51 protein-coding genes and 1 tRNA gene (2 of these 52 cut by a window edge) are annotated in these 56,455 nt (G+C 63.7%); 22 read left to right on the top strand and 30 right to left on the bottom strand.

Features of this window, described 5'->3' with window-relative positions; translation table 11 throughout:
- The 4 genes from HWE17_RS04025 to HWE17_RS04010 all read right to left on the bottom strand — a co-directional run.
- On the bottom strand, nucleotides 1-218 hold the 5' portion of the coding sequence (locus tag HWE17_RS04025; protein WP_176387886.1) for a hypothetical protein. It extends 37 nt beyond the left edge of the window; the window shows 218 of its 255 coding nt (coding positions 1-218); the start codon lies at nucleotides 216-218; the stop codon falls past the left edge of the window.
- Nucleotides 218-2,041 (bottom strand): aminopeptidase P family protein, encoded by a 1,824-nt coding sequence (locus HWE17_RS04020; protein WP_176387885.1) that lies wholly within the window; start codon nucleotides 2,039-2,041, stop codon nucleotides 218-220. Before HWE17_RS04020 ends, HWE17_RS04025 begins: the two co-directional genes overlap by 1 nt.
- Before the next feature lie 96 nt (nucleotides 2,042-2,137).
- A complete protein-coding gene (locus HWE17_RS04015; RefSeq protein WP_176387884.1) occupies nucleotides 2,138-4,186 on the bottom strand; it encodes a DUF4132 domain-containing protein in 2,049 nt (682 codons plus the stop codon).
- Nucleotides 4,173-4,871 carry a Crp/Fnr family transcriptional regulator gene (locus HWE17_RS04010; protein WP_099401140.1) on the bottom strand — a complete coding sequence of 233 codons (699 nt, stop codon included), beginning with the start codon at nucleotides 4,869-4,871 and terminating at the stop codon, nucleotides 4,173-4,175. Before HWE17_RS04010 ends, HWE17_RS04015 begins: the two co-directional genes overlap by 14 nt.
- A 180-nt stretch (nucleotides 4,872-5,051) precedes the next feature.
- On the opposite strand from HWE17_RS04010, the gene HWE17_RS04005 reads away from it, so the two are divergent.
- The 9 genes from HWE17_RS04005 to HWE17_RS03965 all read left to right on the top strand — a co-directional run bounded on the left by HWE17_RS04005 (nucleotide 5,052) and on the right by HWE17_RS03965 (nucleotide 14,473).
- Nucleotides 5,052-6,983, top strand: coding sequence for an AMP-binding protein (locus HWE17_RS04005; protein WP_176387883.1), 1,932 nt, complete (start codon nucleotides 5,052-5,054; stop codon nucleotides 6,981-6,983).
- A 14-nt stretch (nucleotides 6,984-6,997) separates the two neighbouring features.
- Nucleotides 6,998-7,813: an ABC transporter ATP-binding protein gene (locus HWE17_RS04000; protein WP_029496076.1), complete on the top strand. Its 816-nt coding sequence runs from the start codon at nucleotides 6,998-7,000 to the stop codon at nucleotides 7,811-7,813.
- 19 nt (nucleotides 7,814-7,832) lie between these two features.
- On the top strand, nucleotides 7,833-8,729 hold the full coding sequence (locus HWE17_RS03995; RefSeq protein ID WP_198521486.1) for a branched-chain amino acid ABC transporter permease: 897 nt from the start codon (nucleotides 7,833-7,835) through the stop codon (nucleotides 8,727-8,729).
- A 79-nt stretch (nucleotides 8,730-8,808) separates the two neighbouring features.
- Entirely contained in the window at nucleotides 8,809-9,867 is a 1,059-nt protein-coding gene (locus HWE17_RS03990; protein WP_176387882.1) for a branched-chain amino acid ABC transporter permease, read from the top strand.
- A gap of 58 nt (nucleotides 9,868-9,925) precedes the next feature.
- Nucleotides 9,926-11,245, top strand: a complete 1,320-nt coding sequence (locus HWE17_RS03985) for an ABC transporter substrate-binding protein (protein ID WP_099401138.1) — start codon at nucleotides 9,926-9,928, stop codon at nucleotides 11,243-11,245.
- Between the two features lie 127 nt (nucleotides 11,246-11,372).
- The gene (locus HWE17_RS03980) at nucleotides 11,373-12,200 is read left to right on the top strand and encodes an ABC transporter ATP-binding protein (protein WP_051959260.1); all 828 of its coding nucleotides are present in this window, start codon (nucleotides 11,373-11,375) and stop codon (nucleotides 12,198-12,200) included.
- A gap of 15 nt (nucleotides 12,201-12,215) precedes the next feature.
- A complete protein-coding gene (locus HWE17_RS03975) occupies nucleotides 12,216-12,575 on the top strand; it encodes an MmcQ/YjbR family DNA-binding protein (protein WP_176387881.1) in 360 nt (119 codons plus the stop codon).
- Entirely contained in the window at nucleotides 12,572-13,828 is a 1,257-nt protein-coding gene (locus HWE17_RS03970; RefSeq protein WP_176387880.1) for a phenylacetate--CoA ligase family protein, read from the top strand. The genes HWE17_RS03975 and HWE17_RS03970 overlap by 4 nt, the downstream gene beginning before the upstream one ends.
- Before the next feature lie 63 nt (nucleotides 13,829-13,891).
- Complete coding sequence (locus HWE17_RS03965; RefSeq protein ID WP_092798849.1) at nucleotides 13,892-14,473, top strand: hypoxanthine-guanine phosphoribosyltransferase; 582 nt, start codon at nucleotides 13,892-13,894, stop codon at nucleotides 14,471-14,473.
- 112 nt (nucleotides 14,474-14,585) lie between these two features.
- On the opposite strand, the gene HWE17_RS03960 is transcribed toward HWE17_RS03965, so the two are convergent.
- From HWE17_RS03960 to HWE17_RS03950, 3 genes are all read right to left on the bottom strand, one after another.
- Nucleotides 14,586-15,539 carry a nitronate monooxygenase family protein gene (locus tag HWE17_RS03960; protein WP_035823538.1) on the bottom strand — a complete coding sequence of 318 codons (954 nt, stop codon included), beginning with the start codon at nucleotides 15,537-15,539 and terminating at the stop codon, nucleotides 14,586-14,588.
- Nucleotides 15,540-15,639: 100 nt separating this feature from the next.
- Nucleotides 15,640-16,563, bottom strand: a complete 924-nt coding sequence (locus HWE17_RS03955) for an MBL fold metallo-hydrolase (protein WP_176387879.1) — start codon at nucleotides 16,561-16,563, stop codon at nucleotides 15,640-15,642.
- Nucleotides 16,564-16,570: 7 nt separating this feature from the next.
- Nucleotides 16,571-16,720, bottom strand: a complete 150-nt coding sequence (locus tag HWE17_RS03950; RefSeq protein ID WP_255206103.1) for a DUF1289 domain-containing protein — start codon at nucleotides 16,718-16,720, stop codon at nucleotides 16,571-16,573.
- Nucleotides 16,721-17,076: 356 nt separating this feature from the next.
- Between HWE17_RS03950 and HWE17_RS03945 the strand changes: the two genes are divergently transcribed.
- Together HWE17_RS03945 and HWE17_RS03940 are read left to right on the top strand one after the other, a co-directional pair.
- A complete protein-coding gene (locus HWE17_RS03945; RefSeq protein WP_034783786.1) occupies nucleotides 17,077-17,490 on the top strand; it encodes a CopG family transcriptional regulator in 414 nt (137 codons plus the stop codon).
- A 54-nt stretch (nucleotides 17,491-17,544) separates the two neighbouring features.
- The gene (locus HWE17_RS03940; RefSeq protein WP_255206102.1) at nucleotides 17,545-18,783 is read left to right on the top strand and encodes a PHB depolymerase family esterase; all 1,239 of its coding nucleotides are present in this window, start codon (nucleotides 17,545-17,547) and stop codon (nucleotides 18,781-18,783) included.
- Here HWE17_RS03940 and HWE17_RS03935 read toward each other — a convergent pair.
- From HWE17_RS03935 to HWE17_RS03925, 3 genes are all read right to left on the bottom strand, one after another.
- Complete coding sequence (locus HWE17_RS03935) at nucleotides 18,776-19,927, bottom strand: two-component system response regulator (RefSeq protein WP_035823533.1); 1,152 nt, start codon at nucleotides 19,925-19,927, stop codon at nucleotides 18,776-18,778. The genes HWE17_RS03940 and HWE17_RS03935 overlap by 8 nt on opposite strands.
- A 31-nt stretch (nucleotides 19,928-19,958) precedes the next feature.
- Complete coding sequence (locus tag HWE17_RS03930) at nucleotides 19,959-23,006, bottom strand: response regulator (RefSeq protein WP_176387878.1); 3,048 nt, start codon at nucleotides 23,004-23,006, stop codon at nucleotides 19,959-19,961.
- Between the two features lie 95 nt (nucleotides 23,007-23,101).
- Entirely contained in the window at nucleotides 23,102-23,299 is a 198-nt protein-coding gene (locus HWE17_RS03925) for a cysteine-rich CWC family protein (RefSeq protein WP_176387877.1), read from the bottom strand.
- A 231-nt stretch (nucleotides 23,300-23,530) separates the two neighbouring features.
- Here HWE17_RS03925 and argB point away from each other — a divergent pair, with 231 nt between their 5' ends.
- Complete coding sequence (gene argB / locus HWE17_RS03920) at nucleotides 23,531-24,424, top strand: acetylglutamate kinase (protein ID WP_010393729.1); 894 nt, start codon at nucleotides 23,531-23,533, stop codon at nucleotides 24,422-24,424.
- 65 nt (nucleotides 24,425-24,489) lie between these two features.
- A tRNA-Thr gene (locus HWE17_RS03915) sits at nucleotides 24,490-24,564 on the top strand.
- 146 nt (nucleotides 24,565-24,710) lie between these two features.
- On the opposite strand, the gene HWE17_RS03910 is transcribed toward HWE17_RS03915, so the two are convergent.
- Nucleotides 24,711-25,580: a TraB/GumN family protein gene (locus tag HWE17_RS03910; RefSeq protein WP_255206101.1), complete on the bottom strand. Its 870-nt coding sequence runs from the start codon at nucleotides 25,578-25,580 to the stop codon at nucleotides 24,711-24,713.
- Between the two features lie 95 nt (nucleotides 25,581-25,675).
- On the opposite strand from HWE17_RS03910, the gene HWE17_RS03905 reads away from it, so the two are divergent.
- The 3 genes from HWE17_RS03905 (at nucleotide 25,676) to pabB (ending at nucleotide 28,947) form a co-directional block, all read left to right on the top strand.
- Nucleotides 25,676-26,410, top strand: a complete 735-nt coding sequence (locus tag HWE17_RS03905; protein WP_176387875.1) for a pyrimidine 5'-nucleotidase — start codon at nucleotides 25,676-25,678, stop codon at nucleotides 26,408-26,410.
- 102 nt (nucleotides 26,411-26,512) lie between these two features.
- Complete coding sequence (gene slmA / locus HWE17_RS03900; protein WP_035823524.1) at nucleotides 26,513-27,088, top strand: nucleoid occlusion factor SlmA; 576 nt, start codon at nucleotides 26,513-26,515, stop codon at nucleotides 27,086-27,088.
- 20 nt (nucleotides 27,089-27,108) lie between these two features.
- Nucleotides 27,109-28,947: an aminodeoxychorismate synthase component I gene (pabB, locus tag HWE17_RS03895; RefSeq protein WP_176387874.1), complete on the top strand. Its 1,839-nt coding sequence runs from the start codon at nucleotides 27,109-27,111 to the stop codon at nucleotides 28,945-28,947.
- On the opposite strand, the gene HWE17_RS03890 is transcribed toward pabB, so the two are convergent.
- Nucleotides 28,940-29,302, bottom strand: coding sequence for a DUF1428 domain-containing protein (locus tag HWE17_RS03890; protein ID WP_035823520.1), 363 nt, complete (start codon nucleotides 29,300-29,302; stop codon nucleotides 28,940-28,942). The two genes, pabB and HWE17_RS03890, sit on opposite strands and share 8 nt — an antisense overlap.
- A gap of 115 nt (nucleotides 29,303-29,417) precedes the next feature.
- Nucleotides 29,418-30,011, bottom strand: coding sequence for a glutathione peroxidase (locus tag HWE17_RS03885; protein WP_176387873.1), 594 nt, complete (start codon nucleotides 30,009-30,011; stop codon nucleotides 29,418-29,420).
- Between the two features lie 181 nt (nucleotides 30,012-30,192).
- Here HWE17_RS03885 and HWE17_RS03880 point away from each other — a divergent pair, with 181 nt between their 5' ends.
- A complete protein-coding gene (locus HWE17_RS03880; RefSeq protein WP_176387872.1) occupies nucleotides 30,193-31,341 on the top strand; it encodes a poly(3-hydroxybutyrate) depolymerase in 1,149 nt (382 codons plus the stop codon).
- 131 nt (nucleotides 31,342-31,472) lie between these two features.
- Here HWE17_RS03880 and gabD read toward each other — a convergent pair whose 3' ends face one another.
- The 15 genes from gabD to HWE17_RS03805 all read right to left on the bottom strand — a co-directional run bounded on the left by gabD (nucleotide 31,473) and on the right by HWE17_RS03805 (nucleotide 48,394).
- Nucleotides 31,473-32,927 carry an NADP-dependent succinate-semialdehyde dehydrogenase gene (gene gabD, locus HWE17_RS03875; RefSeq protein WP_176387871.1) on the bottom strand — a complete coding sequence of 485 codons (1,455 nt, stop codon included), beginning with the start codon at nucleotides 32,925-32,927 and terminating at the stop codon, nucleotides 31,473-31,475.
- A 92-nt stretch (nucleotides 32,928-33,019) separates the two neighbouring features.
- Nucleotides 33,020-33,862, bottom strand: a complete 843-nt coding sequence (locus HWE17_RS03870; protein WP_035823514.1) for a PPK2 family polyphosphate kinase — start codon at nucleotides 33,860-33,862, stop codon at nucleotides 33,020-33,022.
- The gene (locus HWE17_RS03865) at nucleotides 33,859-34,281 is read right to left on the bottom strand and encodes a CoA-binding protein (protein ID WP_176387870.1); all 423 of its coding nucleotides are present in this window, start codon (nucleotides 34,279-34,281) and stop codon (nucleotides 33,859-33,861) included. The genes HWE17_RS03870 and HWE17_RS03865 overlap by 4 nt, the downstream gene beginning before the upstream one ends.
- Nucleotides 34,282-34,347: 66 nt before the next feature.
- Nucleotides 34,348-35,001, bottom strand: coding sequence for a bifunctional 2-keto-4-hydroxyglutarate aldolase/2-keto-3-deoxy-6-phosphogluconate aldolase (locus tag HWE17_RS03860; protein ID WP_176387869.1), 654 nt, complete (start codon nucleotides 34,999-35,001; stop codon nucleotides 34,348-34,350).
- Nucleotides 35,002-35,014: 13 nt separating this feature from the next.
- Complete coding sequence (locus tag HWE17_RS03855; RefSeq protein WP_176387906.1) at nucleotides 35,015-35,908, bottom strand: SMP-30/gluconolactonase/LRE family protein; 894 nt, start codon at nucleotides 35,906-35,908, stop codon at nucleotides 35,015-35,017.
- Between the two features lie 18 nt (nucleotides 35,909-35,926).
- On the bottom strand, nucleotides 35,927-37,657 hold the full coding sequence (gene araD, locus HWE17_RS03850) for an L-arabinonate dehydratase (RefSeq protein WP_176387868.1): 1,731 nt from the start codon (nucleotides 37,655-37,657) through the stop codon (nucleotides 35,927-35,929).
- Nucleotides 37,654-38,667 carry a 2-dehydro-3-deoxygalactonokinase gene (locus HWE17_RS03845; protein WP_176387867.1) on the bottom strand — a complete coding sequence of 338 codons (1,014 nt, stop codon included), beginning with the start codon at nucleotides 38,665-38,667 and terminating at the stop codon, nucleotides 37,654-37,656. The genes araD and HWE17_RS03845 overlap by 4 nt, the downstream gene beginning before the upstream one ends.
- An 84-nt stretch (nucleotides 38,668-38,751) precedes the next feature.
- Nucleotides 38,752-39,525 carry a hypothetical protein gene (locus HWE17_RS03840; RefSeq protein WP_099401122.1) on the bottom strand — a complete coding sequence of 258 codons (774 nt, stop codon included), beginning with the start codon at nucleotides 39,523-39,525 and terminating at the stop codon, nucleotides 38,752-38,754.
- Entirely contained in the window at nucleotides 39,522-40,721 is a 1,200-nt protein-coding gene (locus HWE17_RS03835) for a DNA-binding transcriptional regulator (protein WP_035823502.1), read from the bottom strand. Before HWE17_RS03835 ends, HWE17_RS03840 begins: the two co-directional genes overlap by 4 nt.
- 32 nt (nucleotides 40,722-40,753) lie before the next feature.
- Nucleotides 40,754-41,896, bottom strand: coding sequence for a sugar ABC transporter permease (locus HWE17_RS03830; RefSeq protein ID WP_034783811.1), 1,143 nt, complete (start codon nucleotides 41,894-41,896; stop codon nucleotides 40,754-40,756).
- Complete coding sequence (xylG, locus tag HWE17_RS03825; RefSeq protein ID WP_176387866.1) at nucleotides 41,893-43,464, bottom strand: D-xylose ABC transporter ATP-binding protein; 1,572 nt, start codon at nucleotides 43,462-43,464, stop codon at nucleotides 41,893-41,895. Before xylG ends, HWE17_RS03830 begins: the two co-directional genes overlap by 4 nt.
- A gap of 63 nt (nucleotides 43,465-43,527) precedes the next feature.
- Nucleotides 43,528-44,529, bottom strand: coding sequence for a D-xylose ABC transporter substrate-binding protein (xylF, locus tag HWE17_RS03820; RefSeq protein ID WP_034752745.1), 1,002 nt, complete (start codon nucleotides 44,527-44,529; stop codon nucleotides 43,528-43,530).
- 125 nt (nucleotides 44,530-44,654) lie between these two features.
- Nucleotides 44,655-46,442 carry an IlvD/Edd family dehydratase gene (locus HWE17_RS03815; protein WP_176387865.1) on the bottom strand — a complete coding sequence of 596 codons (1,788 nt, stop codon included), beginning with the start codon at nucleotides 46,440-46,442 and terminating at the stop codon, nucleotides 44,655-44,657.
- A complete protein-coding gene (locus HWE17_RS03810) occupies nucleotides 46,439-47,206 on the bottom strand; it encodes an SDR family NAD(P)-dependent oxidoreductase (protein ID WP_176387864.1) in 768 nt (255 codons plus the stop codon). The genes HWE17_RS03815 and HWE17_RS03810 overlap by 4 nt, the downstream gene beginning before the upstream one ends.
- Before the next feature lie 27 nt (nucleotides 47,207-47,233).
- Nucleotides 47,234-48,394 (bottom strand): fumarylacetoacetate hydrolase family protein, encoded by a 1,161-nt coding sequence (locus HWE17_RS03805; protein WP_176387863.1) that lies wholly within the window; start codon nucleotides 48,392-48,394, stop codon nucleotides 47,234-47,236.
- 375 nt (nucleotides 48,395-48,769) lie between these two features.
- Here HWE17_RS03805 and chvE point away from each other — a divergent pair, with 375 nt between their 5' ends.
- The 3 genes from chvE (at nucleotide 48,770) to mmsB (ending at nucleotide 52,708) form a co-directional block, all read left to right on the top strand.
- Entirely contained in the window at nucleotides 48,770-49,846 is a 1,077-nt protein-coding gene (gene chvE, locus HWE17_RS03800) for a multiple monosaccharide ABC transporter substrate-binding protein (RefSeq protein ID WP_070218942.1), read from the top strand.
- Nucleotides 49,847-49,959: 113 nt separating this feature from the next.
- Nucleotides 49,960-51,501 (top strand): multiple monosaccharide ABC transporter ATP-binding protein, encoded by a 1,542-nt coding sequence (mmsA, locus tag HWE17_RS03795; RefSeq protein ID WP_176387862.1) that lies wholly within the window; start codon nucleotides 49,960-49,962, stop codon nucleotides 51,499-51,501.
- Entirely contained in the window at nucleotides 51,491-52,708 is a 1,218-nt protein-coding gene (gene mmsB / locus HWE17_RS03790) for a multiple monosaccharide ABC transporter permease (protein ID WP_176387861.1), read from the top strand. Before mmsA ends, mmsB begins: the two co-directional genes overlap by 11 nt.
- Nucleotides 52,709-52,776: 68 nt before the next feature.
- Here the strand turns inward: mmsB and HWE17_RS03785 are convergent, their stop codons facing one another.
- Both HWE17_RS03785 and HWE17_RS03780 read right to left on the bottom strand, forming a co-directional pair.
- Complete coding sequence (locus HWE17_RS03785; protein WP_176387860.1) at nucleotides 52,777-54,408, bottom strand: NAD(P)/FAD-dependent oxidoreductase; 1,632 nt, start codon at nucleotides 54,406-54,408, stop codon at nucleotides 52,777-52,779.
- Nucleotides 54,408-55,919, bottom strand: a complete 1,512-nt coding sequence (locus tag HWE17_RS03780) for a polyamine aminopropyltransferase (protein WP_176387859.1) — start codon at nucleotides 55,917-55,919, stop codon at nucleotides 54,408-54,410. The genes HWE17_RS03785 and HWE17_RS03780 overlap by 1 nt, the downstream gene beginning before the upstream one ends.
- Nucleotides 55,920-55,978: 59 nt before the next feature.
- Here HWE17_RS03780 and HWE17_RS03775 point away from each other — a divergent pair, with 59 nt between their 5' ends.
- Together HWE17_RS03775 and HWE17_RS03770 are read left to right on the top strand one after the other, a co-directional pair.
- Nucleotides 55,979-56,365, top strand: coding sequence for a DUF350 domain-containing protein (locus HWE17_RS03775; protein WP_081922834.1), 387 nt, complete (start codon nucleotides 55,979-55,981; stop codon nucleotides 56,363-56,365).
- Between the two features lie 27 nt (nucleotides 56,366-56,392).
- Nucleotides 56,393-56,455: the 5' end (the start) of an SPFH domain-containing protein gene (locus tag HWE17_RS03770; protein WP_034783830.1), read on the top strand. 984 nt of this gene lie beyond the right edge of the window; the window shows 63 of its 1,047 coding nt (coding positions 1-63); its start codon is at nucleotides 56,393-56,395; its stop codon lies off the right edge, out of view.

The following is a 56,455-nucleotide window of genomic DNA, read 5'->3' as shown; positions in this document are numbered from 1 at the left end:
GCCACGTCGAGCTTGCTGACACGGCGCGCCTTTTGCGGTCCCATGCCATTGACGAAGGCGACAAAGGCGTCCAGTTCCAGCGGCGGGCACAAAGGCGGCAAGCCCGGGCCTTCCGTGAGGAAGAACAGTTCATCGCCCGTGCGCGCCATCGTGTAGAGGCGGTGGCCGGTGCGTTCCTTGAGCCGCTCGATGGCGGAGGTGGCGCGGGTCGAGCGCATCAGATGGCTCCCGTGCGCTGTTCCAGCCACGCCAGCGCAGGCGCATCGGCCGGCGCGGACAACAGCGGCGCCAGGCGCGCGCGCACGGTGGCGTGATAGTCGTTCAGCCAGGCCGCCTCGTCGTCGCGCAAGAGCGAGCGTTCCACGCAGCGCGTGTCGATCGGGCACAGGGTCAAGGTCTCAAAACGTAAAAACTCGCCAAACTGCGTCGTCCCTGCGAGTACGTTCAGTACCAGGTTCTCGATGCGGATGCCCCACTGGCCGGGGCGGTAGATGCCCGGTTCAATGGAGGTGATCATGCCCGCTTCCATGGCCGTCTGCGGCTCCGGCATGGCGGACTGCGAAATCGATTGCGGCCCTTCGTGGACGTTGAGGAAAAAGCCCACGCCGTGGCCCGTGCCGTGGCCAAAGTCGATGCCTTCGGCCCACAGGGGCGCGCGGGCGATGGCGTCAAGCATGGGCGACTTCACGCCGCGCGGGAACTGCGCGCGCGACAGGGCGATCATGCTGCGCAAGACCAGGGTGAAATCGCGTTTGTGCTCGGCCGTGATGGTGCCGACGGGGACCACGCGGGTAATGTCCGTGGTGCCGCCCCAGTACTGGCCGCCCGAGTCGATCAGCAGCAAGCCGTCGCCTTCGATGGTGGCGGCCGAATCCGCATGCGCGTGGTAATGCATGATGGCGCCATGCGCATTGAAGCCGGCGATGGTGCCGAAACTAGGGCTGACAAAACCGGCGCGGCGGGCGCGCGCGGCCGTCAGGTGTTCGTCGACGCCGATTTCCGTCAACGGCGCGCGCTGCGGGTCGGCCAGGGTGGCGTCCAGCCAGCTGAAAAATTCGCACAGGGCGGCGCCATCCTGCTCCATGGCGGCGCGCACGTGCGCCGCTTCGCCGTCCGTCTTGCGCGACTTGGCCAGGGTAGTCGGGTTGATAGCTTCCACCACGCGCACGCCATCGGCCACGGCCTGGCGCGTGCCGAACGTGATGCGGCGCGGGTCGAGCAGCAAGGTGGCGCCGGCCGGCAAGGCGGCCAGTGCGGCGGCTGTGCGGTCATACGCGGCCACGTCCACGCCTTCGCTTTCCAGGGTGGCGCGCAGGGCCATCGGCACCTTGCCGTCGGCAACGAACAGGGTGGCGCGCTCCGGTCCCACCAGCGCATGCGCGAGGAAGACGGGGTTGTAGTGCACGTCGGCGCCGCGCAAGTTGAACAGATACGCGATATCGTCGAGCGTGGAAATGACGTGGTGGCTGGCGCCGTGGGCGGCCATGCCGGCGCGCAGGGCCGCCAGTTTCTGCGTGCGCGACAGCGATGGATACGCGGGCGCATGTTCATATACGGGCGCGGCCGGCATGACCGGGCGATCGGGCCACACGGCTTGCAGCACGTCGATGTCCGTGCGCAGGGTCACTTGCGCGCCCAGCGCCTGCTGCAGCAAACGCGCATTGGCCAGGCCCAGCACGGCGCCATCGACGGCCACCGTCTGCCCCGGCTGCATGGTCTCGCCCAGCCAGTCGATATACAGCACGCTGGCGCCGGACGGGATTTTTTTCAGGACGATGCCGCTGCCGGCCAGTTCCTCTTCCGCCTGTTCCCAGTAACGGCCATCGGTCCACACGCCGGCGACATCCTGCGTCACGACCAGGGTACCGACGGAACCCGTAAAGCCCGACAGCCATTCGCGGCCCTGCCAGCGGGCCGGCAGGTACTCGGACAAGTGCGGATCGGCCGAGGGCACGATCAGGGCATCGATCTGCTGCGCGCGCATGGCGGCGCGCAGCAAGGTCAAACGGGAGGCGGGATTACTGTGAACGGATGTCTGCATGGCGGCGAAAAGGTGCTGTGCTGGGAAGCGCTCATGATACTCCGATTGCCGGCAATGCAGTACTCACGCAGCCCAGGATCAGGATGCGGCTCGTCTTCAATGCTGGAGCAGCTGGCCGGCGAGGCCGACGATTTTTTCCAGCAGCGCCTCATCGTGCGGCAGCCACGGCACGGCGCCCAGCTTGCTCCCCTTCGCTGCCACCTCGCTCGCCACCTCGGCACCGTCCAGCGTGACCCTGCCGGTGGTCAGGTGAATCGCATGCCTGCCGACCATCAGGTGGCGCGCTTCGAGCGCCATGCGCCCGTCCTCGATCTGCTCCGCGAATACCTGTTCCAGCACCGTGCGCCGCATGCCCGCCATCGGCCCCGGCGCCAGATTGGCCAGGTAAAACAGGCGCTCTGCGCGCTGCACGCTGTGCTCTTCTTCCAGCAGCGCCAGGGCGCTGGCGCTGACCAGGAGGTCCACCGCGCGGCACGCTTCCGAATACGCCACCGGCGCCATCGGCATCATCTGCGCGGGCGCCAGCCCGTTGGATGTGCAGGCGCCGCCCGCGCCTGGATAGACGTGTCCCCCGAGGCGCAGCAATACGCGCCAGGCGCCGAACTGGCGCGACAAGCCTTCATCATAATCGAGCCGCCAGCCTTCGCGGCGGGCCAGTCCCAGCAAGGTAGGCAGCGACAACTGGTAGCCGGCAAATGGGGCGCCGCCGTCGCCGGGCGGTGCATATATTTCACGATACGCCTGGCGCAGCGGCTGGCGCACGCGCCGCCGCGCGAGCAGCGCCTGCCAGGCGGCGCGCTGCTCCCCGCTGCCGTGCAGGGGATGCCACAGGCCGATGTCGCCTTGCTCAGGCAAATCCACTGACTGCCCCTGCGCACCGATGGCGCCCTCGCCATCGAGCATAAAGGCCAGCCCATCGCCCGTGCGCCAGACCAGCGCGCGCGCCACCGTCTCGATATCGGCATCGTCGCGCAAGGCGCGCCATTGGTCCAGGCCAAACCACACTTCGCTGGCGTAGCCCGCTTCCAGGCGGCGCGCCAGCATGGCCTGGCGCCGCTTGCCCATGGGGCCGGGCATGCCGATCCTCCAGGCGATATCGGGCCGTTCGGCCAGCGCCCGTTCGGCCGGTTTCAGATTGCGTTCCAGCTTCTTGCGGATGCCCGCATGGCGCACCTGCGCCAGCGCCGTGCGCAGGGCCAGCAGGCTTTCCGGCGTGGGGATGGTTTCCACCGCATGGCCCAATGCCATCGCCAGCGACTGCGACGGCGCGCTTTTTGCCGCGCCGGGCGCCACGCAGGCCAAAGGCAGCAAGACGGCGATCACGGGACGGAACCATGCATCATCGCGGTAGGCGGCCACCCGCGCGGCGCGCGCCAGCACGGGAGAATCTGCCGTGGCAAAGGCGGCATCGGCCGCATACGGCACGCTGCCATCGTGGATGGCGGCGATATGACGCACCGCCTGTTCCAGTATCGCCCGCGCAAAATCGACATACGCCGCATCGTCGGCCAGCACGGCGGCGGGATCCGCCTCGCCGATACTGTTGCGGTTCCAGAAGCTGCTATGGGGCGAACCGGCCAGCGCCAGCAGGGACGCTTGCGCCAGCTGCGGCAGCAGTGCCAATTCCTGCAAGGTCAGTGGCATCGGATAACGGGCGTGGCGCTCCTCCATCAGCTGCGCAAATTGCGCAGGGGCGTCGCCGCCAGCAAGGTGCGCCAGCAGCCAGGCCTGGTAGGGCCGTTCGGCCCAGCCCGAGGTTTCGCCGAGAATGCGCCGCGCCTGCGCCGCCGTGCCTGCCGGCGCCTCGCCCTGCAGGCAGGCCAGGCAGCCGATGACATACTCCCACTCCAGGTTGTAATCAGCGGCCGCGTCGAGCGCGTCGAGGAACATGGCGCCGGCCAGCAACGGCGCCAGTCCGGCCCCAGTCACCTGTTCCAGCAGCGTGTGCGCCAGATTAAACCGCGCAACATCATCATGGCCGAAGCGCGCCGCGCGGTGCAGCGCCCCCCAGACGGCGCCCAGTTCTTCAGGCGTCCAGTCGATGAAATCGACGGGCGGCCCCGTGAAACGCGCATGGTCGACGGCAGTACCCTCGAGGCGAGCCCGCAGCGCTGCGGCGCGGCTGGAGATTTCAGTCTGCATCATCGGCCTCGTAGCGGCGCAAGCCTTCCAGGTCCAGCACGCGGATGCCGCCGTAATCGAGGCGCAATAGCCCCTTTTTTTCCAGCACCTGCAAGGCCTGGTTGGCGCGCTGGCGCGAAGAACCGGACAACAAGCCGATTTCCTCCTGCGACAGCTGCACCAGGGTTTCCACGCCCGGGTACAAATGCGAATTGAACATCGAGGCCAGGCAGCGCGCCACGCGCGTGTTCAGGTCCAGCAGGCGCTCGTTTTCCACCATGCCGATGAACTGGCCCAGGCGCTCGTTGAGCTGCATCAGCAAAAAGCGCGTAAACGGCAGGCTCGTTTCCAGCAGCCAGTGGAAGGTGGCGCCGGGCAGGCGCGCCACGCGCGTGTCGCGCAGGGCCATGGTGTCGTATTTACGGATCTCGTTCTTCAGCAATGAACCTTCGCCGAACCAGCTGCCGGGCGGCACGCCGATGAAGGTCATGGCCTTGCCGGAAGCGGAAAAATTATTCATCTTGACCATGCCGCTGATGACGCCGATCCAGTTGTCCACCGGCTCGCCCTTGCGGCAGACAAAGCCGCCTTTCGGCACGAAGGTTTCAAACACATCCGCTTCGACCCGGGCCAGTTGAACGGGGTCGAGCAGCTGTGCCCAGTGGGCCGCGCGCACGGCATCCTTGAGGCTGATATCAGGGTAGGTCATTGTGCGATGCACCATCGAAAAGTGGGTAAATGTCCCCGAAAAGACAACTTGGCAAACTAACGCAGGCTACTATCATTGCACAAACGCCTGACACATAAAAAACACAGAGCGCCATCCAACGAGGTGGGGCCTGAGACAAGCAACAGGGAGACACTGGTGCAAACGAATACCACAGCAGCAATGCCGACTTTTCCGCGGCGCTTATTGCAACACGGGACAGTACGATCCGACAAGCCCGCCTTTCGCGAAAAACACCTGGGCATCTGGCAAACCTGGACCTGGTCCCAGGTCAACGAGGAAGTGCGCGCGCTGGCCTGCGGCCTGGCCGCCATCGGCTTCCAGCGCGGCATGAACCTGGCCATCATCGGCGACAACCGTCCCCGTCTGTACTGGGCCATGCTGGCGGCGCAAAGCCTGGGTGGCGTGCCCGTGCCACTGTACCAGGACGCGCCGGCCGCCGACATGGCCTACGTGCTGCAGGATGCGGAAATCCGCTACGCCATCGTCGAAGACCAGGAGCAGGTCGACAAGCTGCTCGAACTCAAGGCCCTGTATCCGCACGTCGCCCACATCGCTTATGACGATGAACGGGGCATGCGCCATTACCGCCAGCCGGAGCTGACGTCATTTGCCGCCCTGCAGACACTGGGCCGGGCCTATGACCGCGAGCATCCGGGCTTTTTCGACTCCGCCGTGGCAGCGGGCCAAGGCAGCGACTCCGCCGTGATCCTGTACACCTCGGGCACCACGGGCAAGCCGAAAGGCGTGTGCCAGAGCCATACGGCACTGCTGGCAGCCGGCGAAGGCGGCGTGGCCTTCGACAAGCTCACCGACAAGGAAGACATCCTGTCCTACCTGCCCATGGCGTGGGTCGGCGATTGCCTGTTCTCGCTGGCGCAAGCCATGGTGGCGGGCTTCACCGTCAACTGCCCCGAATCGGGTGACACGGTGATGATCGACATGCGCGAAATCGGCCCCACCTGCTACTTTGCGCCGCCGCGCGTGTTCGAGAACATGCTCACCAGCGTGATGATACGCATGGAAGACGCAAGCAGCATCAAGCGCCACATGTTTAGCCATTTCATGGACGTGGCCAAGCGCTGCGGCGCGCAGATTTTGGATGGCAAGCCAGTCTCGCTGGCGGACCGTCTCAGCTACAAGCTGGGCGAGCTGCTCGTCTACGGCCCCTTGAAAAACGTGCTGGGACTGTCGCGCGTGCGCGTCGCCTACACGGCCGGCGCCGCCATCGGCCCCGACCTGTTCCGCTTCTACCGCTCGATCGGCGTCAACCTCAAGCAGCTGTACGGCTCGACCGAAACCTGCGCCTATGTGTGTCTGCAACCGGACGGCAATATCAAGTTCGACAGCGTCGGCTTGCCGGCGCCGGGCGTGGAAGTCAAGCTGGCGGCCAATGGCGAAGTACTGGTCAAGTCGCCCGCCACCATGAGCGGCTACTTCAAGCGTCCCGACGCCACCGCCGAAGTGATCGACAACGACGGCTATTTCCATACGGGCGACGCGGGTGTGTTCGACAGCGAAGGGCATCTGAAAATCATCGACCGCGCGGCCGACGTGGGCAAGATGAATTGCGGCGCCATCTTCGCGCCCAACTACATCGAAAACAAGCTCAAGTTCTTCCCCTTCATCAAGGAAGTGGTGGCCTTCGGCCATGCGCGCGACCAGGTGTGCGCCTTCATCAACATCGACATCGAAGCGGTGGGCAACTGGTCCGAGCGGCGCGGCATCGCCTATGCCGGCTACACGGACCTGGCGGCGCGCGCCGAGACCTATGGCTTGATCCGCGACTGCATCGAACAAGTCAACGCGGAACTGGCAACCGATCCGCTGATGGACCGCACGCAGGTACACCGCTTCTTGGTGCTGCACAAGGAACTCGACCCGGACGACGACGAACTGACGCGCACGCGCAAGGTGCGCCGCAAATTCATCGCCGAAAAATACGCGGTGCTCATTTCCGCCCTGTACGAGGGCAAGGCAACGCAATACATCGAGACCCAGGTGAAATTCGAGGATGGCCGTACCGGTTCGACCAGCGCCGACCTGCAGATCTGGGACAGCAAAACGTATCGGCCCCAGGGCCTGGCCGCATGATGGAGCACAGCACGATGCAAATGAACGAACCCGACGCCCATTTCGGCACGGCCCGCAAGACGGGTCCCGTGATCCTCGACCTGAAGAACATCTCGCTGTCGTTTGGCGGCGTGAAAGCGCTGACCGACATCTCGTTCGACGTGAAACAGCATGAAATCCGCGCCATCATCGGCCCGAACGGCGCGGGCAAGAGCTCGATGCTCAACGTGATCAATGGCGTGTACCGCCCGCAGCAGGGCGAAATCATTTATCGGGGCGAACACCGGCGCGGCATGGATTGCTACGCGGCCGCCAAATCCGGCATCGCGCGCACCTTCCAGAACATCGCCCTGTTCAAGGGCATGACGGTGCTCGACAACATCATGACGGGCCGGAACCTCAAAATGAAGTCGAATTTCCTGCTGCAGGCCCTGTACTGGGGACCGGCGCGGCGCGAGGAAATCGAGCACCGCAAGAAGGCCGAAGAGATCATCGACTTCCTGGAAATCCAGGCCATCCGCAAGACGCCCGTGGGGCGTTTGCCTTACGGTCTGCAAAAGCGGGTGGAGCTGGGCCGCGCACTGGTGGCCGAACCCGAGATTTTGCTGCTGGACGAACCGATGGCCGGCATGAACGTGGAAGAAAAGCAGGACATGTGCCGCTTCATCCTCGACGTCAACGATCAGCTGGGCACGACCATCGTGCTGATCGAACACGACATGGGCGTGGTGATGGATATCTCGGACAGGGTGGTGGTGCTCGACTACGGCAAGAAGATCGGCGACGGCACGCCCGACGAGGTGCGCAGCAACCAGGATGTCATCAACGCCTATCTCGGCGTGGCGCACTAGACGAGGAATAGCAATGAATATCAATTTTTTCTTTGAAGTGCTGATCGGCGGCCTGCTGTCGGGCGTCATGTACGCGCTGGTGGCGATCGGCTTCGTGCTGATCTACAAGGCTTCGGGTGTGTTCAACTTCGCGCAGGGAGCGATGGTGTTTTTCGCCGCCCTCACGTGCGTCGGCATCATGGACAAGTTCGGCCTGTCGCTGTGGCTGGCCATCCCGCTGACGATGCTCACCATGATCGTGCTGGGCATGGCGATTGAAAGGGTCGTCTTGCGCCCGCTCGTCAACCAGCCGGAAATCACGCTGTTCATGGCCACCATCGGCCTGACCTTTTTCATCGAAGGCCTGGCGCAGCTGATGTGGGGCTCGCAGGTGCACAAGCTGGACCTGCCCATCGAAGACGTGCCAATGCAGTTTTTGATGGACCGCTTCGACATCAACATCTCGCAGTTCGACCTGATGGCGGCCGGCATCTGCGCGCTGCTGGTGATCTGCCTGGCCTTGCTGTTCTCGAAAACCAAGGTGGGCCGCGCCCTGCGCGCCGTCGCCGACGACCACCAGGCAGCGCTGGCGGTCGGCATCCCGCTGCAGCGCATCTGGGCCGTGGTGTGGGGCGTGGCGGGCCTGGTGGCCATGGTGGCCGGCTTGCTGTGGGGTGCGCGCAACGGGGTGCAGTTCGCCCTCACCTTCATCGCCCTGAAAGCGCTGCCGGTGCTGATCCTGGGCGGCTTTACATCGGTGCCAGGCGCCATCGTCGGTGGCCTGATCATCGGCGCGTCCGAAAAACTGGCTGAAGTCTACCTCGGCCCAATGGTGGGCGGCGGCATCGAAGGCTGGTTCCCGTATGTGCTGGCCCTGCTGTTCCTGCTGGTGCGCCCGGAAGGACTGTTCGGCGAGAAGATCATCCGGCGAATATAAGGCCCCAAGAGCATCGTAGGTCGGATTAGCCGAAGGCGTAATCCGACAAACACCCCAACAGCCAGCAAAGGACCACCCCATGATTTACCGTGAAGCAGGACAATTCAAGACCAGCTACCAGGCTGACAACCAGATTTTCCCGATCCGGCAAGACCGCCTGGCGCTGACGGCCACGCTCCTTATCGCCGTCTTCCTCCTGCCGTATGTCGCCTCGCCCTACATGCTGTCGGCGATCCTGATTCCCTTCCTGATCTTCGCCCTGGCGGCGCTGGGCCTGAACATCCTGACCGGCTACGCGGGCCAGCTGTCGCTGGGCACGGCCGCCTTCATGGCCGTGGGCGCCTTTGCCTCGTATAACTTCATGGCCCGCCTGCCGGGATTGCCGCTGCTGGTGTCCTTCATCCTCGGCGGCCTGTGTGCGGCCATGGTGGGCATCGCCTTCGGCCTGCCTTCCTTGCGCATCCGCGGCTTTTACCTGGCCGCTTCCACGCTGGCGACGCAGTTTTTTGTGGTCTGGTGCCTGACCAAGATTCCGTATCTGACCAACTACAGTTCCTCGGGCGTCATCACGGTGCAGAAGATGACCATCCTCGGCTACCAGTTCGACACGCCGCAAAGCAAATACCTGCTGGTGCTGGCGATTGTCGCCGGCATGGCCCTGCTGGCCAAGAACATGATCCGCTCGAACGTGGGCCGCTCGTGGATGGCCGTGCGCGACATGGACATGGCGGCCGAGGTGATCGGTTTCAGATTGATGCGCACCAAGCTGCTGGCGTTTGCCGTCAGCTCGTTCTACTGCGGCGTGGCCGGTGCCCTGTATGCGTATGCCTACCTGGGCACGGTGGAGCCGGAAGCGTACAACCTGGACCTGTCCTTCCGCATCCTGTTCATGATCATCATCGGCGGCGTCGGTTCGATTTTGGGTTCCTTCCTCGGCGCGGCCTTCATCGTGCTGCTGCCCGTCTTCCTGAACACCATCGCGCACGGCCTGTCGCTGCCGACCAGCGTGGCCTCGAACCTGGAACTGATGGTGTTCGGCGCGCTGATCATTTTCTTCCTGATCGTCGAGCCGCACGGCCTGGCCAGGCTGTGGCAGATCGCCAAGGAAAAATTGAGACTCTGGCCCTTCCCCCATTAAGTTTTTGCAGTCGATGTCGGTTCACTTGAATACCAAATAAAACAAGAGGAGACACACAATGAAACACATCAAATCGCTCATGCTGGCCACCGCCATCGCCAGTGCCGCACTCACCATGGCCGGCAGCGCCCAGGCCCAGGACAAGGAACAGTACATCGCCCTGCCGTCCTACCGCGTGGGTCCGTACGCGGCCGGCGGCTCCGGTTTCTACGGCGGCATCATCGATTACTTCAACCTGGTCAACCAGGCCGGCGGCGTCAACGGCGTGAAAATCAGCTGGGAAGAATGCGAAACGGAATACAACCCGTCGCGCGGCGTCGAATGCTATGAACGCCTGAAAACCAAGCAGGGCGGCGCCACCCTGGTCGAAACCCTGTCCACCGGCGTCGCCTACGGCATCCTCGACCGCGTGGCGCAAGACAAGATTCCCATGACGATGATCGGCTACGGCCGCTCGGACGCCGCCAACGGCAAGGTCTTCCCGTATGTGTATCCGCTGATCTCCAGCTACTGGAGCCAGGCCGCCGGCATGATCAAGTACCTGGGCGACAAGGATGGCGGCATGGACAAGCTGAAAGGCAAAAAGATCGTCCACCTGTACCACGATTCGGCCTTTGGCAAGGAGCCGCTGCCCGTGCTCGAAGCGCTGTCGAAACAGTACGGCTTCGAGCTGGTCAAGATCCCGGTCGCGCCGCCCGGCAGCGAACAGCAATCGCAATGGCTGCAAATCCGCCAGGCCAAGCCGGACCACGTGATCCTGTGGGGCTGGGGCGTGATGAATTCCGTTGCCATCAAGACGGCGCAGCGCAACGGCTTCCCGCGCGACAAAATGCTGGGCGTCTGGTGGGCCGGTTCCGAGGAAGACACGATTCCATCGGGCGAAGCGGCCAAGGGCTACACGGCGATGACCTTCAATACGCCAGGCAACTACCCGGTGCTCGACGACATCCGCAAGAAACTCTACGCGTCCGGCAAGGGCAACCTGTCCGACCAGTCGCGCATCGGCTCCGTCTACCACATGCGCGGCGTGACGGCCGGCATCCTGTGGGTGGAAGCGATACGCGCGGCGCAGGAAAAATTCGGCAAGGGCAAACCGATCACGGGCGAGCAGATGCGCTGGGGCCTGGAAAACCTGAACGTCGACGATGCGCGCCAGAAGGCCGTCGGCGCGCTGGGCATGTTCCCCACCGTGAAAACCAGCTGCGACGACCATGAAGGCTCGGGCGCCGTGAAAGTGCAGCAGTGGGATGGCAAGAAGTGGACCGCCATCACGCCGAAATGGATCGTCGGCGACAAGGCCCTGGTGCGCAAGCTGGTCGAGGAATCGTCGGGCAAGTACGCCGAAGAGAAAAAGATCACGCCGGCGTGCATGAAGTAAGCGGCTTTCGGGGTGGTGTCGGATTACGCGCGTTGCGCTAATCCGACCTACCTGGATACGACGTAGGTCGGATTAGGCCGCAGGCCGTAATCCGACAAGCACCACCACCTATGAAAACGAAGCAGCCATGAACCATACTGCCACTGAAATACCGCCGCCCTACCTGTCGGTGAACAATATCGAAGTCATCTACGACCACGTGATCCTGGTCCTGAAGGGCGTGTCGCTGCAGGTCCCGCAGGGCAAGATCGTGGCGCTGCTGGGCGCCAACGGCGCCGGCAAGTCGACCACCCTGAAAACCATCTCGACCCTGCTGCGCGGCGAACGGGGCGACGTCACCAAGGGCGAAGTTCAGTTCAAGGGCGAGCGCGTGGATCAATTGACGCCGAATGAACTGGTCAAGCGGGGCCTGTCGCAAGTGATGGAAGGGCGTCACTGCTTCGGCCACCTCACGATCGAGGAAAACCTCTTGACGGGCGCCTACACGCGCAGCCTGTCGCGCGGCGAACTGAAAGACGCGCTGGACAAGGTGTATCACTATTTTCCGCGTCTGAAAACGCGGCGCAGCAGCCAGGCCGGCTACACCTCGGGCGGCGAGCAGCAGATGTGCGCCATCGGCCGCGCGCTGATGGCCAAGCCGTCGATGATTTTACTGGACGAACCGTCGATGGGCATCGCGCCGCAGATCGTCGAAGAGATCTTCGGCATCGTCAAGGATTTGAACCACAAGGAAAACGTCTCTTTCCTGCTGGCCGAGCAGAACACCAATGTGGCCCTGCGCTACGCCGACTTCGGCTACATCCTGGAAAACGGCAGAGTCGTGATGGAAGGGCAAGCGCAGGAACTGGCCAGCAACGAAGACGTCAAAGAGTTTTACCTGGGCGTCTCCAGCGCCGGGCGCAAGAGCTTCCGCGACATGAAGTTCTACCGCCGCCGCAAGCGCTGGCTGGCCTGACGCAGAAAGCAAGTCATGGACCTGGAACGGGCGAAGCAAGTGTGCCGCGGCTTTCCCGGCGCGACAGAAGACATCAAATGGAGCAACGTGCTGGCGTTTTGCGTCGGTGGCCGCCTGTTCGCCCTGTGCGGCGCGGAAGCGCACAGCACGCGCGGCATGAGCTTCAAGGTTGATGCGGAACGCTTCCTGGAATTGACGGACCGCCCCGGCTTTCGCCCGGCGCCCTACCTGGCGCGGGCCAAATGGGTGCTGGTCGCCAGTCCCGACGCCCTGGACGACGACGAAATGGCCGCCCTGCTGCACCGCTCATACAGCCTGATTGTGGCGGGGCTGACGAAAAAAATGCAACGTGACATTGGAGAATCAGCAACATGACCGATACGCTCGACAGTCTGGAAGCACGCGCCCCCGAAGCGCGCGAACGCGAATTGATGGCCGGCCTGCCGCAGCTGATCGCGCGCGCGCAACAGGCGCCGGGCTGGGCCCGCATCCTCGACGGCGTCGACGCGGCCAGCATCACCAGCCGCGCCGCGCTGGCGCAGCTGCCCGTGACGCGCAAGTCCGACCTCAAGCAGTTGCAGCACGACGCGCTGCCGTTCGGCGGCTTGAACACGACGCCAAAAAACGCCCTGTCGCGCGTGTTCGTCTCGCCCGGCCCCATCTTTGATCCGGAAGGCCGCGGCCCCGACTGGTGGCGCTTCGCGCGCCCCATGTATGCGGCCGGCGTGCGCGCCGGCGGCTTGCTGCAGAACTGCTTTTCGTATCACTTCACGCCGGCCGCCTTCATGGTCGAAGGGGGCGCCGCGCGCATCGGCTGCACCGTCATCCCGGCCGGCATCGGGCAGACGGAAATGCAGGTGCAGGCGATGGCCGACCTGAAGCCCGACACGTACATCGGCACGCCGTCATTTTTAAAACTGATCATCGAGAAGGCGCGCGAAATGGGCGCCGACATCAGCAGCGTCACCAAGGCCGTGATGGGCGCGGAAGCCTTGCCCGAGTCCTTGCGCAGCTGGTTTGCCGAAAACGGCGTGCCGCACGTGTTCCAGACCTATGCCTCCGCCGATATCGGCAGCATCGCCTATGAAACGGCCAGCAATGGCAAGCTCAATCCGGGCATGGTCGTCGATGAAAACGTGCTGCTGGAAATCGTCCATCCGGGCAGCGGTATTCCCGTCGCGCCGGGCGAGGTGGGCGAAGTCGTCGTCACCGTCTTCAATGCCGACTACCCGCTGATCCGCTTCGCCACGGGCGATCTGTCCGCCGTGTTGATGGACGCGCCGGATTCGCCGTGCGGCCGCACGAATACGCGCATCAAGGGCTGGATGGGGCGCGCCGATCAAACCACCAAGGTGCGCGCCATGTTCGTGCATCCGTCGCAGGTGCATGAAATCGCGCGCCGCCACCCGCAAATCAAGAAGGCGCGGCTGGTGGTGTCGGGGCGCATGGCCAACGACGAGATGGCTTTGCATTGCGAAGTCGACGATCCGACGGACGCCAGCAGCGTGGAAGCCATCATCGGCTCGATCCGCGAACTGACCAAGCTGCGTGGCGACGTGCTGCTGGTGGCCGTGGGCAGCCTGGCGCAGGACGGAAAAATAATCGACGACATGCGCGATTACAAATAAGGCCGATTTGCGGGATAATACCCGCATTCATCATCAGCCCCATTCATCGCCATGCAAGAGTCCATGCAAGAATTTCATCACAATCGTGCCCGTGACCTGATCAAGAACGCGGAACTGCTGTTCGACCAAGACGCCGTGCAAGCGTCGATCACGCGCATGGCCGATGTGCTCAACACGCGCTTCAACGCCGAGGACTCGAAAGAGTTCCCGCTGGTGCTGGGCGTGATGGGCGGCGCCGTCGTATTTACGGGCAACCTGCTGCCACAGCTGAGCTTTCCGCTCGAATTCGACTACATCCACGTGAGCCGCTACGGCGACGACGACAAGGGCGGCGAAGTGGTGTGGAAAGTCATCCCCCGCTCGAATGTATCGGGCCGCACCGTCATCGTGCTCGACGATATTCTCGACGAAGGCGAAACCCTGGCGCACGTCAAGCAGCGCTTGCTGGACATGGGCGCCTCGGAAGTGATCCTGGCCGTGTTCGCCGACAAGGCCATCGGCAAGAAAAAGCCGGTGCAAGCCGACATCGTCGGCCTGGTGATCCCGAACCGCTTCGTCGTCGGCTTCGGCATGGATGCGTATGGCTACTGGCGCAACCTGCCAGGGCTGTGGGCCATCAAGCCTGAGGATTTGAAGCAGGAGTGATTGTGGTGTTGTCGGATTACGGCCTTTGGCCTAATCCGACCTACCAAATCCATGGTCGTAGGTCGGATTAGCGCAGCGTAATCCGACACCACCACCACCATCGCAACAACGATTACAGCTTCAACCGCGCGCGCGCCGCATCGTATTCGGCTTTCAGGCGCGCCACCATCTCTTCCACGCTCGGCACGTCGTCCATCAAGCCCACGCCCTGGCCTGCGCCCCAGATGTCGCGCCAGGCCTTGGCGCTGCCGGAACCGAAATTCATCGCGCTCTTGTCCGCTTCGGGCAAGGCTTCCGGATCGAGTCCGGCCGCTTCGATCGATTTTTTCAGGTAGTTACCGTGCACGCCCGTAAACAGGTTGGTGTAGACGATGTCCGCGGCGCTGGAATCGACAATGGCGTCGCGGTAACCATCGCTGACGTTCGATTCCTTGGTTGCCAGCCAGCGCGAGCCGATGTAGGCAAAGTCGGCGCCCATCGCTTGCGCGGCCAGCACGGCGTCGCCCGTGGCAATCGAGCCCGACAGCGCCAGCGGACCGTCGAAAAATTTGCGCACTTCGCCCACCAGCGCGAACGGCGACAGGGTGCCCGCGTGGCCGCCGGCGCCGCTGGCCACCAGGATCAAGCCATCGACACCGGCTTCCAGCGCCTTTTTCGCGTGGCGGATCGAGATCACGTCATGCAGTACGATGCCGCCATAGCTGTGGATGGCGTCGAGCATTTCCTTGGGCGGCGCGCGCAGCGAGGAAATGATGATGGGGATCCGGTGTTTCACGCACACTTCCACGTCATGTGCGAGGCGGTCGTTCGACTGGTGCACGATCTGGTTGACGGCGATCGGTCCCACTTTCTTGTCCGGATTGGCGGCCTGGAAGGCGGCCAGTTCGGCCTGCAGCTCCGTGAGCCACGTGTCGAGCAATTCGGCGGGACGCGCATTTAAGGCCGGGAAGGAACCGACGATGCCGGCCTTGCACTGCGCCGCGACGAGGGCCGGGCCGCTGGCGATGAACATCGGCGAAGCGATAACGGGTAAGGAGAGGTTTTGCAACGCAACAGGCAATGCCATGGCGGACTCGCTGGAAAGTTGATCGGACGTGAAAGACACACTGAAGGTTGATTATAGTGCAGAAAAAGTACGATCGTGCTGAATTTATCGCCTGGCCGTTTCAGCCTTCGTTGAGCAAGTACTCACCCTCGACCCGTGCCGCCGTGGCCCTCACCAGTTGCGACACGGCCCACTCGGCCAGCGCGGCCGCTTCCTGGCGCAGGAAGCGCCGGTTGGCCTCTTCGAAGATGGGCATGCCGCGCAGCAGGGCCGGTATGGCGGCGAGGGCGATGCGCTGGCGTTCCAGCAGCAGGAATTTCAGCAGCACTTTCACGGCGTTCTGCGCATTGCGCACGGGGTCGGACGCCAGGTAATCGAGGCGAGACCAGGCACGCTGCAGGGCGCCGGCGGCATCCGTGAAGGGCCGCCCGTGGCCGGGGATCACCACGCGCACGTCCAGGCCGGCGATCAGGTCCAGGGTGGCGCGCGCCTCAGCAAAACCCGAGCCGCCATCGAGTTCCGGGAAGATCACGCCAAAGCCGTTTTCCCACAGGGCGTCGGCGGAGATCAGGATGCCCTCGTCGGCGCAGTAAAAAATCAGCGAGTGCGGATCGTGGCCGGGCGCGCCCAGCGCTTGCCAGCGCATGCCGGCCAAGATCAACATGTCGCCGGGCGAGACGGTGGCGTCAAAACCGAAGCGAGGGCATTGCTGGCCCGTGGCCTGAAAACTCAGGGCGTCGACGTCCCAGGCGCGCACCTTATCCGCTTCCGACACGGGAATGGCCGTATGGCAGCCGTATTCCTCTTGCAGCAGCGCGTTGCCGCCGCAATGGTCGGAGTGCAGATGGGTGTTGAGCAGGCGGTCCAGGGGACGGCCATCGAGACTGTGGCGCAGCAGGGCCAGGGTTTGCGGCGCATGCGTGACATAGCCGCTGTCGATCAGCGCCGTGTCGTCCCGGCCCTGGAACAGGATGTTATTCGACGACAGCCAGCCGCGTTCGAACACCTGCATGGCATCGGGGAACAGCGCTGGCGATCGCGGCATGGCTTCCTCAGTAGTCGGGCTCGAAGTCGAGCAGGGATTCTCGTCCTGGCAATTCGGCCAACACGGCGCGCTTGAAGTCGTCGTCGGCCTTGCTCCAGGCGATGATTTCGTCGAGCGTGCGCAAACAGCCTTCGCACAAGCCGCTGTTGCGGTTCATCTTGCACAGGCTGACGCAGGGCGACGGCACCGGCGAGGGGAGCGGAACGGCTGGCGGAGGTGGGGGAGCGACCATCATGGAGCGGCATCGGTAAACGTGTAGGCTTTCATTATGCCGCGAAACGGCGCCGGCGAGTCGGCGGCATCGCCGTGCAATGTTTCTGTAAGTATATTTTCCAGAGTGAAAATGATCAAAAACACATCTTCGGGAAATTTATTTTGCGCTGCCTTCTCACTCTGCGGGTGCCCGTCCTACAACACGATCCGGCCAAATCCTGCTTGACTTGCGATACTACACAACTATACTACCATCCATACAGATGGCAAATGGATGCCACGTGGAGTTTTTGGAGAGATATGGCCAAGCAAGACAGCAAGCCCAAAATTGGGGAATCCGAGAAAATCACGATCAACCTCGGCTTGATCGACCTGGGGCAGATCGATTTGCTGGTTCAGGAGGGATTTTATTCCAACCGCACGGATCTGATCCGTACGGCCATACGCAACCAGCTGGGTATCCACGCCGACGTGGTGAAACAAACCGTCGCCCGTAAAAGCCTGGTATTGGGCATGCAGCATTATTCGCGCGCCGACCTGGAGGCGATCCAGGCAGCCGGCCAGCGCCTGCAGATACAGGTGCTGGGACTGGCCAGTATCGCCAGCGATGTCTCCGTGGAACTGGCACTGGCCACCATCGAGTCGATTTTCGTATTAGGTGCCCTGCACGCCAGCACCGTCGTCAAGACGGCGCTCGCAGGGCGAATTCACTAGCGTATTGGTTTGCGGCGATGACCCGGCCGATGCGCGGCACCGTTAAGGATGGTCATGAAACTACCTGTCAACATGCTGGCGCAGATGCGCGCCGCAACCCGTAATCTGATGGGCAGCGGTCCCGCCGCCGCCACCGAAGCAATCCAGCAGGCGCTGTCCGCCGCCGGCCTGGCGCCGCAGGCGGCAGCCACGCAAGCGCCGCCCATGCGTGATATCAATCCGGCACCGGCGCAGGCCCGGGCCGAGCCGCCGCAAGCTGACGCCGTACCACCCACGCCCGCGCAGGCGGCGCAGGACTTCGCGCAGGATTTCATGGCGCGCCTGGGCGTGCCGGCCGGCCTGGGCCAGCACAGCTTCGACATGCCCAGCTTCGAGCTGCCGAATTTCCACCCGCCCGGCTTCAATACGCCCGCCGCCACGCCGGTCGATGTGCCGGCCGGCGCCCAATTCATCGACGGCGTGTACCGCAACCATGCGGGCACGCGCTCCTACAAGCTGTATATCCCCAGCAGCTACCACGGCCAGGCCATGCCGCTGATCGTCATGCTGCACGGCTGTACGCAAAATCCCGACGATTTCGCCGCCGGCACGCAGATGAATGCGCTGGCCGAAGAAAAGGAGTGTTTTGTCGTCTACCCGGCGCAAACGCAGGGCGCCAACAGTTCGCGCTGCTGGAACTGGTTCAACGCCATCGACCAGCAGCGCGACCAGGGCGAGCCGTCGCTGATCGCTGGCATCGCCCGCCAAGTGATCGACGAATATCCTGTGAATGAACGCGAAGTGTTCGTCGCCGGCCTGTCGGCGGGCGGCGCCATGGCCGTCATCGTCGGCACCTTGTACCCGGATCTGTTTGCCGCCGTCGGCGTGCATTCTGGCCTGCCCTTCGCCTCGGCGCAGGACTTGCCGTCGGCGCTGGCCGCCATGAAGGGCGGCGCCATGCCCAATGCCCAGCGCAAGGCGCCGGCCAGCGGCGTGCCCATCATCGTTTTTCACGGCGACCGCGACACCACCGTCAACCCGCGCAATGGCGATGAACTGATCGCCCAGGGCGTGCGCAGCCAGGCGGGCGGCAAGGCGGCCAAGGCCGCATCCATCGACGGCAGCGTGCCGAACGGCCACCGCTACACGCGTACCACGCACAGCCAGGCCGATGGTTCGCCACTGGGCGAGCACTGGGTCATCCACGGCGCCGGCCATGCCTGGTCCGGCGGCAGCCATAACGGCAGCTATACGGACGGCAAAGGGCCGGACGCCAGCCGCGAGATGCTGCGCTTCTTCAAGACTGTCAGCTGAGGTTCTCGGTGTAGGGCGCGATCTGGCGCTGCTTGTCGGCGATCTCGCACACGCCGTCCGCATAGCGGTGGGAGATGGCGATGAACTGGTCCTGGATCTGCAAAAAGGCGTCGACGATCTCGGCGTCGAAATGCGAGCCGCGTCCTTCGACGATGATCCGCACGGCCTGCGCATGGTCCATGCCCTGCTTGTAGATGCGACGGCTGATCAGGGCGTCGTACACGTCGGCCAGCGCCATCAGGCGCGCCGAAATCGGGATGGCTTCGCCGGCCAGGCCTTGCGGGTAGCCGCTGCCATCCCACTTTTCATGGTGGCTGTAGGCGATCTCTTTCGCGTACTTGAGGAAATCGACTTCGATGCCCAGCTCGTGCTCGGCCGCCAGGATGGCGTCGCGCCCCAAGGTGGTGTGCGTCTTCATGATGGCCATTTCATGCGGTTCGAAACGTCCCGGCTTGAGCAGGATATGGTCGGGGATACCCACCTTGCCGATGTCGTGCAGCGGCGCCGTCTTGAACAGCAGTTCGATATTCTTGTCCGTCAAAAAATCGCGGAAACGCGGCAAGCCCCGCACCTTCTCGGCCAGCGCCTTCAGGTAATGCGAGGTGCGGCGGATATGGTTGCCCGTCTCGCTGTCGCGCGTCTCGGCCAGCGACGCCATGGCGTGAATCGTGACGTCCTGCAGCGCCGCCACTTCCTGCACCCGGCGCTCCACTTCCGTTTCCAGGTAATGATTCTGGTCGCGCAAAAAATCCTGCATCTGCTTCATCGCCAGCTGCGTCCTGATGCGCGCCAGTACGATGGGCGCTGAAATCGGCTTGGTGATGTAATCGACGGCGCCCAGGGCCAGGCCCAGCTGCTCGTCCGCCACTTCACTCATGGCCGTGACAAAAATCACGGGAATGCCGGCCGTGGCGGGATCGGCCTTCAGCGCGCGGCACACGTCGTAGCCGCTCATGCCCGGCATCATGATGTCGAGCAGGATCAGGTCGGGCTGGTCGCTGCCGGCGGCGATCTTCAGGGCCCGCTCGCCGTTCACGGCGATCTTGGTGCGGTAATCGTCTTCCAGCACCGCGCGCAGCAGGTCGATATTGTCTGGCGTGTCGTCGACCACCAGGATGGTTGGCTTGCTTGCCGGCGCTCTCATGCCCGTCCTTCGCTCTGCATAGTTATCCTTGTCACAGTGTCAGCTCCAGCGCATCGGCCACCTCGCCCAGCTGCGCCAGCGCACCTTCGAAATCGTATTGTCCCAGCATGCGCTTCAACTGGCGCGCGTGTTCCGCCTGCCCGGCCGCGACCAGCACGGGGCCGATGCCGTCGAGGTGCTTGACGGCCTGCGCATCGTCCTGCTGCAGCAGCTGCGACAGCTCGCGCAAGCCCGCTTCCAGCTGCGCCCGGTCCACCGGCGCCACGTGCGCCACCGCCGCGCCGCCCGCCTCGGCCGCATTGCCGCGCGACTGCATCGCCAGCACGATCTTCGGCACCAGCTCGTCGAGCGCCAGGGTGCAGGCGGCCAGCGCCTGCGGCAAGCCGTCGTGCGAGCCCAGGCTGAGCAAGTGCTCGACCCGCGCGGCGCTGTCGGCCAGGCCGCCGGCGCCGATATTGCCGGCCAGGCCCTTCAGGGTATGCGCTTCGCGGATCGCCGTTTCCAGCTGGTTGTTCTCGATGGCGGCAACGATGCGCTGCATCGCGTCGAACTGGGTTTCCACAAAACGCTCCAGCAATTTTCGCATCAAAGCGGCATTGCCGCCCACGCGGCGCATGGCCTCCGCCATTTTCAGGCCGGCGATCACGGGCAGCTCCGCTTCCGGCTGCGCCACCACCGCCGCAACTTCCTGCGGCGTGGCCGGCGCGATCCAGCGCGCCAGGGTGCCGAACAGCTGCGCCACGTCGATGGGCTTGGCGATGAAATCGTTCATGCCGGCGTCCAGGCATTTTTCCTTGTCGCCCACCATGGCATTGGCCGTCATGGCGATCACGGGCAAATTCGAATAACGCGGGTCCTGGCGCAGCTTGCGCGTCGCCTGGTAGCCATCCATCACCGGCATCTGGCAATCCATCAGCACACCGTCATAGGCGTTTTCCTCGATCTTCGCCAGGGCGATGGCGCCATTGCTGGCGATGTCGACGCGGATGCCGGCGTCGTTGAGAATGTGCTGCGCCACTTCCTGGTTCACTTCATTATCCTCAACCAGCAGCAGCCAGGCGCCGCGCAGGGCGCGCTCATCGTCGCGGTAGCTGCTCTGGCGCTGCGTCTTGCGGCTCTGCCCCGTCACGCCGCCAAACACGAACGCAATCTGGTCGAGCAGGGTTGAGGCGCTGACCGGCTTGTTCAAGACGCCGTCGAGCGGCAAGTCGCGCTGGCGCGCCGCTTCCAGCAGCGCTTCGCGATGGAAGGCCGTGACCATGATGCAGGCCGGCGTCGCATCGATGCCGGCGGCATCGGCGCGGATGCCGGCCAGGGTATCGAGGCCGCTCATGCCCGGCATTTTCCAGTCCATCAGCACCAGCCCGTACGGGCGTCCCTCGGCGCGCGCCTGCGCCACGGCGCCGATGGCCAGCGCGCCGCCAAGCACGGCGCGCGCCTCGAAACCGAGCGCCGTCAGCATGCTGACGAAGATTTCACGCGCACTGGGGTTGTCGTCGACCACCAGCACGCGCAGGCCATGGAATTGCTGTGGCAATAGCAAATTATCGCGCGGCACGGCAGCCAGGCCGAAGCGGGCCGTGAAGAAAAAGGTGCTGCCCACGCCCGCTTCGCTGACCAGGTCGATCTCGCCTTCCATCATTTCCACCAGGCGCTTGCTGATGGTCAGCCCCAGGCCCGTGCCGCCATGGTGGCGCGTGGTGGACGTGTCGGCCTGGGTGAAGGCCTGGAACAATTTGCTGCGCTGGGGCGGCGTGAGGCCTATGCCCGTGTCGCGCACGTCCACGCGCAAGACAGCCGCATGTTCTTCCAGCTGCTGCAGGCGGATGGTGACGACGATCTCGCCCTTCTCCGTAAATTTGATGGCGTTGTTGGTCAGGTTGATCAGCACCTGGCCCAGGCGCAGCGGGTCGCCCTGCAAGGCGTTCGGCACGTCGGGGGCGATGTCGAACAGCAGTTCCAGCCCCTTGTCCTGGGCGCGCATCACGGACAGGTCGGCGATCTGCGCCAGCACGTCCTCGAGGAAGAAATCGACTTTTTCAAAGGCCATCTTGCCCGCTTCGATCTTCGAGAAATCGAGGATGTCGTCGATGATGGCCAGCAGGTTCTTCGACGCCGATTCCACCTTCTCCAGGTAGTTGCGCTGGGTCGACGTCAGTTCCGTCTGCAGCGCCAGGTGGGTCATGCCGATGATGCCGTTCATCGGCGTGCGAATTTCATGCGACATATTCGCCAGGAAGTCCGACTTCATCTTGGTCGCATCCTCGGCCACTTCGACGGCGTGGCGCAGGTCCTGCTCGACGGCGAGGCTGGTGCTCATGTCCTTGAGCGCCTGCAGCAATTCGCCCGTCTCGTCGCGCGACGTCACTTCGATGACGGAACTGAGGTCGCCATTGGCCACGCGCGTGGCGATCGCCACCGCCTCGCCCAGCGGACGCGTGATCGAGCGCGCCGACCAGGCAAAGGCCAGGCCCGTCAGCAAGGCCGCCAGGCCGATGCCGCCCATCAGCAGCAGCGAGGTGCCGATGTCGTTGCGTATCCTGGCCGCGCTGTCGCGGATCAGCTGCTGCTGCAGGTCGTCGAGCTGGCCCACGTACAGCAGCACTTTTTCCAGCACCGGCAAGGTCTGCGTCTGTATGGCCTGCTCGGCGCGGGCATCCTCGCCGCGCTCGACCAGTTCGAACATCGCCTTGAGCGAAACATAATAGTCGGCGCGCGCCAGGTGCATCTGTTCCAGCAGGCGCCGTTCCTCGGGCCGTGCATCGAGGCCGTCGAGGATGCGCACCTGCTCATCGATGCCTTGCTTGATCGCTTCCAGGCGCGCCTGGTTCGCCTGGCGCAGCGCCAGCTCGTGCTGGTTCGGCAGGTTGCCGATGCGCGTGGCCGCCTCGCGCGCCAGCCCGTGGATCTTGCTGGTGGCCTTGGCGGCGACCCAGTCGCGCTGCAGGATATCGTCGGTCTCGGCGCGGATGGCATAAATGCGGCTGCCGGACAGGACGATGACGACCAGCATCAGCACGATCAACATGGCATAACCGGCATTGATGCGCACGCCGATACTGATATCCCTGAAGCGCATAACTTTCCTATAAGAAATTCTTGAAAATCGAAGTCTGACCGTATTCCCCTACAAAATGCAAGGTCTTTTGCAAAGGAAAAAGCGTGCCGATGCGCTTATTTGGCCGGCATTGCTGCCGGGCGCGTCAAGCTGGCGATATGGGCTTGCAGGCAGGCGGGGCACCAGCAGCCCACGGCGGCGCTGCCGGGCACGGGAACGGCCGGCGGCAGGGCCACGCACCAGCAGGGCTCCTTGGCGTCCGGGTCAAGCTGGCCACACTGGAAAGTGGCGCCGCACAGGCTGCACTGGCTCATGGCTGTGTGTGAATTGGCAAGTGTGTGTCATGCCGCGCCGGGAGGCGACGCAGATGTAACTGGCAGTAAAAGGGCTGGCTGGGGGGCATATCGGGCCAGACTATAGGATCATCAGGGAAAATACAACAAGATCGCCCTATAATGCCTCCAGGATTTTCTTCTTCCCTGTAAAATCGCACAAATCTATTTTCCGGACTCGCCATGAATCAACTAGCTAACTTGAACCTGGACATGAATGACGACTTGACGGCGGTGTCGCCGCAAATCAAGGCGCAGATTCTGGCCGAGGCCCTCCCCTACATCCGCAATTTCCACGGCAAGACCATCGTCATCAAATACGGTGGCAATGCCATGACGGACGAACGCCTGAAGCACGGCTTCGCGCGCGACGTCATCCTGCTCAAGCTGGTCGGCATGAACCCGGTCGTGGTGCACGGCGGCGGACCGCAGATCGACAACGCGCTGAAAAAAATCGGCAAGCAAGGCACTTTCGTGCAAGGCATGCGCATCACCGATGAAGAAACCATGGAAGTGGTGGAGTGGGTGCTGGGCGGCGAAGTGCAGCAGGATATCGTCATGCTGATCAACCATTACGGCGGCCAGGCCGTGGGCCTGACGGGCAAGGATGGCGGCTTGATCCGCGCGCGCAAGATGCAGATGCCGGACCGCGAACATCCGGGCGAATTCCTCGACATCGGTTTTGTCGGCGAGATCGACGCGATCAACCCGGCCGTCGTCAAGGCGCTGCAGGACGACGCCTTCATCCCCATCATTTCGCCGATCGGTTTCGGCCAGGATGGCCAGGCCTACAACATCAACGCCGATGTCGTGGCGGGCAAGATCGCGGAAATCCTGAAAGCGGAAAAGCTGATCATGATGACCAACATCGCCGGCGTCCAGGACAAGCAGGGCAACCTGGTGACCGACCTGTCGGCGCGTGAAATCGACGAGATGTTCGCCGATGGCACGATCTCGGGCGGCATGCTGCCGAAGATCTCGTCCGCGCTTGACGCCGCCAAGTCCGGCGTGAACACGGTGCACATCATCGACGGCCGCATCGAACACTCATTATTGCTGGAAGTGTTGACCGAGCAGGCTTTTGGTACTATGATCCGTTCGCACTAAAAAAATCGCAATGCATCACAGCGAGTAGTTTGGCGGCGCAGATCACCTGGCGCCGCTTTTAATTTGCCCTTGTAGCTCAGTGGTAGAGCACTCCCTTGGTAAGGGAGAGGCCACGTGTTCGATCCACGTCAAGGGCACCATCGATTTATCCCCGTATCTGAAAAATGTCCATGGCTGCGTTGCCTCGCCTCGCCGTACATTCGTACTGTCTTCGGCTCGGCGCCTTGCCCTGAACACTTTTCATCTACTCTGCCGCGTGTTTTGCGCGGCTGAGCCAGCGCTATCGCTAATACACCCGCTCGACCTTCAAGCCCTTCTGACGCAATAGCTCCGGCACGCTTTTCGTTCCGACCAGATGCAATACGCCGATGGCGGCCAGGCTGGACTTTTCGCGCGCAAGCAAGTTGGCGATGCCGTCGGCCAGGGCCGGGTTGCGGCCATCTAACAACACCTTTTGCACGAACTGCGCGGCGAACGAGGGGTGTGTTGCCGCCTTGGCGGCCAGCTTGTCGAAGGCGGCCGCGTCGGCGTTGCGCCAGGCGTTGGCGATCTCACGCGCTTCCTGGCTTTGTTCCTGCTCTTCGATCGACGCCACGCCGTCTTCCAGGAAGCGGCATTGATCCAGCGGCGACATGGCGCCGAACAGCGCCATCTGGCCTTCCATCGATTCGAGTTCCAGCACGGGGATCTTGCGCGCCTTGGCTTGCTGCGACAGATAATTGTCGACGGCCAGATCGGAGCGGTAGCCAAGCGTGGAAAATTCGCCGATGGCCAGCATGCTGGCCAGCATCCACGGCTTCATCGGCGCCACCGCTTCGGGCGCTATACCGTATTTTTGCAACAGCGGCGCCAGACGCGGCGCCAGGGTCTGGCGGCAATCAGGCGGCACTTTGCTGCCCGGCGCCTCCATGCCGTATTTCAGCACGGCGCTGATGGCCTTGCGCGGATCGGCGCCCGGATCGATCTCCAGCGCCAGCGCGCCGGCGCCTTCCAATGCCCGCGTCACGGTCGGCTCGAGCGGATAAAAGTCGGGCGCGCCGACATGGATGGTACCGAACAGATACAGGGTGTGGCTGGCGTCCTGCACCTTGAACAGGGCGCCGCGGTTTTGCGCCACGGGCGGCGCTTCGGCAAAGGCCGCCGGCAACGGCAGCAAGAATAATCCGCAAAACATCACTATAATCTGGCGTCGCATGGTTTTCCTGATTGTTGAATTTTTCATCCTGCTTATCATCTTGCCTAAAGACTCCCGTGCCTGTGCCCCATCTTAACCGCTCGTCGCCGGTCTGGCTGTTTGACCTCGACAACACGCTGCACAATGCCTCGCACGCCATCTTCCCCACCATCACGGCCAATATGAACACGTATATTGCCCGCGTGCTGGGCGATGGCGTCACGCCGGCCGATGACGCCATCGTCAATGCGGCGCGCGCAGCCTACTGGCGCCGCTATGGCGCCACCTTGCTGGGCATGGTCAAGCATCACCAGGTGCAGGCCGCGCATTTTTTGCACGAGACGCATGCGTTCGACGATTTGCGCGCGATGATACGCGCCGAGCGGGGGCTGGGGGCTTTACTGAAACGCCTGCCTGGCCGTAAAATTTTACTCACCAACGCGCCGCTGCGCTATTCGAGCGACGTGATGCGCCACCTGGGCTTGCGCCGGCATTTTTCACACCACGTCGCCATCGAAGCGATGCATGTGCACCGCCAGCTGCGGCCCAAGCCATCGACCCTGATGCTGCGCAAACTGATGCGCAAGCACCACATCCGCCCTGGCCGCTGCATCCTGGTGGAAGACACCCTGGCCAACCTGAAGGGTGCGAAAAAACTGGGCCTGCGCACGGCCTGGGTCACGCAATACCTGAAAATGGCCGATCCGATCGGCGTGGCGAAGCTGCCCAAGGCGTTAAATCGCCCCGCTTACGTCGATGTCAAAGTAAAATCTGTCCGGCATTTGGCACGCCGCCTTCACCGTCTGCGTTGAAGGGGACTCCTGGGCTTACGGTTGACGCCGGAAGCCGCACCGCTAGCGGCGGTGACGGATATCCCCATCAAGGCAGCATTTTTTTTAACGACAAGAGAAAATATGGCAAGCACACCGCCGGGCCAACGCAGGCTACAAATTCTTCAGGCCCTCGCCGCAATGCTGGAGCAGCCGAAAGGCGAAAAGATCACCACTGCCGCACTGGCGGCCAGACTGACCGTGTCGGAAGCGGCCCTGTACCGCCATTTCGCCAGCAAGGCGCAAATGTTCGAAGGGCTGATCGAATTCATCGAGTCGAGCGTCTTCGGCCTGATCAACCAGATCGCGGAAAAACACAGCGACGGCATGACGCAGACGCGCGACATCATCGGCATGCTGCTCAATTTCGCCATCAGCAATCCGGGCATGACGCGCGTATTGATCGGCGATGCGCTGGTCAATGAGGACGAGCGCCTGCAAGTGCGCATGAACCAGTTCTACGACCGCGTGGAACTGGCGCTCAAGCAGGCCTTGCGCGTGGCCGCCGCCGAAGGCCATGGCAAGGAAAGCGAAGTGGCGGCACGCGCCACCCTGATCGTCGGCTTCGTCATCGGACGCTGGCACCGCTACGCCAAGAGCGGCTTCAAGATCAATCCATCCCAGGAAGCGGCGCTGCAAATCGCCATGCTGCTGGGGTAATTCACCGCCGCGGCTGTCCCATGCACACCGACTGTTTCGCCCTGCTCGACGACGCCAGCACGCCCGGCGCCGGTTCGCGCCTGTACACGGGCCTGGCGGCAGTCTTGCAGTGCACCGAGGGGCAACGGTGGCCGGACCTGCTCGCAGGGCTGCAAGAGGCTTTACAACGCGGCCAGTACGCCGTCAGCGTGTGCAGCTACGAGCTGGGCGCGCATTTGCTGGCCATGCCGCCGCGCGCGGCAGGCATCAACGCGCCGCCGCTGGCGCAAGTGCTCGTCTTCGACCATTGCACGCAGCTGTCGCAGGACGAGGTGGCGCAGTGGCTGGACGCGCGCGTCAGCGCGGACGCCGCGCCGGCCGGCGTGGCCGCTATCCACGCGAACGTGGATCAGGCCGAATTCACGCAGGCACTGCACCGCATCCACGACTACATCGTGGCCGGCGACACCTATCAGGTCAACTACACGTATCGCTTGCGCTTCGACGCCTTCGGCTCGCCCTTGGCCCTGTATGCGCGGCTGCGCGCGCGCCAGCCCGTGCCCTACGGCGCGCTGGTGATGCTGCCCGATGGCGGCGCCCTGCTGTCGCTGTCGCCGGAGCTGTTCGTGCGCCATGCGCAGGGCGAGTTGATGGCGCGCCCCATGAAAGGCACGGCGCCGGCCGCCCCTGCCGAACAGGTGGCAGAAAACGCGCGCCGCGCCAGCGCCCTGGCCCATGATCCGAAGAACCGCGCGGAAAACCTGATGATCGTCGACCTGCTGCGCAACGACATCGGCCGCATCGCCGTCACGGGTTCCGTCAAGGTGCCGGCCCTGTTCGAAGTGACGCGCTACAGCAGCGTGCTGCAAATGACCTCCACCGTGCAGGCGCGCCTGCGCGCCGACGCCAGCCTGGCCGACATCTTCCAGGCCCTGTATCCATGCGGCTCGATCACGGGCGCGCCAAAACGCCGCACCATGGAAATCATCGCCGAACTCGAACCTGCCGCGCGCGGCATCTACACGGGCGCCATCGGCTGGTTCGATCCGCCAGCCGCCGGCGCCGCGCATGCCGTTGGCGACTTTTGCCTGTCCGTGCCGATCCGTACCCTGGCCTTGCAGCCAGCTAGCCCTGACGGCATCCGGCGCGGCGAGATGGGCGTGGGCGCCGGTATCGTCCTCGACAGCTACCCGCACGAGGAATTTGCGGAGTGCCAGCTCAAGGCCCGCTTCCTCACGGGCCTCACGAACGACTTCGAACTGTTCGAGACCCTGCATGCCAGCAGTGCCGACGGTTGCCGCCAGCAGGAACGCCACCTGGCGCGCCTGGCCGCCTCCTGCGCCTATTTTAATTTTGCCTGGGATGCAAACGCTGCCCGCGCGGCACTGCAGACGGCCTGCGCGGCGCGAACCGACGATGCGTCGTTTCGCCTGCGCCTGGCGCTGCGCCAGGATGGCCGGTTGACGACGCAAAGCGGCACCCTCAGCGCCTTGCCGGACACGGTCAACGTCATGCTGGCACCCGACACAACGACTGCCGGCGACCTCTTCCTGCGCCACAAGAGCAGCGTGCGCGCGCGCTATGACGCCGCCTGGCGCGCGGCCGAAGCACAAGGCGGCTTCGACATGCTGTTCTTTAACGAGCGGGGCGAGCTGACCGAGGGCGGGCGCAGCAATGTCTTCGTGAAGCTGGACGGCCGCTGGCACACACCGCCCCTGTCCTGCGGCCTGCTGCCCGGCGTGCAGCGCGCGGCCATGCTGGCCGATCCCGCCTGGAATGCGCAGGAAACCATCATCACGCGCGCCAGGCTGGCACGGGCCGAAGCCATTGTTGTGTGCAATGCGCTGCGCGGGCCGATGCCCGCAAAGCTGGTTATTTGATATCCACCTGCATTTCATAGCCGCCGTAGATCATCCGCTTGCCATCAAACGGCAATTTTTCCGGATCCATCATCTCGGCCAGGCGCGGGTCTTTCATGACCTTGTCGTTGATTTCATCGCGCTTGGCGCGCGACGCATATACGATCCAGGAAAACACCACTACTTCGCCATCCTGCAAGTCCACCGCCTGCGGGAACGACGTCAGCTTGCCCGGCTTGACATCGTCGCCCACGCATTCGCGAAATTCCAGCGCGCCGTACTCTCGCCAGACGGCGCCGCAACTGCGCGACATGGCCAGATAGGCATCGAGCTTGGCTTTCGGTACAGGCACCACAAATCCATCGACATACGCCATGATGTTCTCCTTTGTTGTGACAAACGTGAACAACCAGCTTAGGACAATGATGGCAAGACGACAAGCGCGGCATGAAAAAAAAGCAGGCGATCAAGCCTGCTTGTGTGTTGGCAACTTACAGCGCCAGCGCTTTTTCCACCGCGCCAACGAGTTTCTTGTCGTCCGGCGTCACCTTGCTGGGGAAGCTTTCCACCACTTTGCCGTGGCGGTCGATCAGGTATTTGTGGAAATTCCAGGCCGGGGTCTTGCCCGTCTGCTTGATCAGGTCCACGTACAGCGGGTTCGGCGCGGGGCCGGAGACGACCGACTTCGAAAACATGGGGAACTTCACGCCATAGGTGTTGTAGCAGAAATCGGCGATTTCCTTGCTGTTGCCGGGCTCCTGCTTGCCGAAATCGTTCGATGGGAAGCCCAGCACCACCAGGCCCTTGCTGCCGTACTTCGCGTACAGCGCTTCCAGCCCTTCGTATTGATTGGTAAAACCGCAATAACTGGCCGTGTTGACCACCAGCACGACCTTGCCTGCGTACTGGCACAGGTTTTGCGGCGCCTCGTCCTGCAGGCGGTTGAAGGTCTGTTTCAGAATGGCGGGGCAGGCCGCTGGCGCGGCGGCAGCTGGCGCGGTGTCGGCGGCATGGGCCGGCATGGCCAGGCTGGCGCCGGCGGCAAGGGTGATCAGTGCAAACAGCTGGGCAAGGGTCTTGGACATGAAGGGCACCATGGTTGAACGGAAAAAAACCATTCTATGTCAAACGCCGCGCGTGCGTACAAGACGCACAACAACGACAATTGCTTGAGCGACATCAACGACGGTGCAGTACTTGCCCAGCGCACAGTTTTTTTACCTATGCTCGGCCTTCCTGTCCCTTTCCTTGCCTTCTGGAGCCGCCATGCCCTTCCCGCACCTGACCGCGCACCTGACCACAGTAACCACCGCCGTGCTGGCCGCCAGCCTGTTCATCCTGGCGCCAGCAAGCGCACACGCCGCCACGGCAGTCAAAGCCGTCAAAGCCGCCAAGCCCGCCGCGACCAAGGACGCGCCCGCCCTGCCCGGCTACCAGGCTGACCTGAGCCAGACCACGGTGTCCGGCCTGTCCTCGGGCGGCTTCATGGCGGCGCAGTTTGCCGTCGCCTACTCGGCCACCGTCGCCGGCGCCGGCATCATCGCAGGCGGCCCGTATTTCTGTTCGGGCCAGCCGGGCCGCTTCCCCTACATCCCCTACCTGACGAATGCCCTGACCACCTGCATGAATCCCGGCAGCGCGCAGGTGGCGCCGCCCGTCGCCAGCGAATTGCTGCGCGCGGCGAACGATTTTGCGCGCGCCCGTCTCATCGACGACACGGCCAACCTGAAACGCCAGCGCGTGTATCTGTTCAGCGGAACGAAAGACCAGACCGTGACACGGCCGGTGGTGGAACAGGTGGGGAAATTCTATCAACTGGCGGGCACGCCGGCGGCGCAAATCCGCTTCGTCGACACGCTAGGCGCGGGCCACGCCATTCTGACCGACAGCAACACCGACAAGCCTTGCGCCGTGACGGAATCGCCCTTCATCAACGATTGCGACTACACGCAGGCGCGCGACATCCTGCAGCACCTGTACCCGGACCTGCAACCGTCGGCGACCACCCTGACGGGCAAGCTGATCGCCTTCAATCAGCGCAGCTTCATCCAGAACGCTTACTCGAGCATGAACAATACGGGCTACGCCTACATCCCGAAAGCCTGCGACAGCGAGAGCTGCCGCGTGCACGTGGTGTTCCACGGCTGCCTGCAAACGACGCAGGCGATCGGCGACCGTTTCTATACGAGCACCGGCTACAACCAGGTGGCGGACGCCAACAAGATCATCGTGCTGTACCCGCAGGCCGAACCGAGCCCCGTCTATCCGTACAACCCGAAAGGCTGCTGGGATTTCTGGGGCTACACCAGCATCAATCCGATCGACCCGGATTTCTACCGCAAGAGCGGCACGCAGATGGAAGCGGTCAAGGGCATGCTGGACCGGTTAGCATCGGCTCGCAACAGCCGTCGATAACAGACGTAACGGATGCTTGAGAAAATCGTAGCGAGCGGCAACGATTTCTGGCTAAGAAGCGCAGCTGTACTTTAGTACAGCGAGCATCGCAGGCCGGAAAGCGCGCCGCGCAGTAGATTTAATCAAGCATCCTAGATCCCGCCCATGCAGATGTATTTGATGACCAGGTAATCTTCAATACCGTAGGTCGACCCTTCACGGCCCAGGCCCGATTGCTTGACACCGCCGAAGGGGGCGATCTCGTTCGAGATCAGGCCCGTGTTGACGCCAACCATGCCCGTTTCCAGGCCTTCGGCCACGCGCCAGATGCGGCCGATGTCGCGCGAATAGAAGTAGGCGGCCAGGCCGAATTCCGTGTTGTTGGCCAGCCCGATCACTTCATCGTCCGTCTTGAAGCGGAACAGGGGCGCCAGCGGGCCGAAGGTTTCTTCGGTGGCCACGCGCATGTCGTTTGTCACATCGGCGATGATGGTCGGCTCGAAGAAGCCATTGCCCAGCGCATGGCGCTTGCCGCCGGCCAGCAGGCGCCCGCCCTTGCCCAGCGCGTCGGCCACGTGTTCTTCCACCTTGGCGACAGCCTTGGCGTCGATCAGCGGGCCTTGCGTGACGCCCGCTTCGATGCCATTGCCCACCTTCAGCTTGGCCACGGCGGCCACCAGCTTGTCGGCAAACGCGTCATACACGCTGTCCTGCACATACAGCCGGTTGGCGCAGACGCACGTCTGGCCCGCATTGCGGTATTTCGAGGCGATGGCGCCTTCCACTGCCGCGTCCAGGTCGGCGTCGTCGAAGACGATGAACGGCGCATTGCCGCCCAGTTCCAGCGACAGTTTCTTGATCGTCGGCGCGCACTGCTCGGCCAGCAAACGTCCCACCTGGGTTGAACCCGTAAACGTCAGCTTGCGCACGATGGGGTTCGACGTCATTTCGCCGCCGATGTCTTTCGGCGCGCCCGTAACGATGCTGAACACGCCGGCAGGCACGCCCGCGCGCTCGGCCAGCACGGCCAGCGCCAGCGCGGAAAACGGCGTTGCTTCCGCCGGCTTCAGGACCATCGGGCAGCCGGCGGCCAGGGCCGGGCCGACTTTGCGCGTGATCATGGCGGCCGGGAAATTCCACGGCGTGATGGCGGCGCACACGCCGATCGGCTCCTTGGTGACGACCAGACGGCGGTCCGGCCAAGGCGATTGCAGGGTCTCGCCCGCGACGCGCTTGCCTTCTTCCGCAAACCACTCGATGAACGAGGCGCCGAACTGCACTTCGCCCTTCGCTTCCGGCAGGGGCTTGCCCTGCTCGGTGGTCATGATCAGCGCCAGGTCATCGGCGTTTTCCAGGATCAGGTCATGCCAGCGGCGCAGCACGGCGGCGCGTTCCTTGGCCGTCTTCTTGCGCCAGGCGGGCCAGGCGGCATTGGCCGCTTCGATGGCGCGGCGCGTCTCGGCGGCGCCCATCAGGGGCACCGTGCCGATATGCTCGCCGGTGGCGGGATTGCTCACATTAATCGTCTGGCCACCGTCGGCATCTGCCCAGGCTCCATTCACGTAAGCCTGGTGACGCAACAAGGTAGGATCTTTCAACTGCAGCATATGGATCTCCGGTCTGGTTTGAATTATCGACGAGGGATACTATGCCACAGCGCAGCCGATTCCGCAGGTGCGGCGCTGAATTGGCCTGAGCTCTACTCGACCTTGAAAGACGACAGTTTCGGGTCCGGCGCCGGGTATTCCAGCTTCATGCCCTGCAGGGTTTCCAGCAGCAGGGAAGCGACCACCAGGTTGCGCTGCGTCTTGGAGTTCGATGGCACCACGTACCATGGCGCGTGGTCGGCATCGGTCTCGCGGATCGCCGTTTCATAGGCGCGCTGGTAGCCATCCCACTTCTTGCGCTGGGCGATATCGTTGGGGTCGAACTTCCACTGGCGGTCGGGATCGTCGAGCCGCTCCTGCAGCCGTCCTCTTTGTTCATCCTTCGAGATGTGCAGGAAGATTTTCAGGATGACGGTGCCCGTCTCGCTCAGCATGCGCTCGAAATCGCGGATCTGCGCGTAGCGGCGCTGGCATTCCGCCTTGTCGATCATGTCCTGCACGCGCGTGATCAGCACATCTTCGTAATGGCTGCGGTTGAAGATGGCGATCTCGCCCTTCACGGGCACGTGCTGGTGCACTCTCCACAGGTAGTCGTGCGCCAGTTCGATATCGGTGGGGCCCTTGAACGCCACGGCGCGGATGCCCATCGGGTTGATGTTGCTGAAGATGGCCTTGACCGTGCCATCCTTGCCCGACGTATCCATGCCCTGCAAGACCAGCAGCACCTTCTTTTTGTGCTGCGCGTACAGCATGCTCTGGCACTCGGCGATCTGCGCCGTCAGGGCCACGGTTTCCTCGCGGTCCAGGGCCTTGCACTGGGCCGGCGTCAGCTTCTTGTTGGCGGCCTTGGTGGCGGCGCCCAGCAAGCGCTTGCCGGCGAATTCCTCGTTCAGCTCGAAGCCCTTGCCGGCGCGAAATTGCGTGCGCGCCTTCATGCCGCCACCGCCAGCTTACGGTGCTCGATTTTTGTGCAGTGATCCATCACCACGTCGAGGCCCGCCGCCCGCGCCAGCTGCGCCGCCGGCTCGTTGACGATGTCGAGCTGCAGCCACAGGCAGCCGGCCTTGACGGCGATGGCTTCCCCGGCGATGGGCAGGATATCTTCGGACTTGCGGAAGCAATCGACGATGTCGATGCGCGCCGGTGCCACGGCAGCGGCGGCCTGCGTCAAGGTGGCGTAGGCACGCTGCCCCAGCACCTCGCGCCCGGCCAGGGCCGGATTGACGGGCAAGACGCGGTAGCCATGCCGCAGCAGGTAGTCGGCCACTTCATGGCTGGCGCGTTCGGGCTTGTCGGACATGCCGACAATGGCGATGATGCGGCTGTCTTGCAGGATGCGGGCGATGTTGGGCATATTCTGGTCGTAGTTAAGCGTGCGACATTGCCCGCCTAGCGTAGCAGAATTATCCAGGGCAGGGAGCTATCCAGAAGACCTAGAAGTCCGCACGGCCGCCATCTTCGCCACGAAAGCCTGCGCGCGCGCCGTCACGGCCGCGTAATCGCCCGTGGCGCCCGGGCCACTGAGGCTGCTGCCGATGCCCACGGCCACGGCGCCGCTGGCAAACCATGCATGCAGATTCTCTACCGTCACGCCGCCCGTCGGCATCAATGGCGCTTGCGGCAGGGGTGCGCGCAGGGCCTTGATGTAGGCGGGGCCGAACATCTCGGCGGGGAAGACCTTGACGATGTCGGCGCCCGCCTGCAGGGCCGTGACGATTTCCGTCGGCGTCATCGCGCCCGGCATGGACAGCACCTGGTAGCGCTGGCACAGCGCGATGGTGTCCACGTTGACGCTGGGCGAAATGATGAACTGGGCGCCGGCCAGGATGGCGGCGCGCGCCGTCTCCGTATCGAGCACGGTGCCCGCGCCCAGCAGCACGTCATGACCGTGGCGTTCGCGCAAGGTGCGCAGCACGCCCAGGGTATCGGGCGTGGTGAACGCCACTTCCAGCGCCGTGACGCCGCCGGCGATGCACGCCTCGGCGATCTGCACGGCCGCCTGCGCCGAATCGGCGCGCACGATGCCGACCATGCCCCGTTCGAGGATGCCATTGAAAACCGTGTGTTTTTGCATATGCTTTCTCCTGTCAGGCCGGCAGGGCGCCAAAGCGCACTTCCGGCAAACCGCGCACGCCCACCTGACGCGCGTGGAACAATCCGCCAGCCAGCGGTTCGCTCGCCAGTTGGGCCGGGGTCAAGTTCTCCTGCGCCGTCGTGACGAACAATTCGTCGTAGTGCGGGCCGCCCAGGCTCACGCAGCTGGGCTGCGAGACGGGCAGGCAGATCTTGCGCTCGACGCTGCCGTCCGGCGCGAAGCGCAAGACCCTGCCGGCACCCCACTGCGCGCTCCACAGGTAGTCATCCGCATCGATGGTGGCGCCATCGGCGGCGCCCGGTCCCGGGTCGAGCACGGCAAACACGCGTACCCGGCTAGCGTCGCCACCCAGATAATCGTCCCAGCGGTAGATCGCCCGCTTCATCGAGTCGCAGAAATACATGGCCGTGCCATCGACGCTGAAGCAGATGCTGTTCGAGATGGCGATCTGCGGCAGCGGCAGGCGCTCCAGAGTCAAGTCCAGGTTGAGGCGGTAAAAGCTGCCGATGGCATCGCGGCACGGACGTTCATCGAGCGTGCCGAAGACAAAGCGTCCCTGGCGGTCGCAGCGGCCATCGTTCAGACGCGTCATGGGCAAGTCGCCCTCCACCGTGTGCAAGCGCGTGACGACCCCGCTAAGCGCGTCAAACCAGGCCAGTCCGGAGGCCAGTCCCAGCAACAGCACCTCGTCGCTATCCGTCAGCGCGAAGCACGCCAGGCGCTCGGGCATGGCCCAGCTCTGGCGCTCGCCCGTGGCCAGCACCAGCGCATGCAGCTGGCAGCCTTCGATATTCGTCCAGAAAACGCGGCCGCTGCGTTCGCACCAGCGCACGCCCTCGCCCAGGAAGTTTTGCGCATCGACCAGTAATTGCGCCTGTGTTCCCATCATCTTTTTTCCTTGTTTTCAGTGAGATTCGCGCGGAACGGCCGAACCCCGGCAACCGACGAGGAAATCGAGGTCCGCGCCTTCGTCGGCCTGCGTCACGTGCTTGATGTACATGGACTGGTAGCCGCCCTTCATGGCCGGCGGCGGTGCGCTCCACTCGGCGCGCCGGCGCGCCAGCTCGGCATCGTCGACGTCCAGGTGCAAGCGGCGTCCCGCCACATCGAGTTCAATCATGTCGCCATCGCGCACCAGCGCCAGCGGCCCGCCCACGGCCGCTTCCGGCGCCACGTGCAGCACCACCGTGCCGTAGGCCGTGCCGCTCATGCGCGCGTCCGAGATGCGCACCATGTCGCGCACGCCCTGCTCCAGCAGTTTTTTCGGCAGTCCCATATTGCCCACTTCGGCCATGCCCGGATAGCCCTGCGGGCCGCAGTTTTGCAGCACCATCACGCAGCTGGCGTCGATATCGAGCGCGGGATCGTCGACGCGCTTTTTATAATGCTCGATGCTGTTGAAGACGACGGCGCGGCCACGGTGCTGCATCAGCTCGGGCGAGGCGGCCGAAGGCTTGATGACGGCGCCGCGCGGGGCCAGGTTGCCATGCAGGACGGCGATGCCGCCCTCGTCCTTGAAAGGCTGCGCCAGCGGCGTGATCACCTCGGGATTGAAATTTTCCGCTTCGGCCACGTTGACGGCCATGGTCGCGCCCGTAACGGTGAGCGCCTCGCCGTGCAATTTGCCCAGCAGGTCGCGGATGATCACGGGCAGGCCGCCCGCATAGTAAAAATCTTCCATCAGGTACTGGCCCGATGGCATCAGGTTCAGCAGGCAGGGAATGTCGCGCCCCAGGCGGTCCCAGTCGCCCAGGCGCATGTCCACGCCGATGCGCCCGGCAATGGCCAGCAAATGGATCACGGCATTGGTCGAGCCGCCGATGGCGCCGTTGACCATGATGGCGTTTTCAAACGCTTCGCGCGTGAGGATCTGCGACAGTTTCAGGTCTTCATGCACCATGTCGACGATGCGCCGGCCCGTCAGTTGCGCCTGCAGCTTGCGGCGCGCATCGACGGCGGGAATGGCCGCATTGCCGGGCAGGGTCACGCCCAGCGCTTCGACCATGCTGGCCATGGTCGAAGCCGTGCCCATGGTCATGCAGTGGCCGGCGGAACGCGACATGCACGATTCGGCCTGCTTGAATTCGGCTGACGTCATGCGCCCGGCCCGCACGTCTTCGGAAAATTTCCATACGTCGGTGCCCGAACCGATCGGCTTGCCCCGGTAATTCCCGTTCAGCATGGGGCCGCCCGACAGCACGATGGTGGGCAAGTCCACGCTGGCCGCGCCCATCAGCAGGGCCGGGGTGGTCTTGTCGCAGCCCGTCAGCAGCACCACGCCGTCGATCGGGTTGGCGCGGATCGATTCCTCGACATCCATGCTGGCCAGGTTACGGAACAGCATGGCCGTCGGGCGCAGATTCGTCTCGCCCAGCGACATGACGGGAAATTCGACGGGGAAGCCGCCCGCTTCGAGCACGCCGCGCTTGACCATCTCGGCCAGGTCGCGGAAATGGCCATTGCAGGGCGTCAGCTCGGACCAGGTATTGCAGATGCCGATGACGGGGCGGCCATCGAAGGCGTCGCTGGGATAGCCCTGGTTCTTCATCCAGCTGCGGTGAATAAAACTGTCCTTGTCGTCGCCGCCAAACCACGCTTGCGAACGCAAGGGACGCTTGTTCTTGTTGCTGCTCATACTGTCTCCTGCGGGGAAATCAAGCCGCGCGCGGCGGCGATCAGCAGCGCACCGTGACCGGCCAGACAGTCTTGCTGCTGGTCGTCGACGATGATGCGCTTGCCATAAAAAAATCCGTGTTCTTCGATCAGCAGCCCGAGCGCCTGGCGCAGCATGGGTTTACCTGTAATGACGAGCGGGCTATCGGGCCGCATCTGAATGGCGGTGCTGTTGCGCAGCGCCAGCAAGTCGCCGCTGAGGACGGCGCCCATCAGGAAATTGGCCCGCTCATTGCATTCGATGGCGCTGAACTGGCCCAGGGTGCGCACGCTGAAGCAGGCGCGCGCCAGCCCCGTTTTTTGCGCCGCGGCCGCGCCGGCCAGCAGCATTTTCGGCACCAGGGTCTGGGCAAAACCGCCATCGACCGATTGCTTGATCAGGGTGTGCTGCGTGATCGCCTGCAGCAGCTCGCCCGCGATGGTGGTGCTGCAGCCGAGGATGCGGCGCTGTTCGTCCACGCTGATCAGCTTGGTATGCGAACCGGGCATGATCAGGGTCGCCGCGCCGCGCAACTGCAGGCGCTCGAGCAGCGCGACGACTTCCGTCTCTTCGCCGCGCATCATGTCCATCGCCTCGACGTTATGCAGACCGACGGCGCCATGCTGGTTGCGCACGCCGGGAATCAGCCACAGGGGCTGCGCCAGCACGTCGGGCAAATCCACCGCCTGCATGCCTTGCGCCAGCTGGGCCAGGCCGGCGGGCGCCGGCAAATGCGGCACTTCCCGCACGCCCATGGGCGAAGTGATCATGCCCGAGGCCACTGCCAGGTCCACCTCGGACGGCGCAAGCCCCGCGCTGGCCAGCACGCTGGCGATGGTGTCGCGCAGCGCCTGTTTCAGCGCGCCGTTATGGCCATCGATGGCGGTATTGCGCACGCCCGTTTCCTGCTGCGCCTGGGCGACGACGGCGCCTGCGCGCCACAGCAAGGTACGCGTATTGGTGGTGCCGGCATCGATGGTGAGTATGTTCATGGGCAGGTTCGCAGCGTCGGTCAGGACAAAAATGAATGAGGGAAAAACTACCTCATGGTAGAACTGCCCCGCATATCTGACCAATCACTTATTTGACATCATTGATACCGGTTCGGATATGTCAAACGCATCGATATCCTGCACGCCCAAACGGTAGGCAAGGCTGAAGCGCATCACCTGCCCCGGCTGCAATTGCACGCCCTGCGCCAGCAGGGAAAAACAGCGCGCATCGGAATACAAATGGCAACTGTCCTGGGTACTGGAAAAACGCAAGACCCGGCCGGAAGCGGGGTCGGCAACCCGCGCCGCCTCGCGCAGCTGGCCGCTGCCCGTCCAGTAAAAGTCATGCCGGAATCCCGGTAAATGCACGAGCGCGGGCCAGGCCAGGCGTGTAGCGAATGGTGCCGGCTGGCGGAAGTCGAACGCGCTGCCCGCCACATCGAGCGGCGCGCCGTCCGTGCTACCGCCAGGCCAAGGCCGGTAACGGTCGGCGGCCAGGCGCAGCACATGGTCGCCCACGGCGGCGCGGCCGCCCTGCAGATTGAACAGGGGCGCGGCCAGCGCAAAACGGGAAAGCGTATCGGCCGTGGCGGCGCAGTCGAGGTGCAAACAGCCATCGTCGTCGAGCCGGTAGGCCAGGCGCACCGACAGGCCGTCATGCGCCAGGTGCATCAAAAGGTGGCCGTCGTCCGGCGGCGCGCACTGCCAGCCCGTGGATGCACGCGCCGCAAGGGGCGCGGCGCCCAGCACATCGGCCAGGCGGCCATAGCGGTCGGGCGCCCACCAGGCCCGCACGCTGGCATCGTGCGCATCGATGGCCACGCGCATGCCGCGCGCATTGTGCAGCAGATGCATCATGGCGCCTGCCCGGGGGCTGGCGGCGGCCGGCTGCGCTGCTGGAATTCGCGCGGCGTGCAACCGAGTTCGCGCTTGAAGACGGCATGCATGTACTGCACCGTGGTAAAGCCGCAACGCACGGCCACCTCGGCCACCTGCCCCGGCCCGCGCGCCAGCAGGGTCTTGGCCGCATCGAGCTTGAAATGCAGGATTTCGTCGTGCACGCTGCGCCCCAGCTCGTGGCGGAAGTGCGCTTCGAGCGAAGAGCGCGACACGCCCACGTAATCGGCCACCTGCTCCGTCTTGATGCCCTGGCAGGCGTACTGGCGAATAAAATGGCGCGCCTGCATCACCTGCGGATGCTGGAAAGGCTGGTGGCGCGTGGAGGCGAGCACGTTCAGGCCGGCCGGCGGCACGAGGATGCGCGTGCCGGACAGGCGCGCGCCATTCAACATCTGGTGCAGCAGATGCGCGGCCGTGCGGCCCATTTCCTCGGTGCCCTGGATCACGGAACTCAAGGGAATGCGCGTGAGCATGCGCGCCAGCGGGTCGTTGTCGATACCGATCAGGGCGACTTGCTCCGGCACGGCGATCCCCGCGTGCATGCAAGCTTGCAGCAGCTGGCGCGCGCGCGCGTCGCTGACGGCGATGATGCCGACGGGTTTTTCCAGGCTGTTGAGCCAGGCGATCTGCTGCTCCACCGCTTCGTCCCACGAGGGCGCGCTGGTGGCGACGCCACGGTACACGTCGGCGCGCATGTGGTCGCGCTCCATCAAGGTGCAAAATGCCGTTTCGCGCTCCTGCGCCCAGCGGTTGACGTCCGCCTCGGGCAGGCTGAAACAGGCGAAACGCGTCAGGCCCGCTTCCACCAGGTGTTCATAGGCCAGCTTGACGATCTTGAAATTGTCGGTCGCCACGTACGGGATGCCGGCCGGGTAATCCTCGGCACGCGCATACGAGCCGCCCACAGCCACCACGGGCAGGCGGCTGTGCGCCAGCGCTTCGCAGACGGCGGGATCGTCAAAATCGGCGATGATGCCGTCGCCCTGCCAGCGTTCGATGCCGGGCAGGCGGCAGCGAAAATCCTCTTCCAGGAACAGGTCCCACGACACGCGCGTCGTGTTCAGGTAGGCGGCGATGCCCGCGATGATGTCGCGGTCATAGATCTTATTCCCGTTAAACAGCAGCGCGATCCGGTGCGCGGTCGGCATCTTCATGGTGTCTCCTCCCGTGCCAGATCGTTTCACGGCTATCTACGCCCCGCTCGCGTGCTGACATCGACCCACACGGCCAAAGTGAGGATACTGCCTTTCACGATCATCTGCCAGTAGGTGTCCACGTCCAGCATGGACATGCCGTTATCGAGGCTGGCCATGACCAGCGCGCCGATCAGGGCGCCGTACACGGTGCCCGAGCCGCCGCGCATCGAGGTGCCGCCGATGAAGCAGGCGGCGATGGCATCGAGTTCGCTGAAGGTGCCGGCCGATGGGGAACCGGCCGCCAGGCGGCCCGTGTTGATCAGGCCAGCCAGCGCGCACATCAGGCCCATGATGCCGAAGATCCACAGCTTGACGGCTTTCACGTTGATGCCGGACAGGCGCGTCGCCTCCATATTGCTGCCCACGGCATAGATGCGGCGGCCAAACACGGTCTGGCTCGTGATGTAGCTGAACAGTCCCAGCAAGGCCAGCAGCAACAGCACGGGCAGCGGGATGCCTTCATAGCCGTTCAGGGTTTGCACGAAGGCGTACAGCACGGCGCCGATGACGGCCAGGCGCAAGCCGTCGGCCCAGGGCGCCGTCTGCGGCAAGCCATGCTGGGCGCGGCTGGCGCGCGCGCGCCACGTCAGGAAGGCGGCCAGCAGGAACAGGCCGATGCCCAGCACGATGCCGGGCACTGCGGGCAGGTAGCCCTGCCCCAGGTAGACCATCGGCTCGGAAACGGGCGCGATCGTGATGCCGCCCGTGATGCCCAGCAGGATGCCGCGATACGCCAGCATGCCGCCCAGGCCCACGATGAAGGACGGGATGCCGCGGTACGCCGTCAGGTAGCCATTGAGCAAACCGATCACCAGGCCGCAGCCGAGTACGGCCGCCAGGTTCAGCGCCAGCGGCCAGTGCTGCGTCACGTCGAGCACGGCGGCGATGCCGCCGAGCAGCCCCAGCAGGGAGCCGATCGACAGGTCGATCTCGCCGGCGATAATCACCAGCACCATGCCGCAGGCGAGGATGCCGGTGACGGACATCTGGCGCAGCAGGTTAGACAGGTTGCGCGGCGTGAGGAAACTGCCCTCCGTCTTCCACGAAAAGAAGGCCCAGATCAGCGCCACGGCGATCAACAGGGCCAGCATCTTATATTGGGTAAACAGCTGTTTGATACTGTGCGGTTTCATGCTGCGGTTTCCTTGTTTGCGGTGTTGGCGGCGGGCGCCGGGCGCTGGTCCAGCGCGGCCGCCAGCACGGTTTCCTGGCTCAGGCCATCGTTGATAAAGTCGCCGCGCAGGCGGCCTTCGCCCATCACCAGCACGCGGTCGGACACGCCCAGCACTTCGGCCAGTTCCGACGAGACCATGATGATGGCCACGCCCCGGTCGGCCAGCGCCAGCATCAATTTGTAGATTTCATATTTGGCGCCCACATCGACGCCGCGCGTGGGTTCGTCGAGGATCAGCACGCGCGGGCGCGTCAGCAGCATCTTGGCCAGCACGGCCTTTTGCTGGTTGCCGCCCGACAGGCTCGTAATGGGCAGCGACGGGCTGGCTGCCTTCAGTTCCAGCTGCGCGATCTCGCCGCGCACGGCCGTCAACTCCGCCTCGCCATCGATGCGCGTGGCGCGCGCGAATTCCTCCAGCACGGCCAGGGTGATGTTCTGCCCCACGTCGAGGTCGGGCACGATGCCGTGGTGCTTGCGGTCTTCCGGCACCATGGCCAGGCCCATGGCGATGGCCTTTTGCGGCGAACGGGTATCGATCTTGCGGCCATCGAGCCACACCTCGGCCTGGCACGGCCCCTGGTAGGCGCCGAACAGGGCCGAGACCAGCTCCGTGCGCCCCGCCCCCACCAGGCCGGCGATGCCAAGGATCTCGCCCTTGCGCAGGGTGAACGACACATCGTCGACCCGCTTGCGCTGCGGGTTGTCGGCGTCGATGCAGGTCACGTGGCGCGCCTCGAACAGCACTTCGCCGATCGGTGCCGGCTGCGCGCGTTGCGGGTACAGCTGGCTCATTTCGCGGCCCACCATCTGCGCGATGATGCGCTCGACGTTCATCTGCGCCATCGGCGTAGTGGCGATATGCTTGCCGTCGCGGATGACGACGATGGTGTCGCAGATGGCCGCCACTTCATCGAGCTTGTGCGAAATGTAGATGCAGGTGACGCCCTTGGCCTTCAGCGCGCGCAGGATATCGAGCAGCACGGCGATTTCCGACGCCGTCAGCGACGACGACGGCTCGTCGAGGATCAGCAGGCGAGCATTCTTGTTGAGCGCCTTGGCGATTTCCACCAGCTGCTGGTGGCCGCCGCCGTAATTCATCACGGGTTGCGCCACGTTCAGTTCGGGAATTTTCAGTTCGCGCAGCAGCTCGTCGGCGCGCTTGTACATGGCCGCGTAATGCATGCGCCCGCCGGGCAGGGTCAGCTCGCGGCCCATGAAGATATTCTCGGCCACGGACAGCTGCGGCACCAGCATCAGCTCCTGGTGAATGATGATGATGCCCGCGTCTTCCGTGTCGCGGATCGATTGCGCGCGCAGGAGCTGGCCCTCCCACAGGATCTCGCCATCCCAGGTGCCGTGCGGGTACACGCCGGACAGCACCTTCATCAGGGTCGACTTGCCGGCGCCATTCTCGCCGCACAAGCCGATGCACTCGCCGGCCCGCACCTGCAGGTCGATGCCGTCAAGCGCGCGGACACCGCCAAACTGTTTGACGATGCCTTTCATTTCAAGCAGATAGTCGGACATGCTCACTCTCGTTGCGGATTAACAGAAATCAGGGGTCAGACCCGGCGGGTCTGACCCCAGCTTTTAGTTGCCCAACTGAGCTTTGGTATAAAAACCGTCGTCAACGAGAATGTTCACATTCGCCTTGGTCAGCGGCGTAGGCTTCAGCAGCACCGTGCTGACTTTTTTCAGGCCGTTGTCATAGCTGGAGTTGTAGGCCGGCTTTTCATTGCGCGCCAGTTGCACGGCCAGCTTGGCCGCTTCGGCAGCGATGGTTTTCAACGGTTTGTAGACGGTCATCGACTGCGTGCCGGCGATGACGCGTTTCACGGCCGCCAGATCGGCGTCCTGGCCCGAGACCGGCACCTTGCCGGCCAGTTTTTGCGCGGCCAGGGCCTGGATGGCGCCGCCGGCCGTGCCGTCGTTCGAGGCGACGATGGCGTCGATCTTGTTGCCGTTGGCCGTCAGCGCGTTTTCCACGATGGACAGCGCTTCGGTGGCACTCCAGTCCTTCACCCACTGCTGGCCGACGATCTTGATGTCGCCCTTGTCGATGAACGGTTTGAGTACCTTCATCTGGCCTTCGCGCAGCATCTTGGCGTTGTTGTCGGTCGGCGAGCCGCCCAGCAAATAGTAATTGCCCTTCGGCTGCAGCTTGGTCACGCCTTCGGCCTGCATCTCGCCCACTTTCTCGTTGTCGAACGAGATGTACGCGTCGATATCGGCGTTCAGAATCAGGCGGTCATACGACAGCACCTTGATACCGGCCTTTTTCGCTTCCTTGACGGTGTTGTTGAGGACAGTGGCGTTGAACGGCACGATCACCAGCACGTCAACGCCGCGCGAGATCAGGTTCTCGATTTGCGAAATCTGGCGCTGCTCGCTGGCGTCGGCCGACTGCACGAAGACCTTGGCGCCCTGCTTCTCGGCGGCGGCGATGAAGAAATCGCGATCGCGCGTCCAGCGTTCCACGCGCAAATCGTCGATGGAGAAGCCGATTTTCGGGTTTTTCGCATCGGCCAGGGCGGCGCTGCTGCTCAATGCCAGCATGGCGGTCATGATGGCTGCACTGATGATCTTGTTCATTGTGTGTCTCCTAGTGGATTTTATTAACAACGTTTTTTTAACTACGGGTACTGCTGAAAATCTGGTGATGCTGGTGTTGTCGGCTTACGCGCGGAGCGCTAAGCCGACCTACACCGATCTGCCTGCTAATGGTTGTGACGTGGCAAGGTCTGTCCCACGGCGCGGTATTTCAGCGCCAGCTCCATGCAGGCGCCCGTTTCCAGCTGGCCCACGCTGGCGCGGTAGATTTCCTGCCATGGCGTGGCGCTGTCGTTGACGGGCGGCGGCAGTTCCTGGGCGCGGCGTGCCAGTTCGTCAGCATCGACCAGCATGTCGCAGCTGCCCCCGTTCAAGTCCACGCGAATCATGTCGCCCGTGCGCAGCAGCGCCAGGCCGCCGCCCACGGCGCTTTCCGGCGACGCGTTCAGGATCGACGGACTGTCCGAGGTGCCCGACTGGCGCCCGTCGCCCAGGGTCGGCAGGTTCAGAATGCCGGCCTTCAGCAAGGCGTCGGGCGGCTGCATGTTGACCACTTCGGCCGAACCGGGCCAGCCCACGGGACCTGCGCCGCGCATGACCAGCATGCAGCTGTCATCAATTTGCAGGGCCGGATCGTTGATGCGCGCGTGGTAGTCGGCAGAACCGTCAAAGACGATGGCGCGCGCCTCGAATACGCCTTCGCTGCCGGGACGCGACAGGTAGCGCTCGCGGAAAGCGGGCGAGATCACGCTGGTCTTCATGATGGCAAAATCAAACAGGTTGCCCTGCAGGGCCATGAAACCGGCCTTTTCCTTCAGCGGTGCCGTAAACGGGCGGATCATCTCGCGGTCCGCGCTTTCACGGCCCGCCAGGTTCGCCGCCATCGTCTGGCCCGTCACCGTCAACCGGTCCGCGTGCAGCAAGCCCGCCTGCTGCAACTCCCACATCACGGCCGGCACGCCGCCGGCGCGGTGGAAGCGCTCACCCAGGTATTTTCCGGCCGGCTGCATGTTCAACAGCAGCGGCACGTCGTAGCCGTGCTCCATCCAGTCGCTCGAGTGCAATTCCACGCCCGCATGGCGCGCCATGGCCATCAGGTGCGGCTGGGCGTTGGTCGAGCCGCCGATGGCCGCGTTGACGATGATGGCGTCCAGGAACGCCTCGCGCGTGAGGATGCTCGACGGACGCACGTCCTCATGCGCCATGGCGACGATGCGGCGCCCCGTTGCATAGGCGATCTGGCCCCGCTCGCGGTACGGCGCGGGGATGGCCGAGCAGCCCGTCAGCGACATGCCCAGCGCCTCGGCCAGCGCATTCATGGTCGATGCCGTGCCCATGGTGTTGCAGTGGCCGGCCGACGGTGCCGAGGCGGCGGCGATCTGCAGGAATTTGTCGTTGTCGATCAAGCCGGCCGACAGCTGGCGGCGGCCTTTCCAGATGGCGGCGCCGGAACCCACCAGTTCGCCGTCCATCCAGCCGTCAAGCATGGGGCCACCCGACAGCACGATGGCGGGAATATCCACCGTGGCGGCGGCCATCAGCTGGGCCGGCGTGGTCTTGTCGCAGCCCGTGGTCAGCACCACGGCGTCGATCGGGTAGCCGTGCAAAATCTCCACCAGGCCCAGATACGCGAGGTTGCGGTCCAGCGCGGCCGTGGGACGACGGCAGTTTTCAAAGATCGGGTGCAGCGGGAATTCCATCGGGATGCCGCCCGCGTCGCGGATGCCGTCGCGCACGCGCTGGGCCAGTTCCAGGTGAATGCGGTTGCAGGGACTGATGTCGCTGCCGCTTTGCGCAATGCCGATGATGGGCCGGCCCGAGCGCAGCTCCTCGGCCGTGATGCCGTAGTTCATGAAGCGCTCGAGGTACAGCGCCGTCATGTCGATGTGGTCGGGATTGTCGAACCAGTCCTGCGAGCGGAAGCGCCGCGCCGGGTGTTTATCCGAGGTGCTCATGCGCCGTACCAGCCTGCGTCGACGTAGTATTCGCGTCCCGCGCACTTGGCCGCGTTGTCCGACGCGAGGAACAGCGCCAGCGCCGCCACGTCTTCCGGTTCCACGCGCAGCTGCAGGCATTGTCCTTGCAGGATCACGGCTTCCGCTTCCGGCGTATGCCACAGCTTTTCCTGGCGCGGTGTGCGCACGGCGCCGGGAATGATGCAGTTGACGCGGATGCCGTCGACGCCCAGGTCGCGCGCCAGGCCGCGCGTCAGGCCCTCGATGCCGGCCTTGGCCGTCATGTAGATCGACAGGCGCGCTTGCGCCAGGTGCCAGGAAATCGAGCCCAGGTTGAGGATCACGCCGCTGCCCTTGGCGCGCATGGCGGGCGCCACGGCCTGGGCGCAGAAATACTGGTGGCGCAAATTGACGGCCATGCGTTCGTCCCAGTAGGCGGGCGTGACGTCCTGCAATTCGTGGCGGTCGTCATTGGCCGCATTGTTGACGAGGATATCCGTGGCGCCCGCGCTGTGTGCGATCTCGGCGAAGGTGGCGGCCAGGGCGCCCAGGTCCGTCAGGTCGCAATAGCGGAAAACGGGCGGCTGCGGCAGGTGCGCCAGCTTTTCCTGCAGCGCCAGCGACGCCTCGCGGGCGATGTCGAGAAAGGTGACGTGGGCGCCCTGGCGCGCGAACGCCTCGACGATGGCCACGCCGATGCCGGTGCCGCCGCCCGTGATGACGACGCGCTTGCCGGCCAGGCTGGAATAAATTGCATGCTGCATGGTGTCTCTCTTTTTAAAATAATCGGATCAAAGCAAACCGCGTTGCGCCAGGTTCTGGTACAGCGCGCGCACGCCGAACGTCCAGGGGGCAATCGCATCGCAGCGCTGCACTTCGTTGACCAGCGCGCCCAGTGCAGCGCTGGCAATCGTCACGCGGTCGCCCAGGTGGTGCGTAAAACCGCCGCCCTGCGCGCCACGGTCCTTCACGGGCGAGAACATGGTCCCCAGGAACAGCATGAAGCCGTCCGGATACTGGTGGTACTGGCCTGCCGTCTGGCGCACCAGGTCGAGCGGGTCGCGGCTGATTTCGCGCATGAAGCTGGCGCCTTCGAGCACAAAGCCGTCGTCCACGCCTTCGATCAGCAGCGACACTTCCGCCTGGCGCACGGTGTCGAGCGTGAAGTGCTCGTCAAACAGGCGGATGAAGGGGCCGATGGCGCAGGAACCGTTGTTATCCTTGGCCTTGCCCAGCAAGAGGGCGCTGCGCCCTTCGATATCGCGCAGGTTGACGTCGTTGCCCAAGGTCGCTCCCAGCACCTCGCCGCGGCTGTTGACAGCCAGGACGATCTCGGGCTCCGGGTTGTTCCAGGCGGACGATGGCAGCAAGCCCACCTGCGCGCCGCAGCCGACCGACGACATCGGCTGCGCCTTGGTAAACACTTCCGCATCGGGGCCGATGCCCACTTCCATGTATTGCGACCAGGCGCCGCGCTGCTGCAGCTGCTGTTTCAGGCGTTGCGCCGCATCCGAGCCAGGCTTCAATGCCGACAAATCGCCGCCCAGGGTCATTTGCAGGGCGGTGCGCAAGCTCGCCGCGCGCGCCGCGTCGCCGCCCGCCTGTTCCTCGATCACGCGTTCGAGCAGGCTGACGGCGAAAGTCACGCCACAGGCCTTGACGGCCTGCAGGTCGCACGGCGCCAGCAGCAGCGGCTCGCCGGCCGGCGCGGCCAGCGCCTGCTCCAGCAGCAACTGCACGGGTCCGAGCGCGATGCCGGGCGCATGGCGGACGATCTCGAGCGCATCGCTGCGCTCGAACAGTTCGGCCACCGTCGCCACCGTCTGCGTGATGTCGACCACCTCGCCGCCGCGCACGGCGACGACGCACGGGCCGTCACGCCAGATGCGGCCGATGAGGACGGCCTGCGCCAGGTCGGCGGGCAACAGGGAGGCGGGAGAAATCGGCTGCATGGCTAGCTTTCAAAAGGTCGTGACGGGATGGCGGGTCTTCAAGTCCGGACCGATTCTGCGCGCCGCCCTGTGTCGCCGCAATTACGAAAATCACCAAATTGAATGATGATTATTGGTATTGCAGCGCAGCATAAAAAGCCGCCGCCCGCCCACCATTTCCGCCCTGTGCGCAGGCGAAAAGGCAGGCCATGGCGCATTGCATCAATTGGTTTATCGATACCGTTTTGGATATCGCCAATGCGAAAAAAGTGATTGGTGAGGGATGGATGGACAAACTAGTATCAGCCGTGGCCTGCAATCGGCCATTCGCACGGAGCCCGCCCACTGGACGACGGCCCTGGCACATTCAACTATCGAAGACGGTGGAGACCTGAAATGAAAACAACAATGAAAATGCTGACCGCGAGCCTGGCGCTGGCCATCTCCGGCATGGCGGTAATGCCCGTGGCAAGCGCCGCCGACAAGGGCGCGATCGGCATCTCGATGCCGACCAAATCGTCCATGCGCTGGATCGCCGACGGCGACAACATGGTCAAGGTATTCAAGGAGCGCGGCTACAAGACGGACTTGCAGTTTGCCGACGACGATATCCCGAACCAGCTGGCGCAGGTGGAAAACATGATCACCAAGGGCGCCAAGGTGCTGGTGATCGCCGCCATCGACGGCACCACCTTGTCGAACGTGCTGCAAAAGGCGGCCGACAAGGGTATCAAGGTCATCTCGTATGACCGTTTGATCCGCGGCACGAAAAACATCGATTACTACGCCACCTTCGACAACTTCCAGGTCGGCGTGCTGCAAGCGGGCTATATCGAATCGGCGCTGAAACTCAAGGAAGGCAAGGGTCCGTTCAATATCGAACTGTTCGGCGGCTCGGCCGATGACAACAACGCGCACTTCTTCTACAACGGCGCGCTGTCGGTGCTCAAACCCTACATCGACAGCGGCAAGCTGGTGGTGCGTTCGAAGCAGATGGGCATGGAAAAGGTCGCCACCCTGCGCTGGGATGGCGCCGTGGCGCAAGCCCGCATGGACAACCTGCTCAGCGCCTACTACGGCAATGCGCGCGTCGACGCGGTGCTGTCGCCATATGACGGCTTGAGCATCGGCATCCTGTCCTCGCTCAAGGGCGTCGGCTACGGCACGCCGAAGCAGCCGTTCCCCGTCGTGACGGGCCAGGATGCGGAAATCCCGTCGGTGAAATCGATCATCCGCGGCGAACAGGCATCGACCGTGTTCAAGGACACGCGCGAACTGGCCAAGGTCACGGCCAACATGGTCGACGCGATGATGAGCGGCAAGACGCCGGCCGTCAACGATACCAAGACCTATAACAACGGCGTCAAGGTGGTGCCGTCCTACCTGCTGAAACCGGTCACCGTCGACAAGGCGAACTGGAAGCAGGTGCTCGTCACCGGCAGCGGCTACTACACGGAAGCGCAAGTGAAATAAGCATCGACGGTACTGAAGGCCCGGCGCTGCCGGGCCTTTCGCTTCACGCACGATCAAGAACAAGACTGCCGCACGACCGATGCCGACCAGCGCGGCCGTGCCAGAGAGGTTATATGACGAACACTATCCTGGAAATGCGCGGGATACGCAAAACATTCCCGGGCGTCGTTGCGCTCGACAATGTCAACCTGCGGGTACGCAGCGGCGAGATCCACGCCATCGTCGGCGAAAACGGCGCCGGCAAATCGACCCTGATGAAAGTGCTCAGTGGCGTCTACGGCCATGGCAGCTATACGGGCGACATCGATTACCTGGGCCAGACGCGGCACTTCCGCGGCATCAAGGACAGCGAAGAAATCGGCATCATCATCATCCACCAGGAACTGGCGCTGGTGCCTCAGCTGTCGATCGCCGAGAATATCTTCCTCGGTAACGAACCGTCCAACATGGGCGTCATCGACTGGGAATACGCGCAAGCGAAGACGCGCGAACTGCTGCACAAAGTGGGCCTGAAAGAATCCCCGGACACGCTGATCACCAACCTGGGCGTGGGCAAGCAACAGCTGATCGAGATCGCCAAGGCGCTGTGCAAGGACGTCAAACTGCTGATCCTCGACGAGCCGACGGCCAGCCTGAACGAAAGCGACAGCGCGGCCCTGCTCGACCTGCTGCTGGGCCTGAAAGCCCAGGGCATCGCCTCGATCCTGATTTCGCACAAGCTCAATGAAATTTCAAGAGTCGCCGATGCCATCACGGTGCTGCGCGACGGCAACACGGTCGACAGTTTCGACTGCCGCGTCGAACCCGTCAGCGAAGACCGCATCATCGAAAAAATGGTCGGGCGCGAAATGGCGGACCGCTATCCGCCGCGCACGCCGACGATAGGCGAGACCATTTTCGAAGTGCGCGACTGGCGCGTCTTCCATCCCGAGCATGCCGACCGCCCCGTCATCAAGGGCATCAACATGCATGCCAAAAAGGGCGAGATCATCGGCATCGCCGGCTTGATGGGCTCCGGGCGCACGGAACTGGCGATGAGCATTTTCGGACGCGCCTACGGCCAGCGCATCAGCGGCACGGTGCTCAAGAATGGCCAGGAGATCGACGTCAGCACCATCGGCAAGGCGATCGCCCATGGCCTCGCGTATGTCACGGAAGACCGCAAGGGCCTGGGCCTGATCCTCGAGGAAGACATCCAGAAGAACACCAGCCTGGCCAACCTGGACGCGATTTCCAAACACATGGTGATCGACGAGCAGCGTGAATTCGGCGTGGCCGAGGAGTTCCGCCGCAAGCTCAAGACCCGTTGCTCGAGCGTGGCGCAGAAGGTGGTCAATCTGTCCGGCGGCAACCAGCAGAAAGTGGTGCTGGCGAAGTGGCTGTTTTCGCGCCCCGACATCCTGATCCTCGATGAACCGAGCCGCGGCATCGACGTGGGCGCCAAGTACGAGATCTACAGCATCATCAGCGAGCTGGCCGCCGAAGGCAAATGCATCATCATGATTTCCTCGGAAATGCCGGAATTGCTGGGCATGTGCGACCGGATCTATGTCATGAACGAAGGCCGCTTCGCGGCCGAATTAAGCGCAGCAGAAGCGTCGCAGGAGCGGATCATGCGCGCGATCGTTACACACGGAGAAAACAATGGACAATAAACTGACAGCGGGCGCGCCGGCAGCAGCAGCGCCAGCGGCCGCACCGCAAGCGAAAAGCTATGCCGGCTTTTTGAAGAACAATATGCGCGACTACGGCATGCTGCTCTCGCTGATCGTCATCATGGGCTTTTTCCAGTACATGACCGACGGCACCCTGATGCAGCCGCTGAACCTGACCAACCTGGTGCTGCAAAACAGCTACATCGTCATCATGGCGCTGGGCATGCTGATGGTCATCGTGGCCGGCCATATCGATTTGTCCGTCGGCTCGGTGGTCGGCTTCGTCGGCGCGCTGGCGGCCGTCCTGATCGTCAACTACAACATGAATTTTGTCGCCGCCAGCATCATCTGCCTGCTGGCTGGCGCCGTCATCGGTGGCGCGCAAGGCTATTTCGTCGCCTTCTTCAAGATCCCGTCGTTTATCGTGACCCTGGCCGGCATGCTGGTGTTCAAGGGCCTGACCCTGGCGCTGCTCGCTGGCCAGTCGGTCGGCCCTTTCCCGGAAGGCTTCCAGATGCTCAGCTCGGGCTTTTTGCCCGACCCGTTCGGCGGAGAGAACCTGCGCGGGCTGTCGCTGCTGCTGGGCGTGATCGCCGCCGCGGCGCTGATCATCACCTCGCTGCGCAGCCGCGCCAAGCAACTGAAACACGGCATGGAAAACGAGCCGCGCGCCTTCTTCCTGCTGAAAAACGCGGTCTTCGCCGCCGTGATGGTGTATTTCAGCTACCTGCTGGCGTCCTACCGCGGTTTTCCCAACGTGCTGGCCGTGATGTCGCTGCTCATCGTCGCCTACACCTTCATTACCAACCGGACCGTGCTGGGCCGGCGCGTGTATGCCGTGGGCGGCAACGAGAAAGCGGCGCGCCTGTCCGGCATCAAGACGGAACGGGTCAGCTTCTACACCTTCGTCAACATGGGCATGCTGGCCGCGCTGGCCGGCCTGATCTTCGCGGCGCGCCTGAACACGGCCACGCCGAAGGCGGGAACAGGATTCGAACTGGACGTGATCGCCGCCTGCTTCATCGGCGGCGCCTCGGCGTCAGGCGGCGTGGGCAAGGTGATGGGGGCCGTCATCGGCGCCTTCATCATGGGCGTGATGAACAACGGCATGTCCATCATGGGCATCGGTATCGATTACCAGCAGGTGATCAAGGGCCTGGTGCTGCTGGCGGCCGTCTTCATCGACGTCATTAATAAAAATAAATGAGAAGAACAAGGAAGCACAGGTTCGAGCCTTAGGGGGCTCTGGCCGGCGCTTGCGCCGGCCTTTTTCATTTATGTGATCGCCAACCGCGCAGCGCGATCCCCCCACCACGCCGCCTCTTCAAATACGGAAAAGCCCGACAAATCCGCATGCGCAAATAGAATCGCGCCATCATGCTCGCGCAAGGCTTTGAGGCCCGCATTGCTGCGAAATCCCGGCAACGGTGCCGCCATGGCGTGGCCGCGCACGGTGATGTCGACGCGTTCGACGCAATTGGCAAAATCGCGTCCATACGCCGTTTTCAGGTCGACACTGGCCAGCGCCAGCAATTCTTCAGGCGTGGCCACGTCTAACCATTTGCGGGCCTCCTGCGGCGTGCGGTCGGACAGGGCCACGTAGGCGCTGAAGACGGTTTTTTCGGGCGGACGCACGCGGATATCCTGGTGCGTCGAGACGACGTAGCCAAGGCCCGGTTCCTGGTACACGACGTTGTCCCAGCACAGGGGCGCATGCGGCAGTTCGTCGGGAAAGCGTTTCAGTAAAAAATTCGCCACCATCCATGGCGCATACGCGGGCGTATCGCGCTTCGCGTCAAAGCCATAGTCGGCGATATTTTTCACTACGCGGGCAGCCACATACAAGGGAATGGCGCAGATGGCCTTGCGCGCCTTGACCAGGTAGGTGCGCGGCTGGCCGTCGACCAGTTCCAGGCACAGCGCTTCGACGCCCTGGTCCGTCGTCTGCACGGACACCACCGTGCCGCTCTTGCGCCGCACGCCCGAGGCCTGCTCCATGGCCATGGCGACCGGCTGCATGCCGCCCGGCCAGGTCAGCCAGGCGCCATTGCCCGCATTCGCCGCCTGCCCCCAGCGGCTGCAGTAGTAATGCAAGCCGGCCCAGGCCGACACCTGGTCGTAGCGCGTGCCGTAGTCATCGCGGCAGCAGTAGTTCAAATACCAGTGCAGGGTGGGCGAGGTATAGCCCTCGCGCTCCATCCACTGTTTTAACGTGATGGTGTCGAGCGCCTGCCAGGCCGGGTCTTGCGACGATTCCACGGTAGGAAAAACGAAGACGCGCTTGCCGTCGTTGCCATGCGTCTGGCGCAGTTGCGCCACCTGCGCAAAGAAGCGCTCGTGCTGCGCCAGTTCCGCAGGCGGCACGCCTTCGGTGGGAATGAAGCCCTCCTGCCAGTGGCCGTTGAACAGCAATCGCTCTTCCGGCGCGTGCAGGATGTAGCGCTCGTCATAATATGGCTTTTCCGCCTGTGGATCGCGCTGGATAATGCCCAGGTCGAACAATATCTCGCGCACATGCGTCGATTCGGGCGAAGGCAGCGGCAAATAATGGCCGCCCGTGGGATACGCCAGGTCGCCGAAGTGGCCGCCCGCCGCGTTGCCATATGGCTGCGGGCCATCGACCATCAGGAAATCCTTGTGCCCCAGTTTATTCAGGCGCCAGGCGGCCGTCAGGCCGGCGATGCCGGAGCCGAGGATGGCCACGTCCGTGGTGATGGTTGCCGAGGGCGCCGGCAGCGCCGTGCGCTCGCGCAGCAGCTTGCGCAAATAGTGTCCCTCGCTGCGGCCCGGGTACAGCACCTTCGGCGTGATTTCCTGCCAGCGCAGGTAGGCGGCGATGCTGCCGATGCCGGCGGCGGCCGCTGCCGTGCCGCCGGCGGCCCACAGCATGAAGGAACGGCGCTGCATCAGCGGATCACCCGGTTCCAGTCCTGCTCGAATTCATGCACGAGCGACTGGGTGTTGAGGCGATTCGGCGCCATCGGCAGCGGCTGCATGTCGGGCGGGAAGATGAACATTTCGCGCGTGGTGTCCGCATTCAGGTAGCGCATGGGCAGGCGGTATTTCGTCGGCGGTGTGTAGTCGAGCTGGGGCGAAGCGAGAATAAAACCCCATTCGCCGAACGAGGGCACGTAGGCGTGGTAGGGCCAGGTGCGCATGCCCACTTCGCGCAGGGTCGAATTGATGGTCCAGTAGGCGTGCGGGGCAAAGAACGGCGACGTCGATTGCACCACCATCAGGCCCTTGGCCGCCAGGTGCTTTTTCACCAGGTCGTAGAACGGCACCGAATACAGTTTGCCGAGCGCGAAGCTGGACGGGTCGGGGAAATCGACGATGGCCGCATCGAACATGTCGCCGTTATTGCGCAGCCAGACGGCGGCATCGGCATTGACGACGGTGACGCGCTTGTCCGAGAACGAACTGTTATTCAGCTTGGCCAGTTCCGGGCGCGTGGTAAACGCGGCCGTCATGGCGGGGTCGAGGTCGACCACGGTGACGTGTTCGATCTGTGGATAACGGAGGATTTCACGCAGGGCCAGGCCATCGCCGCCGCCCAGCACCAGCACGCGGCGCGCCCACGGCAAGGCTTCCAGCACCGGATGCACGAGCGCCTCGTGGTAGCGGTACTCGTCGCGCGAGGAAAACTGCAAATTGCCGTTGATGTACAGCCGCGTATCGTCCTTCCAGCGCGTGATCACCAGGCGCTGGTAGGGCGTGGTGGTGGAATACACGATCTGGTCACCGAACAGGCCATGTTCTCCCCAGGCCACCATGCGGTCCGACATGGCAAAGCCGGCGACGAGCAGCAGCATCACGGCGCAGGCGCGCAGCAGACGCCCCGTGAGGTTTTTCAGCTCGGCGCGGAAGACATAGATGCTCCACAGGCCCACGCCCACATTGAGCATGCCGAACAAAAAGCCCGTGCGCACCAGGCCCAGATACGGCGACAGCACCAGCGGGAACAGCAGGGAGACGGCCAGCGCGCCCAGGTAATCGAAGGTCAGCACGCGACTGACCAGCTCGGAAAATTCCGTCTGGCGCGTGTTCAGGGCGCGCATCACGAGCGGCACTTCCATGCCGACCAGTGCGCCGATCAGGAACACCATCACATACAATAAGGTGCGAAATGGCGCGGCCATCCACGAAAAGGTCATGAACAGGATGGCGGCCGACAGGCCGCCGATCAAGCCCACGGCCAGTTCGATGTCGACAAAGCGCGACAGCACGTCGTCATCCTTGACGTACTTTGAAAAGTGAGCGCCCACACCCATTGCGAACAGGTAGCAGCCGATGATGGTGGAAAACTGCAGGATGGAGTCGCCAAGCAGGTAGCTGGACATGGCGCCGGCGATCAGCTCATAGGCGAGGCCGCAGGAAGCGACCACGAAGACGGACAAAATCAGAATCTTTTTGTTCATTGGACTTTTTTTGTTCTAATATGCGTTGACGTTATCAAATGCTCATTGCGAGGAATGCCGTGCCCGACATCCTAAACTATCTGATCCACCTTTTACTGGCCGCCGCGCTGCTGATTGTATTTTTTATCATCTACACACGCGTCACGCCGTATAACGAAGTACTGCTGATCCGCCAGGGCAACCAGGCGGCGGCCCTGTCGCTGGGCGGCGCGCTGCTGGGCTTTTCCGCCACCATCGCTTCGTCCCTGATGCACACGGCCGGCTACCAGCAATTCTTTGCCTGGGCCTTCGGCGCCATGGTGGTGCAATTGCTCGCCTATGTGGTCACCACGCGTTTGCTGCGCATGTCGAAGGACCAGATCGAATCGAACAACAGCGCTTTCGGCGGCCTGCTGGCCGCCATTTCCCTGTCGATCGGCGCCATCAACGCCGCCTGCATTTCCTGACGTTTTACCTCATTCAAGGACACCATCATGAGCCTCGGCAGCTTTATCAAGAAGCAGTTTATCGACGTACTGCAATGGAACGAAGAGACG

Origin of the sequence: Janthinobacterium sp. BJB401 (genome assembly GCF_013372745.1) — a bacterium.
Lineage (GTDB): Bacteria > Pseudomonadota > Gammaproteobacteria > Burkholderiales > Burkholderiaceae_D > Janthinobacterium > Janthinobacterium rivuli.
Note: the sequence above shows the minus strand (reverse complement) of the source record. Positions and strands in the feature narration are given on the sequence as shown.

What these genes read in the sequence shown, in the direction of transcription:
- HWE17_RS03860 (WP_176387869.1), bottom strand. Translation starts at nt 35,001, where the DNA reads ATGCAAAAACACACGGTTTTCAATGGCATCCTCGAACGGGGCATGGTC.
- argB (WP_010393729.1), top strand. Translation starts at nt 23,531, where the DNA reads ATGAATGACGACTTGACGGCGGTGTCGCCGCAAATCAAGGCGCAGATT.
- HWE17_RS03845 (WP_176387867.1), bottom strand. Translation starts at nt 38,667, where the DNA reads ATGAACATACTCACCATCGATGCCGGCACCACCAATACGCGTACCTTG.
- HWE17_RS03805 (WP_176387863.1), bottom strand. Translation starts at nt 48,394, where the DNA reads ATGCAGCCGATTTCTCCCGCCTCCCTGTTGCCCGCCGACCTGGCGCAG.
- HWE17_RS03885 (WP_176387873.1), bottom strand. Translation starts at nt 30,011, where the DNA reads ATGTCCAAGACCCTTGCCCAGCTGTTTGCACTGATCACCCTTGCCGCC.
- gabD (WP_176387871.1), bottom strand. Translation starts at nt 32,927, where the DNA reads ATGCTGCAGTTGAAAGATCCTACCTTGTTGCGTCACCAGGCTTACGTG.
- mmsB (WP_176387861.1), top strand. Translation starts at nt 51,491, where the DNA reads ATGGACAATAAACTGACAGCGGGCGCGCCGGCAGCAGCAGCGCCAGCG.
- HWE17_RS03970 (WP_176387880.1), top strand. Translation starts at nt 12,572, where the DNA reads ATGACCGATACGCTCGACAGTCTGGAAGCACGCGCCCCCGAAGCGCGC.
- HWE17_RS03985 (WP_099401138.1), top strand. Translation starts at nt 9,926, where the DNA reads ATGAAACACATCAAATCGCTCATGCTGGCCACCGCCATCGCCAGTGCC.
- HWE17_RS04020 (WP_176387885.1), bottom strand. Translation starts at nt 2,041, where the DNA reads ATGCAGACATCCGTTCACAGTAATCCCGCCTCCCGTTTGACCTTGCTG.
- pabB (WP_176387874.1), top strand. Translation starts at nt 27,109, where the DNA reads ATGCACACCGACTGTTTCGCCCTGCTCGACGACGCCAGCACGCCCGGC.
- HWE17_RS03865 (WP_176387870.1), bottom strand. Translation starts at nt 34,281, where the DNA reads ATGCCCAACATCGCCCGCATCCTGCAAGACAGCCGCATCATCGCCATT.
- HWE17_RS03980 (WP_051959260.1), top strand. Translation starts at nt 11,373, where the DNA reads ATGAACCATACTGCCACTGAAATACCGCCGCCCTACCTGTCGGTGAAC.
- HWE17_RS03950 (WP_255206103.1), bottom strand. Translation starts at nt 16,720, where the DNA reads ATGAACCGCAACAGCGGCTTGTGCGAAGGCTGTTTGCGCACGCTCGAC.
- HWE17_RS04000 (WP_029496076.1), top strand. Translation starts at nt 6,998, where the DNA reads ATGCAAATGAACGAACCCGACGCCCATTTCGGCACGGCCCGCAAGACG.
- HWE17_RS03890 (WP_035823520.1), bottom strand. Translation starts at nt 29,302, where the DNA reads ATGGCGTATGTCGATGGATTTGTGGTGCCTGTACCGAAAGCCAAGCTC.
- HWE17_RS03855 (WP_176387906.1), bottom strand. Translation starts at nt 35,908, where the DNA reads ATGGGAACACAGGCGCAATTACTGGTCGATGCGCAAAACTTCCTGGGC.
- HWE17_RS03945 (WP_034783786.1), top strand. Translation starts at nt 17,077, where the DNA reads ATGGCCAAGCAAGACAGCAAGCCCAAAATTGGGGAATCCGAGAAAATC.
- HWE17_RS03930 (WP_176387878.1), bottom strand. Translation starts at nt 23,006, where the DNA reads ATGCGCTTCAGGGATATCAGTATCGGCGTGCGCATCAATGCCGGTTAT.
- HWE17_RS03810 (WP_176387864.1), bottom strand. Translation starts at nt 47,206, where the DNA reads ATGCAGCATGCAATTTATTCCAGCCTGGCCGGCAAGCGCGTCGTCATC.
- HWE17_RS04015 (WP_176387884.1), bottom strand. Translation starts at nt 4,186, where the DNA reads ATGATGCAGACTGAAATCTCCAGCCGCGCCGCAGCGCTGCGGGCTCGC.
- HWE17_RS03785 (WP_176387860.1), bottom strand. Translation starts at nt 54,408, where the DNA reads ATGCAGCGCCGTTCCTTCATGCTGTGGGCCGCCGGCGGCACGGCAGCG.
- HWE17_RS03975 (WP_176387881.1), top strand. Translation starts at nt 12,216, where the DNA reads ATGGACCTGGAACGGGCGAAGCAAGTGTGCCGCGGCTTTCCCGGCGCG.
- HWE17_RS03870 (WP_035823514.1), bottom strand. Translation starts at nt 33,862, where the DNA reads ATGAAGGCGCGCACGCAATTTCGCGCCGGCAAGGGCTTCGAGCTGAAC.
- xylG (WP_176387866.1), bottom strand. Translation starts at nt 43,464, where the DNA reads ATGTCCGACTATCTGCTTGAAATGAAAGGCATCGTCAAACAGTTTGGC.
- HWE17_RS03880 (WP_176387872.1), top strand. Translation starts at nt 30,193, where the DNA reads ATGCCCTTCCCGCACCTGACCGCGCACCTGACCACAGTAACCACCGCC.
- HWE17_RS03935 (WP_035823533.1), bottom strand. Translation starts at nt 19,927, where the DNA reads ATGAGAGCGCCGGCAAGCAAGCCAACCATCCTGGTGGTCGACGACACG.
- mmsA (WP_176387862.1), top strand. Translation starts at nt 49,960, where the DNA reads ATGACGAACACTATCCTGGAAATGCGCGGGATACGCAAAACATTCCCG.
- HWE17_RS03840 (WP_099401122.1), bottom strand. Translation starts at nt 39,525, where the DNA reads ATGATGCATCTGCTGCACAATGCGCGCGGCATGCGCGTGGCCATCGAT.
- HWE17_RS03940 (WP_255206102.1), top strand. Translation starts at nt 17,545, where the DNA reads ATGAAACTACCTGTCAACATGCTGGCGCAGATGCGCGCCGCAACCCGT.
- HWE17_RS03815 (WP_176387865.1), bottom strand. Translation starts at nt 46,442, where the DNA reads ATGAGCACCTCGGATAAACACCCGGCGCGGCGCTTCCGCTCGCAGGAC.
- HWE17_RS03835 (WP_035823502.1), bottom strand. Translation starts at nt 40,721, where the DNA reads ATGAAGATGCCGACCGCGCACCGGATCGCGCTGCTGTTTAACGGGAAT.
- xylF (WP_034752745.1), bottom strand. Translation starts at nt 44,529, where the DNA reads ATGAACAAGATCATCAGTGCAGCCATCATGACCGCCATGCTGGCATTG.
- HWE17_RS03965 (WP_092798849.1), top strand. Translation starts at nt 13,892, where the DNA reads ATGCAAGAATTTCATCACAATCGTGCCCGTGACCTGATCAAGAACGCG.
- HWE17_RS03780 (WP_176387859.1), bottom strand. Translation starts at nt 55,919, where the DNA reads ATGAACAAAAAGATTCTGATTTTGTCCGTCTTCGTGGTCGCTTCCTGC.
- HWE17_RS03830 (WP_034783811.1), bottom strand. Translation starts at nt 41,896, where the DNA reads ATGAAACCGCACAGTATCAAACAGCTGTTTACCCAATATAAGATGCTG.
- araD (WP_176387868.1), bottom strand. Translation starts at nt 37,657, where the DNA reads ATGAGCAGCAACAAGAACAAGCGTCCCTTGCGTTCGCAAGCGTGGTTT.
- HWE17_RS03925 (WP_176387877.1), bottom strand. Translation starts at nt 23,299, where the DNA reads ATGAGCCAGTGCAGCCTGTGCGGCGCCACTTTCCAGTGTGGCCAGCTT.
- HWE17_RS03955 (WP_176387879.1), bottom strand. Translation starts at nt 16,563, where the DNA reads ATGCCGCGATCGCCAGCGCTGTTCCCCGATGCCATGCAGGTGTTCGAA.
- HWE17_RS03990 (WP_176387882.1), top strand. Translation starts at nt 8,809, where the DNA reads ATGATTTACCGTGAAGCAGGACAATTCAAGACCAGCTACCAGGCTGAC.
- chvE (WP_070218942.1), top strand. Translation starts at nt 48,770, where the DNA reads ATGAAAACAACAATGAAAATGCTGACCGCGAGCCTGGCGCTGGCCATC.
- HWE17_RS04005 (WP_176387883.1), top strand. Translation starts at nt 5,052, where the DNA reads ATGCCGACTTTTCCGCGGCGCTTATTGCAACACGGGACAGTACGATCC.
- HWE17_RS04010 (WP_099401140.1), bottom strand. Translation starts at nt 4,871, where the DNA reads ATGACCTACCCTGATATCAGCCTCAAGGATGCCGTGCGCGCGGCCCAC.
- HWE17_RS03960 (WP_035823538.1), bottom strand. Translation starts at nt 15,539, where the DNA reads ATGGCATTGCCTGTTGCGTTGCAAAACCTCTCCTTACCCGTTATCGCT.
- slmA (WP_035823524.1), top strand. Translation starts at nt 26,513, where the DNA reads ATGGCAAGCACACCGCCGGGCCAACGCAGGCTACAAATTCTTCAGGCC.